Annotated in this window: 39 protein-coding genes, 1 tRNA gene and 1 other annotated feature; of the genes, 26 read left to right on the plus strand and 14 right to left on the minus strand. The window is 33.7% G+C overall.

The window, feature by feature from the left end:
• From BUA73_RS14140 to BUA73_RS11350, 10 genes are all read left to right on the plus strand, one after another.
• A partial coding sequence (locus BUA73_RS14140) for a hypothetical protein (protein ID WP_178139262.1) occupies positions 1–601 on the plus strand: 601 nt, incomplete at its 5' end.
• 111 nt (positions 602–712) lie between these two features.
• Positions 713–957: a binding site (T-box leader), on the plus strand.
• A gap of 51 nt (positions 958–1008) precedes the next feature.
• Positions 1009–2955: a methionine--tRNA ligase gene (gene metG, locus BUA73_RS11310; RefSeq protein ID WP_072904235.1), complete on the plus strand. Its 1947-nt coding sequence runs from the start codon at positions 1009–1011 to the stop codon at positions 2953–2955.
• A 69-nt stretch (positions 2956–3024) separates the two neighbouring features.
• Positions 3025–3567 (plus strand): ribonuclease M5, encoded by a 543-nt coding sequence (gene rnmV / locus BUA73_RS11315; protein WP_072904236.1) that lies wholly within the window; start codon positions 3025–3027, stop codon positions 3565–3567.
• A gap of 52 nt (positions 3568–3619) precedes the next feature.
• Positions 3620–4465, plus strand: coding sequence for a 16S rRNA (adenine(1518)-N(6)/adenine(1519)-N(6))-dimethyltransferase RsmA (rsmA, locus tag BUA73_RS11320; protein ID WP_072904237.1), 846 nt, complete (start codon positions 3620–3622; stop codon positions 4463–4465).
• A gap of 80 nt (positions 4466–4545) precedes the next feature.
• The gene (locus BUA73_RS11325) at positions 4546–5910 is read left to right on the plus strand and encodes a hypothetical protein (RefSeq protein WP_072904238.1); all 1365 of its coding nucleotides are present in this window, start codon (positions 4546–4548) and stop codon (positions 5908–5910) included.
• 88 nt (positions 5911–5998) lie between these two features.
• A complete protein-coding gene (locus tag BUA73_RS11330; RefSeq protein ID WP_072904239.1) occupies positions 5999–6577 on the plus strand; it encodes a hypothetical protein in 579 nt (192 codons plus the stop codon).
• A 226-nt stretch (positions 6578–6803) separates the two neighbouring features.
• Positions 6804–9347, plus strand: a complete 2544-nt coding sequence (locus BUA73_RS11335; RefSeq protein WP_072904240.1) for an N-acetylmuramoyl-L-alanine amidase — start codon at positions 6804–6806, stop codon at positions 9345–9347.
• A gap of 87 nt (positions 9348–9434) precedes the next feature.
• Positions 9435–10214: a prolipoprotein diacylglyceryl transferase gene (locus tag BUA73_RS11340; protein WP_072904241.1), complete on the plus strand. Its 780-nt coding sequence runs from the start codon at positions 9435–9437 to the stop codon at positions 10212–10214.
• A gap of 18 nt (positions 10215–10232) precedes the next feature.
• Complete coding sequence (locus BUA73_RS11345; RefSeq protein ID WP_072904242.1) at positions 10233–11072, plus strand: YhfM domain-containing protein; 840 nt, start codon at positions 10233–10235, stop codon at positions 11070–11072.
• A gap of 42 nt (positions 11073–11114) precedes the next feature.
• Positions 11115–11975 (plus strand): Mrp/NBP35 family ATP-binding protein, encoded by an 861-nt coding sequence (locus BUA73_RS11350; protein WP_072904243.1) that lies wholly within the window; start codon positions 11115–11117, stop codon positions 11973–11975.
• A 46-nt stretch (positions 11976–12021) separates the two neighbouring features.
• Here the strand turns inward: BUA73_RS11350 and BUA73_RS11355 are convergent, their stop codons facing one another.
• Positions 12022–13608: a P-type ATPase actuator domain-containing protein gene (locus BUA73_RS11355; RefSeq protein WP_072904244.1), complete on the minus strand. Its 1587-nt coding sequence runs from the start codon at positions 13606–13608 to the stop codon at positions 12022–12024.
• A 224-nt stretch (positions 13609–13832) separates the two neighbouring features.
• On the opposite strand from BUA73_RS11355, the gene nrdD reads away from it, so the two are divergent.
• Positions 13833–15950, plus strand: a complete 2118-nt coding sequence (gene nrdD, locus BUA73_RS11360) for an anaerobic ribonucleoside-triphosphate reductase (RefSeq protein ID WP_072904245.1) — start codon at positions 13833–13835, stop codon at positions 15948–15950.
• Between the two features lie 108 nt (positions 15951–16058).
• On the opposite strand, the gene BUA73_RS11365 is transcribed toward nrdD, so the two are convergent.
• Complete coding sequence (locus BUA73_RS11365) at positions 16059–16790, minus strand: beta/alpha barrel domain-containing protein (RefSeq protein WP_072904246.1); 732 nt, start codon at positions 16788–16790, stop codon at positions 16059–16061.
• A 144-nt stretch (positions 16791–16934) separates the two neighbouring features.
• Positions 16935–17576 carry an MBL fold metallo-hydrolase gene (locus tag BUA73_RS11370; protein ID WP_072904247.1) on the minus strand — a complete coding sequence of 214 codons (642 nt, stop codon included), beginning with the start codon at positions 17574–17576 and terminating at the stop codon, positions 16935–16937.
• A gap of 203 nt (positions 17577–17779) precedes the next feature.
• On the opposite strand from BUA73_RS11370, the gene BUA73_RS11375 reads away from it, so the two are divergent.
• Positions 17780–18847, plus strand: coding sequence for a mannose-1-phosphate guanylyltransferase (locus BUA73_RS11375; protein WP_072904248.1), 1068 nt, complete (start codon positions 17780–17782; stop codon positions 18845–18847).
• Between the two features lie 81 nt (positions 18848–18928).
• Here BUA73_RS11375 and BUA73_RS11380 read toward each other — a convergent pair whose 3' ends face one another.
• Both BUA73_RS11380 and BUA73_RS14655 read right to left on the minus strand, forming a co-directional pair.
• Positions 18929–19258 carry a HesB-like protein gene (locus BUA73_RS11380; RefSeq protein WP_072904249.1) on the minus strand — a complete coding sequence of 110 codons (330 nt, stop codon included), beginning with the start codon at positions 19256–19258 and terminating at the stop codon, positions 18929–18931.
• Positions 19259–19688: 430 nt separating this feature from the next.
• Positions 19689–19799 (minus strand): iron-sulfur cluster assembly accessory protein, encoded by a 111-nt coding sequence (locus tag BUA73_RS14655; RefSeq protein WP_479723829.1) that lies wholly within the window; start codon positions 19797–19799, stop codon positions 19689–19691.
• 181 nt (positions 19800–19980) lie between these two features.
• On the opposite strand from BUA73_RS14655, the gene BUA73_RS11390 reads away from it, so the two are divergent.
• On the plus strand, positions 19981–20808 hold the full coding sequence (locus tag BUA73_RS11390) for a type I phosphomannose isomerase catalytic subunit (RefSeq protein WP_072904250.1): 828 nt from the start codon (positions 19981–19983) through the stop codon (positions 20806–20808).
• 59 nt (positions 20809–20867) lie between these two features.
• Here BUA73_RS11390 and BUA73_RS11395 read toward each other — a convergent pair whose 3' ends face one another.
• Entirely contained in the window at positions 20868–22817 is a 1950-nt protein-coding gene (locus BUA73_RS11395; RefSeq protein ID WP_072904251.1) for an ABC-F family ATP-binding cassette domain-containing protein, read from the minus strand.
• A 148-nt stretch (positions 22818–22965) separates the two neighbouring features.
• Between BUA73_RS11395 and BUA73_RS11400 the strand changes: the two genes are divergently transcribed.
• The gene (locus BUA73_RS11400) at positions 22966–23163 is read left to right on the plus strand and encodes a hypothetical protein (RefSeq protein ID WP_072904252.1); all 198 of its coding nucleotides are present in this window, start codon (positions 22966–22968) and stop codon (positions 23161–23163) included.
• Here the strand turns inward: BUA73_RS11400 and rimI are convergent.
• From rimI to tsaE, 3 genes are read right to left on the minus strand one after another with little or no spacing between them, the layout of a single operon-like run.
• Complete coding sequence (gene rimI / locus BUA73_RS11405) at positions 23139–23594, minus strand: ribosomal protein S18-alanine N-acetyltransferase (RefSeq protein WP_072904253.1); 456 nt, start codon at positions 23592–23594, stop codon at positions 23139–23141. The two genes, BUA73_RS11400 and rimI, sit on opposite strands and share 25 nt — an antisense overlap.
• Positions 23594–24313: a tRNA (adenosine(37)-N6)-threonylcarbamoyltransferase complex dimerization subunit type 1 TsaB gene (gene tsaB / locus BUA73_RS11410; RefSeq protein ID WP_072904254.1), complete on the minus strand. Its 720-nt coding sequence runs from the start codon at positions 24311–24313 to the stop codon at positions 23594–23596. Before tsaB ends, rimI begins: the two co-directional genes overlap by 1 nt.
• Before the next feature lie 5 nt (positions 24314–24318).
• A complete protein-coding gene (gene tsaE / locus BUA73_RS11415) occupies positions 24319–24801 on the minus strand; it encodes a tRNA (adenosine(37)-N6)-threonylcarbamoyltransferase complex ATPase subunit type 1 TsaE (protein ID WP_072904255.1) in 483 nt (160 codons plus the stop codon).
• Positions 24802–25004: 203 nt separating this feature from the next.
• Between tsaE and BUA73_RS11420 the strand changes: the two genes are divergently transcribed.
• From BUA73_RS11420 to pepT, 10 genes are all read left to right on the plus strand, one after another.
• The gene (locus BUA73_RS11420) at positions 25005–25628 is read left to right on the plus strand and encodes a CBS domain-containing protein (RefSeq protein WP_072904256.1); all 624 of its coding nucleotides are present in this window, start codon (positions 25005–25007) and stop codon (positions 25626–25628) included.
• Positions 25629–25779: 151 nt separating this feature from the next.
• A tRNA-Trp gene (locus BUA73_RS11425) sits at positions 25780–25855 on the plus strand.
• Between the two features lie 98 nt (positions 25856–25953).
• Positions 25954–27204: an NAD(P)/FAD-dependent oxidoreductase gene (locus BUA73_RS11430; protein ID WP_072904257.1), complete on the plus strand. Its 1251-nt coding sequence runs from the start codon at positions 25954–25956 to the stop codon at positions 27202–27204.
• 6 nt (positions 27205–27210) lie between these two features.
• Complete coding sequence (queG, locus tag BUA73_RS11435) at positions 27211–28215, plus strand: tRNA epoxyqueuosine(34) reductase QueG (protein WP_341465316.1); 1005 nt, start codon at positions 27211–27213, stop codon at positions 28213–28215.
• Positions 28216–28266: 51 nt separating this feature from the next.
• Positions 28267–28974, plus strand: a complete 708-nt coding sequence (locus BUA73_RS11440) for a lysophospholipid acyltransferase family protein (RefSeq protein WP_072904259.1) — start codon at positions 28267–28269, stop codon at positions 28972–28974.
• Between the two features lie 182 nt (positions 28975–29156).
• Positions 29157–30350 (plus strand): glycine C-acetyltransferase, encoded by a 1194-nt coding sequence (locus BUA73_RS11445; protein ID WP_072904260.1) that lies wholly within the window; start codon positions 29157–29159, stop codon positions 30348–30350.
• A gap of 37 nt (positions 30351–30387) precedes the next feature.
• Positions 30388–31341 (plus strand): L-threonine 3-dehydrogenase, encoded by a 954-nt coding sequence (locus tag BUA73_RS11450; RefSeq protein ID WP_072904261.1) that lies wholly within the window; start codon positions 30388–30390, stop codon positions 31339–31341.
• A gap of 72 nt (positions 31342–31413) precedes the next feature.
• Positions 31414–32055, plus strand: a complete 642-nt coding sequence (gene nth, locus BUA73_RS11455; protein ID WP_072904262.1) for an endonuclease III — start codon at positions 31414–31416, stop codon at positions 32053–32055.
• A 20-nt stretch (positions 32056–32075) separates the two neighbouring features.
• Entirely contained in the window at positions 32076–33257 is a 1182-nt protein-coding gene (locus BUA73_RS11460) for an NAD(P)-dependent malic enzyme (protein WP_072904263.1), read from the plus strand.
• A gap of 70 nt (positions 33258–33327) precedes the next feature.
• Positions 33328–34554: a peptidase T gene (gene pepT, locus BUA73_RS11465; protein ID WP_072904264.1), complete on the plus strand. Its 1227-nt coding sequence runs from the start codon at positions 33328–33330 to the stop codon at positions 34552–34554.
• Positions 34555–34703: 149 nt separating this feature from the next.
• On the opposite strand, the gene BUA73_RS11470 is transcribed toward pepT, so the two are convergent.
• The 5 genes from BUA73_RS11470 to BUA73_RS11490 form a co-directional block, all read right to left on the minus strand.
• Positions 34704–36062 carry a S1C family serine protease gene (locus tag BUA73_RS11470; RefSeq protein ID WP_072904265.1) on the minus strand — a complete coding sequence of 453 codons (1359 nt, stop codon included), beginning with the start codon at positions 36060–36062 and terminating at the stop codon, positions 34704–34706.
• A 173-nt stretch (positions 36063–36235) separates the two neighbouring features.
• Positions 36236–36895 (minus strand): type II toxin-antitoxin system VapC family toxin, encoded by a 660-nt coding sequence (locus BUA73_RS11475; RefSeq protein WP_084672251.1) that lies wholly within the window; start codon positions 36893–36895, stop codon positions 36236–36238.
• A 66-nt stretch (positions 36896–36961) separates the two neighbouring features.
• A complete protein-coding gene (locus BUA73_RS11480; RefSeq protein WP_072904266.1) occupies positions 36962–37609 on the minus strand; it encodes a RusA family crossover junction endodeoxyribonuclease in 648 nt (215 codons plus the stop codon).
• Positions 37610–37772: 163 nt separating this feature from the next.
• The gene (locus tag BUA73_RS11485; RefSeq protein WP_072904267.1) at positions 37773–39503 is read right to left on the minus strand and encodes a hypothetical protein; all 1731 of its coding nucleotides are present in this window, start codon (positions 39501–39503) and stop codon (positions 37773–37775) included.
• 2 nt (positions 39504–39505) lie between these two features.
• Entirely contained in the window at positions 39506–40615 is a 1110-nt protein-coding gene (locus BUA73_RS11490) for a pyridoxal-phosphate-dependent aminotransferase family protein (protein WP_072904268.1), read from the minus strand.
• A gap of 311 nt (positions 40616–40926) precedes the next feature.
• On the opposite strand from BUA73_RS11490, the gene BUA73_RS11495 reads away from it, so the two are divergent.
• Both BUA73_RS11495 and BUA73_RS14635 read left to right on the plus strand, forming a co-directional pair.
• Positions 40927–41643, plus strand: coding sequence for a class I SAM-dependent methyltransferase (locus BUA73_RS11495; RefSeq protein WP_084672252.1), 717 nt, complete (start codon positions 40927–40929; stop codon positions 41641–41643).
• Positions 41644–42086: 443 nt separating this feature from the next.
• Positions 42087–42164: helix-turn-helix domain-containing protein (locus BUA73_RS14635; RefSeq protein WP_423230390.1), on the plus strand; the 78-nt coding region annotated here is incomplete at its 3' end.

The following is a 42164-nucleotide window of genomic DNA, read 5'->3' on the forward strand; positions in this document are numbered from 1 at the left end:
AAAGGCTACTGAAAATGCTACAGTTGCAGTTCAAGCTCAGAGCGAAATAAAAAATGTAGAGCTTGAAGATGGAAAACTTGTAGTTAAAACAGACAAGCAGTATGCAGATAAAGCTTATGCTTTACTTGTAAAAGGAACAGAAAAACAGGAATTAACATTGAACTATGGAAATGGACAGTATGTTTCCAATGCAAAAACTGGAGAAGGATGGAAGGTAAGTTTTGTTATACTTACCGATGCTGCAGGAAATGCAAAGGCAATATACAATAGTGGCGAAAACGGTCTATATGGAGTAAATATGGATGAAATGGCAACTATAAAATTCCAACCTGTAATTACCGATAAAGCAGTAGAAACTACTTTAGCTTTTGAAAGTGCTTCTACTACAGAAGTTGCAAAAGTATTAGTAGGTGCTTACGATGCTAACGGTAAACTTATAGCTTCATCTGTAAAGAACGTAGAAGTTAAGCCAGGTGAAACAATTAAAGTTGAAAATATAATTACAATTCCTACAGAAGCTACAACAATTAAGGTATTCTTATGGGAATCAAAGCCTAACTTTGGACCATTAAAGAGAGCCTTCGTTAAGAATCTAAAGTAAATTTATATAAAAAGCAGGAACACATATTTAGTGTCTTGCTTTTTTTAATTTGTAAAAAACTATTGACATGTATTTAATAATGTGATACGATAAAATACAATTTCATATAATCACAAGACGATGATAAGAAGAGTAGTGAATACAAAAGCATATAGAGAGCCAGGGTAGGTGAAAGCTGGTTGCGGAAGTATTTATGAACATGGCCTTTGAGTCTGTTTCTTGAGCAAAACTTGTTAGAGAAACATGGTTTCAACCATTAAATTGAAAGCAGTCCCATGTATATGGTGCTGTTATTGAGGCATATACGGCGACGTATATGCAAAGTTAGAGTGGTAACGTGTATATTCACCTCTATGGAATTATCCATAGGGGTTTTTTTATTGGAAAAATTAAAGGAGGAAATAATAATGTGTAAAGGAAAACCGTTTTATATTACAACCCCAATTTATTATCCATCAGCAAAGCTCCATATAGGAAATACCTATACTACCATTGCGGCTGATGCAATTGCAAGGTATAAGAGACTTACTGGGTACGATGTAATGTTCTTAACTGGAACTGACGAGCACGGTCAAAAAATACAGAGGCTTGCAGAAAATAAAGGTGTTACGCCAAAGGATTATGTGGATGAAATTGTAGATAGCATAAAAGAGCTATGGAAACTCATGAATGTCAGCTATGATAAGTTTATAAGAACCACGGATTCATACCATGTGGAATCGGTAAAAAAAATATTCCAGAAATTTTACGAGCAAGGCGATATTTATAAAAGCTCTTATGAAGGATTATATTGTACGCCATGTGAATCCTTCTGGACAGAGAGCCAACTTGTAGATGGAAAATGTCCTGATTGTGGAAGACCTGTGGAAAATGCAAAAGAAGAAGCGTATTTTTTCAAAATGTCGAGATATGCACCTAGACTAATTGAATATATAGAAAGTCATCCTGATTTTATCCAGCCGGAATCTAGAAAAAATGAGATGCTGAACAATTTCTTAAAACCAGGATTGCAAGATCTTTGTGTTTCAAGAACTACTTTTGACTGGGGGATTCCTGTGGAATTCGATAAGGGTCATGTAGTTTATGTGTGGATAGATGCTCTATCAAATTATATATCAGCATTAGGTTATGAAAATGACAAAGAACAAATCATGGATAAGTATTGGCCTGCAGATGTTCATCTTATAGGAAAAGACATATTGAGATTCCATACAATATATTGGCCAATTATGCTTATGGCTCTTGATTTGCCACTGCCAAAACATGTATTTGGCCATGGATGGCTTATGTTAGAAGATGGGAAAATGTCTAAATCTAAAGGAAATGTAGTTCAACCGGAATTGCTTGTGCAACATTTTGGAGTGGATGCAGTGAGATATTATCTTCTTCATGAAATACCTTTTGGAGCAGACGGTATATTTAACAATGAAATATTTATAAAGAAAACAAACTCCGATCTTGCAAATGACCTTGGAAATCTTGTTTCAAGAACTGTAACCATGATCGACAAATATTTTGAAGGTGAGATACCAGGTCCAGGTGAGAAGCAAGCAATTGATGATGAACTGGTGAATTTAGCATTGGCGACTCCAGCAAAGGTTGACAAACAGATAGATTGCTTTAAGATACCATATGCATTGGATGAAATATGGGAATTAATAAGAAGGACTAACAAATATATAGATGAAACACAGCCATGGGTTCTTGGAAAAGATGAAAATTCTAAGAGCAGACTTGCTACAGTGTTGTATAATCTATCAGAATCCTTGAGATTTACATCTATTTTATTAAGTGCATTCTTGCCAGAAACCAGCTTAAAAATCAATGAGCAGCTTGGTATAAAAAATATTTCCTATGAAAGCTTACAAAGCTTTGATGGAACAGTGGCAGGAACCAAAGTTAATAAAAATGGAGTAATATTCCCAAGAATAGATGTGGAAGCAAAACTAGAAGAGTTAGGAAAAATATTAAATAAGCAAAAGGAATCAGCAGCCCAATGCAAAGAAAAGTTTCTTCCCCTAAAACCTGAAATCGATTTAGAGGATTTTCAGAAAATCGACCTTAGAATAGCAAAGGTTTTAGAATGCGAGACAGTTAAAAAAAGTGATAAGCTTTTAAAACTTAAAGTAGATATTGGCGGGGAAATAAAGCAGGTGGTTTCAGGAATTGCAAAATTTTATAAACCAGAAGAGTTAGTAGGTAAAAAGGTTATCATGGTAGTAAATCTAAAGCCTGTGAAGCTAAGAGGAGAAATCTCTGAGGGTATGATACTTTCAGCAGCGGCAGAAGATGATAGTATTTTAAGTGTGACAACAGCTTTAAAAGATGTACCTTGTGGATTAATTGTTAGATAAGATGAATTTGTTTATTATAGTGCTCTATCAGAAGAATGATAGAGCACTAAATGGAAGAGGGAAATTAAATTGATAAAAGAAGTAATTGTAGTTGAAGGACGAGATGACATAACGGCAGTGAAAAGGGCTGTAGATGCTGAAATCATTGCAGTGGGTGGATTTGGAATAAATAAAGCTATTATAGATAAAATAAAATCTGCACAGGAGCGGTGTGGCGTTATTGTGCTTACAGACCCTGATTTTGCAGGAGAAAAAATAAGGCGTATAATAGCAAAGCGAGTTCCGGGAATAAAACACGCATATATTGGCAGGGATGAAGGAACAAAAAATGGAGACATAGGAGTAGAAAATGCTGTCCCCCAGGCCATTCTTAGGGCATTAAATGGCGCAAAGTGCGAAACTATTGACAAAAACGAATTTTATGATATAGACGATATGATATATTTTAAACTTACAGGATGTAGCGACTCCAAGAGGAGAAGAGAGTTGCTTGGAAAAAAACTTGGTATAGGGTATGGAAATTGTAATCAAATAATAACAAGATTAAATAACTATGGAGTGGACAGAATAGAATTTATTGAGGCTATAGAGTACATAGAAAAGAATATATAGCACAATATTTTTAGAAATCTAAAATAATGAAATTCTAATGGAGGAAATATGCATGGAAAAACTAACTACAAGAGAAGTTGTGGCTAGAAATGAATTTAAATTTTCAAAAGCCTTAGGACAAAACTTCCTTACGGATGAAAAGGTCTTAAAGGATATTGTGGATGCTGGAGAAATTAGTGAAAATGATCTTGTTATTGAAATAGGGCCAGGTGTGGGTACTCTCACAAGAGAACTTCTAAAAAAGGCTAAAAAAGTTATAGCTATTGAACTTGATGAAAGGCTAATAAATATCCTTAAGGAAGAACTTTCAGATTTCCCTAATTTTCAACTTATACATATGGATGCTCTAAAGGTGGACTTTAATTCTTTGATTGGTGAAGAAACTAGTGTTAAAATTGTGGCCAACTTGCCATACTACGTAACAACCCCAATAATAACAAGGTTGTTAAATGAAAGATACAATTTTAAATCCCTTACAATAATGATACAAAAAGAAGTTGCAGAGAGAATAGCTGCAGATGCCAATAGTAAAGAGTATGGGGCTTTGTCTTTACTTGTTCAATACCATTGCAATGCAAAGATTGTAAGACACGTTTCACCTAATTGTTTTCTACCAAGGCCTAAAGTAGATTCTATTGTTATTAAACTTGATAAATTAGATAAACCTAGGGTAAAAGTTGAAAAGGAAGATTTGTTTTTTAAGGTAATTAGAGCAGCCTTCAATATGAGAAGGAAAACCTTATGGAATGCACTTAAACCTATGGGATTACCAAAAGAACGCATGGAAAAGGCTTTTGAATTAAGCAACATAGATCCATCTAGGAGAGGAGAAACTCTTAGTATAGAAGAATTTGCTAGCTTATCAGACAATATACTTAAGCAGAGTGTTGATTTTTAAAAAAATTTTATATTAATAAGGCATTTTTTTATAGTCTCTTCATATATTATAGGGAATAAGTAGTATATGGAGGGACTAATTTGGCTTCTAGAAAAAGTTATTCAAGATATTTTATAATTTTACAAGAGGATGAAAAGGGGTATGTATTAGATAAGGGTAAAAGCTCTTCGGGGTACGTTAAGTTAGAAAGAAAAAATGATAAGTGCAAAGTTTCTTGTTACGCTCAAAATATTAATCCTAGCATGGGACCTTATTACGTGGTTCTTATATGCAAAAATGAAAGTCCAGGTAGAATGGTTGTACTAAAAAAAGTTGACGTAGATGCTCAGGGGAAAGTAGATACTACGTGTGAATATGATGCTGGAAATATTGCAGGGTCCAAAATGTCTATGCAAAATATAATAGGGGCGACTTTAGGCAAAATTGCAGACGGCAACGTAATTCCGCTATTAACAGGATTTCTTACTTCTGAGGCACCAAAAAACTGGAAAGAATATGAAATAATTAATGAAAAAAAGACTATTGAAAACGAAGTAAAGACGCAAGAGGAAATAAAGAAGCAGGATGAAATAAAGCAACAAGAGGAAATAAAGAAGCAGGATGAAATAAAGAAGCAGGATGAAATAAAGCAACAAGAAGAGATAAAGCAGCAAGAGGAGATAAAACCAAAAGAAGAAATAATTAAGGAAGAAGTGGCTAAACCAGAAGAAGAAATTAAGCCAGATGAAACAGAAAAACCAAAAGAAACAGAACAACCAAAAGAAGTAGAACAACCAAAAGAAACAGAACAACCAGAGGAAATGGTACAACCACAAGACGAAATTAAACCGGCAGAAGAAGACGGTAGTATTTCAGGGGAAGTATTTGATAAATACGAAAAAAATGTAGAAAATGTTGTAAAAAATAAAGAAGGCAAGGATTATAGGGGGAATGAAGACCCTAAACGAGAATTCTACACTCTTCAGGAACATATATTGAGAGAACACAATCTTAGTGATAAAGAGACCTTAGAAGACATGGATATCCCAACAGGAAGAGTTGGAGCTTATTTTAAAAGTCTTGTATATGAATTCGAAGAGATAAGGGAAATGGGGGAAGAGGTGCCTAATTGTAGATGGTATAAAATACCTGTAAATTCCCTAGAAGACCTCTACGACTCCTCACAATTTAACAGATATACCATAATATATTACCCTATGATTTGTTATCATTCATTTATAAAACCATATAAGCATTTTTGCATAGGATATCAGTGCGATAAACAGGGCAAACTGCAATATGTTGTATATGCTATACCTGGCATGAGGGATAGAGATAACCAGCCTTATGGAGGTAAAACGGGATTTGTAACCTGGATTCCTACTAACAAAAATCAGGGCTATGGATATTGGATCATGTTCTATGATGTAAAAAAGTGTACAACTGTTGTTCCTATAAAAAGATAAAAACTTAAAGCTCTAGTACTCCTTATATAAGTCATATAGGAGTATTAGAGCAAATGGGCATATATTTGTGTGGAGGTAGGTATATATTATGGAAAAAAATAATGAAAGCAGCATGAGCACTGTTTTAATATTATGGTGTCTTGTAGTTATAATGTGCTTTAGCGGTCAATTTTTTTACGGAAAAATAAAGCCTGCATCTTCGGTGAAAAATGCAAAGGAAGTCGTACAGTATGATTTTTGGAATGATAAAGGCCAAAATAAACATTGCGATTTTCCGGTTCATTGGGAAGTTGATGAGGATAAAAATAAAGAAACAAATAACGTGAGATTCTATGGGACTTTTAAGAGCCAAGCAGAAAATTTATATGGTTACATTAAAATATTTAACAATAAGGATGATTTTCATGGGCTGATTAATAAAGAATGCATGGCTTTATCTCAAAATCACAATGTGTACCATATTAATAATGATAAAATAGAAAATAATAATGTAAAAGTTACATACTGTACTGTGGATGTATATAACATGAAAACATATCACGAAAGTTATTTTATAAATAATAAATGTGGAAATGTGGAAATTTCATTTTCAAAAGCTTATGGTGGATTTGACAAAGAAGATAGAAATAATATAAATACAGTTCTGGAAAGCATAGTGGATAAATAATCCACTATGTTTTTTGTCTAAAAACATAAATTTTTAAAGGAAATAATAAGTTTTTGTAGAATACAATTTAGTAGGATAAATAAAGTTATTAGTTTTTATCATGGTTTTACTATCCTAAATAAAAAAATTATAATAATAAAAGGAGGATTATATTTAAATTACCTTTATATCTTAGGAAGTATGACTCAACGTATAATGAAAATTTTAAAGGTAAGGAGTAGAAAAAATGGCGAAGGGTAAAGTTAGTAAAATTAAAAGCAAAAGAGTATTTCCTGCTATTTGTAGTTTGATTATTTTAGTTTCTTTTATTATCACTTCCAATATTGTCTTAGCGGAAGAAATTATTAGCCCCACTGTGGCTAACACTCCTATTATGGGGGAGCAAGTCATGAGTCGTGGACAAGCTTTCACTTTCTTAAGAGAACGAAATAAAGCAAAGACAGATATTTATATTGAAGAGTTTGTTCAAATTACATGGGAAGAGGCTAAAATAGAGGGAATAAGACCGGATGTAGCTTTTTGTCAAATGATGTTAGAAACGGGATTCCTTAAATTTGGTGGCGATGTAAAGGAAGAGCAAAATAATTTTGCAGGAATCGGCGCTACAGGTTCGGGAGCTCCAGGACATTCATTTCCAAGTATAAGAATTGGAGTAAGGGCAGTAATTCAGCATTTAAAGGCATATGCATCTAAAGAACCATTAAATCAAGAGTGCGTAGATCCAAGGTACCATCTTGTTAAGAAGGGATGTGCACCTTATGTGGAAGACCTATCGGGAAAATGGGCTGTTGGTTCAGATTATGGTGGTAAGATTATTTCTCTTATTAATACAGGAAAAGAATTAATTGATCATCAAGCAGTGAGCTCTTTAAAAGATTTTTACGTTAAAGATGCTAAAACTCAGAAAACCATAGGATTTGAACAGTTATTCAACAATAGAGAGTACTATATAACTGCTAAGGCAGAATCTACTAATAAACCATTATATAAATTTTGGACCAAGAATAACAAAACTGGTGAAATAAAGATATTAACAGATTATACTGAAAACGACAAATTTTTATGGAGTGCACCAGCTAACACTGATTATTATTCTATTGGAGTATGTGTAAAAGATAAGTACGCAGTTCCTGAAATTGAAGTTCAAGATCAGTGGGAGAGAAATGTAAAGGTAGTTGCTGGTAAAGCTAAGGTATCAAATGTTGCTATATACAGTGGTAATAAGAGAGTAGACAACAATGAAATATTCAATGGAATGCAGTATACTTTAAGAGCTACAGCAAAAGCAGACACAGAGGCACTATATCAGTTCCGCATTAAGGATTTAAATACGAACAAGTGGACTGTACTAAGAGATTTCTCAGAGAGTAGCACTTACCAATGGAAAGTAACTTCTGATTCTGACAATTACGTATTAGGAGTCCGTGTGAAGGATAAACATGGTAATGAAGGAGTATATGGAGAAAAGTATTCCGGTGTTATTATAAAGACCTTAAGTGGCAGCATAGATAATTTTAATGTATACAATGGATCCAATGTGGTAAATGAAGTTAATGTGGGAGATACGTATACAATTAAAGCTACTGCTACAGGAATAAATAATCCGGTTTATAGATTTTGGATTAAAGACGTAAACAATAAAAACATATCTGTACTTAAAGATTATAGCACTGCTAGTGAATTTAAATGGGTAGTTAACGGTGTGGGTGAGAGATATATCCTAGGCGTTGATGTTCGTGGAGATAACATGGATTCGTCTCAAAAGTTCACTAAGCAGGTAGAGGTTAAAGCAATTAATACTGGTGCCAAATTGGAGAGTTTTAACTCATACCTTGGCGATATGGAAATAAGCACAGGTATTCATGTTCCAGGTGCTAAGTATACTTTAAAGGCAAAGGCTACGTCGAAAAATAGGCCAATGTACCAGTTTTGGGTTAAAGATGTTTTAGCAAATAAATGGACTATGATAAAGGATTATGGATATGAGAATACTTGTCAATGGACAGCTCCTAAAGTGGGAGAAGATTACCAAATCGGTGTCCATGTAAAGGACGAAAGAAGCATAAGAGATTTTGATGATCATAAATATGTTTCTGTAAAAATATATCAACCTGAAGTAGAACCATGTAAGGTTGACATTGTTTTGGATGCTGGCCATGGTAATACAAATTTAAAAACCAATGGTATAGACTCTGGTGCTGTAGGTGTGGGGGGCGTGCTTGAAAGTAACTTAACTCAGATCTACGTGAAGAAATTAGGAGCATATTTAGAGTCTCTTGGATATAAGGTGCTTTATACAAGGGATTTTCTAAAGGGTTATAATCAGGTAACTGACGATTTACAGCAGAGAGTAGACGTAGCCAACTATAATAATGCCTCTTTGTTTTTCAGTATGCATTTTAATAGCTATGCGGATCCATCTGTAAGTGGCATAGAATCATATTATAGTTCTTTTAGACCTAATTTAGACAACACTGATATTGTAAGTACAGAAAATCTTACTTATGATAAGACACCTACTCAGGCGGCTATAGATAGCAAACAGCTAGGAGCTGATATATTGAATTCCCTTTCTACATTAGGTTTTAATAATAGAGGTGTAAAGGATAGGGGCTTGTATGTAACAAAAAATACAAATATGCCTTCAATATTATTAGAAGGTGGTTTTCTTACTAATTCTGATGAAATAAAAAAATTAACTGATCCGAGTTTCCAAGATAAAATGGTGAAGATTATAGGCGATTCAGTAAGGGCATTTTTAGATAAATAATTGATTTAAATGTAAGGACGTATTATAATAAAATAAAGTTGACATGGGAGAGGCTGTGGCTTCTCCCATTTAATTGGGAGGGAAAATATGAGACTGTATTTATTCGAAATTTTTGGATTTAAGATTCCATCATATGGGGTCATGATTTGTATCGGCTTAATTTCTGCGTTCCTTATCACCATGAAAATTGGAAAAAAACATGGCATGGATGAGGATGACTTATATGGTCTTTTTATTCAAACTGTAATATTTGGAGTTTTAGGTGGAAAACTATTGTGGATTATAACTGAATTTAAAAGTGTTATAGAGGAGCCTATGAGCATAATAACAGAATTCGGTTATGGATTTGTTATTTATGGTGCCATAATAGGCGGAACACTGGGGATTTTATTATATGCTAAAAAATTAAAGTGGAGTTTTTTTGATATAACGGATCTTGCAGCACCGGCAGTAGCAGTTGCTCAAGGTTTCGGAAGGATTGGCTGTTTTCTTGCAGGATGTTGCCATGGTAAGGCCACCCACAGCTCTTTTGGTGTACTATTCCCATCAAATTCTTTAGCACCATCTACCATGAGATTATATCCTACTCAAATAGCATCTTCCATATTCGATTTTATTTTGGGAGTTTTTTTAATTTGGTATACAAGTAAGAATCCCAAAAAAGGTAAAACTACGGGACTATATTTTATTATTTATAGCATAGGTCGTTTCATTGTTGAGTTTTTTAGAGGTGATGAAAGGGGAAATGTAGGGTTTCTAAGCACATCGCAATTTATAGCCATATTCATACTTATTGGTGGCTTAGTTGTATTCTTTTACGATAAAATAAAAAATAAAAAAAATGCTGAAAGTAAAAATGAAGATTAAAGTAGGAGTTATGTATATATGAAAAAACATATATTTATAATAGCCATAATGTGCTTGCTTTCAATAGCCATTACAGGATGTACCACTATTAAAAAACTAGAATTGAAGTTAGGTATTAGAAATGAAAGTTTTGAGTACATGAAAAATGAAAGAGAAGTGAAAAAGCTGGTAATACAGAGTGAACGGGATAAGGGATATAGATTCGAGGTTACCAACAAAGAAGTAATAAATGACATTGCTGAAATTCTTTCCAAAGCTAAAAAAACTAATGTTAAATCAGAGTTCCAGAATGATTACATAATAGAAGTATATGAAAAAGGTGGCACTGTTAAACAATATAAATATGTAGCTGGCCTTGACAAAAGGTATGGAGGTAACTTCTATAGCGAAGAACAGGGCGAAATATTTATTGTCTCCTCTAGATTGGATAAGGACATAATAGATAATTTTGGAAACATAAGAAAACCAATAAAATTTAATGAGATATATTATGATGGTATCTTGAAAGCCATGGACGCTTACGTAAAAAATAATAAATACAACAAAGATAAAGTCATGGGAATAGACCTTCGTGATGATATGGAGATACAGAAATATATGTTGTCTCTTGATATAAATGATTTTCAAGAGAAAATGAAGGAAAGATATCCATTTGTGAAATTTGGAGAAAAAACTTCAGATGATGATTATACTTTAAGTGTAAAGACGGAAGGATATACAAATAAAGTATATAAGATGGTCTTAAATTTTATTGATAATAAAACTTCAAAGGAACAGAAATACTATGCATGGGGTACACTAGATACCTTTAACGATTGGGTTATTAAGGTGTTTTCATCTAAGCCTAACGATTTCTAGTGACTAAAATACTAATATAAAATATATGAAAGGGTGTATTAAATGAGCAGTTGTAGTGAATGTAAAAACAAAGATAAATGTTCAAAGAGCACTGGAACAGCATCATGTAATTTACTAAAAATAAAATACGGAGAAGTAAAAAATGTGGTGGGTGTAATTAGTGGAAAAGGTGGCGTAGGGAAATCTACTGTTACTGGTATACTAGCCTCTAAACTTAGAAATGAAGGGTATAGTGTAGGTGTGTTAGATGCTGATATTACTGGTCCATCTATGCCAAGATTTTTTGGGATAAATGAAAAAAGATCGGAAGTGGTCCCAACAGGAGAAAAGGATTCTTTTAAATTCATCCCTGTAAGCACTGAAAAAGGCATTGTGGTGAACTCTCTAAATCTTATGACTGAAAGAGAAGAGGATCCTGTTATTTGGAGAGGCCCTGTTATAAATGGTGTTCTCAACCAAATGTTTTCAGATACGGAATGGGGTGAGCTTGACTATCTTTTAATAGATATGCCTCCTGGGACTGGAGATGTGGCGCTGACGGTGATGCAAAGCATGCCAATAGATGCTATGATAATTGTTTCAACTCCTCAAGACATGGTGTCCATGATAGTTAAGAAGGTAGTTAATATGGCAAAAAAACTTAACATTTCATTGCTGGGTGTAGTAGAGAACATGAGCTATGTAACTTGTAATTGTGGAGAGAGAATTAGGATATTTTCTGAAAAACCTGCCATTGAAGCTGCTAAAGAGCTGGGGTTGCCATTGCTTAGCGAGATGCCTATTGATAGAGAAATAACAAAGCATATGGAAAATAAGGACATAGAGAAATATCTATGTCAACCTGATTTGTACGATGATTTATTGAACAGTTTTAAAAGTGAATACAAGAAAATTTTAAAATAAAAAAAAGCTGGTCCATGGGAGACCAGCTTTTTGACTTTAGTAATATTTATTTTGTAAGCCTTAGACAATTCAAAACTATTGGTAGGCAACATAAAGTTTCTATCAGTATCATTGATAGAATAGAGAAATCAAAAGAGAGATACAGTAAAAGTGACATAAGCTTTACTATAAAACAGAATATAAAGTTTTGTAGTATAATTTTTTTTGTCTTTTTACTGAAGTTTATGAGTTTCTTTATTGTTGACATTTCACTATAATTTATTACAATATCTGCAGCTTTAAGAGCTAGCTCATCATTATTTATATAAGAAGTAACTCCTATATCACTCATACATAAAAGATGCACATTATTTATATAGTTCCCAAAGAAAATGACATTTGAATATTTGCTTTTGGATGACATAATGTTTTTTAGTATTTTACGGCGAATAAATGGCATTGGTAAGCAAGAGATTATATCTATGTTAAGGTTGTCTATGGTCAAACTTAAAGATGTATAATTGTCATTGTCATAGGCCTCTGATTCTAAGGGGAAGTACTTTAAAATCACAATTCGGCTTACATTGCTGCCCTTTAATTCCTTTATTAGCTCCAATTTATCAGATAAAATGTAGTTTTTAAAGTCCTCTATAGTGTTAATTTGTGTTTCCATTTTTATGAATGAATCATCAATAACTAAGGTATCAATTTTATTTAAACCCTCTAGAACAACGTGATTTCTGAGGCTTATACCCTTTTTTCTAAGGGATTTTATTATTCCAAGATAAGAGATATATACATTTGTAATTAATGCAATGGGCGCAAATAAAAGCATATATTTATAGGCTTTTTTTGTATAAAACAAAAGTTGTGCATCTTTATTAAAAATAGGTGGTAAAAAAATGTATAAAATAGCTAGGAAAATTAGTACGGTTATGTACATGTTAAGAATTCTGTTTGTTACATTTACTTTTTTCGATTTAGCAGAAACACTATTTAATATGGTGTTTTTTGTTTTTATAACAGTGGAGTTAGCGAAGTCTCTAGTAACTTTTACTGTTATGGTGCTTTCTAAATTAGTAGATCCGTTTAATACTTCATCGTGGATTTTAACAGTTCTAGGTTTTGAATTTCCGGTCAGCTTGTATTCGCTTACAGTGGATTGGCCTGATATTACAATGCCATCTAGAGGAATCAGCTCTCCTTCAGAAATGGTGATAGTATCTCCCACAACTATGTCATTTGGTGATTGGGTAATAAGCTCTCCATTTATCTTTATATTGGCACTTTTTGGCATAAAGTTAAACAGGTTGATAAGGTTTTTATTGTATTGCTTTTTATATATATCCTGGGTGATATAGTGGATTTTGAATAAAATACATATTCCAATACACAGTGAGTACTCTTTAAAGACGCAAGCTCCAATAATGCATATTAACATAAATATGTTTTCATTGAGGGAATCACCCACTGTTAAATCCTTGAAAGCTTCGTAAATAATATCATAGGATATAAAGATAAGGCTTATTATGTGAATAATATTCCTTGAAGTCACGGTAAGGTGATTAAAAATTGAGATTATAAATAAAATGATTCCTATGGTCAAAGGCAATATATGCTTTAATAGAATCATGCAAAGTCTAGATTTTTTCATACTTTTTCCTCCTATATAGCCATATAAATATATTCTATCATAATATAGCGTATTTATTAACATAAGTTTTTTTAAATTTTAACTAAAATCAAAAGAAAATAAGCATAGATAATTATAAACCATTTTAACTAGATTTACAGTAGAATTTTAGAATTGAAATAATGCTTATAAAATAGTATAATTACAAACATTGAACTATATATTGTGCGAAAGGGGAAAAAAATATGCTATATGTTGTAAAACGTGATGGTAGGAAGGTTGCGTTCCACTGGGACAAAATTCGAAATGCCATCAAGGGTGCTGCGGAGGAAATAGGAATTACTTTGACTAAGTCCCAGGAGGAAGCTTTAGTTGAAAAGATAATCGAGAATCTTGCTCACCATGGAAATGAAGTTGTTAGCGTTGAAGAAATACAAAACGAGGTGGAAAAAGTTCTAAAGGACAGTGGCTTTACAGAGATCAGTAGAGCATACTCTGTTTACAGAATTGAGAGGACGAGAATTAGAGAAATAAAGTCGGATCTTATGAAAGCCATAGAAAAAATAGGTGTAGAGACAGATCGCGACAACGCCAATGTAGGGAACAATTTTAGTTCAAAGCTTTTGAGGATAGCATCTGAGTCTAATAAATGGCACAATCTTTCTGTTATGCCAAAGAAATTAGCTAAATTACACGAAAACGGAGATTTATATTACCATGACCTGGATTCTTACAACCTAACTGTTAATTGTCTTCACATACCTACAAAAGAAGTATTGTTAAGAGGTTTTAACACAGGCTATGGAACAGTGAATATGCCAAAGAGAATTGAGTCAGCTGCTGAATTATCTTGTATACTATTGCAATCTACACAAAATGATATGTTTGGGGGGCAGTCACATCCGGATTTTGACAATGATATGGCAGAGTTTATACAACCTACTAGAGATGAAATAATGCAGGATTTAAAAGAGATGGGCATAGAAGGGAAAAAAGCCGAAGAGATAACGGAAAGAAAGCTTGTTAAAACAGTAAATCAAGCTATGCAGGGAATTGTATACAACCTTAATACAATGCACTCGCGAGCAGGCTCACAGGTTCCCTTTAGTTCTCTAAATATAGGTATTCCCCTTAGCAAAGATGCAGCATTGGTATGTGAATGCTTCTTGAAAGAGTATGAAAAGGGCTTAGGAAAGGGTGAGCAGCCAGTATTTCCGAATATCATTTTTAGAGTTAAGGAAGGAGTAAATAAAAAGCCAGAGGACCCATATTATTATCTCTACCAGCTAGCTTGTAGAGTTGCAAGTGTTAGAATGAATCCAACCTTCATGAACTTAGATTCAGATTTCAATAAAAAATATTATGACATGGGAATTATACCAGCTACAATGGGCTGTAGAACTTATATATGCAGTAATTGCAATGGAGAACCTGGTACTAAGGGCAGGGGGAATATAGCACCGACTACCATAAATTTGCCTAGGATAGGACTTTTGAGTAAAGGGAATGTGGACAAGTTCTTTGAATTACTATCCATAAGGCTAGAAAATGCTAAGGAATCACTTTTACACAGGTATGATGTTTTAAAGAAACTGAGGGTAAAGGACCTTCCATTTGTCGCTGGGCAAGGACTCATGAAGGGATCGGAAAATTTAGGACCAGAGGATTCTATTGAACCAATTCTAAAGCAAGGTACCTTTGCTATAGGTTTTATCGGATTAGCGGAAACACTTACAGCGTTAATTGGGGAGCACCACGGCCAATCAGATAATGCCAGAAAGCTTGGCATAAGAATTGTACAACATATAAGAGACTATACTGACAAACTTATAGATGAAACAAGTCTCAATTGGAGCGCTTATGCAACTCCAGCAGAGGGACTCAGTGGAAGATTTATACTCCAAGATAAAAAAGTGTTTGGAGAAATAAAAGGCGTTACGGACAAGGAATACTATACTAATAGTTTTCATATACCAGTTGGCTTCCCAATATCTATGAAATCTAAGATAGATATTGAAGCTCCATATCACAAATTATGCAATGGTGGTCATATAACTTATATAGAGGTAGATGATAATCCATCGCCAGAGGTGGTTAAGAGCATAATCGATTATGCATACAACCATACCAATATAAGCTATATAGGAGTTAACTTCCACATAAGGTATTGTAAAGATTGTGGAACATCATTGTCCTCGGAGCATTGTAAATGTCCAAAATGTGGAGGCAATAATATCCAAGGTATTTCAAGAGTAACAGGGTATTTAAGTCTTGATGAAAGATTTGGTCCAGGTAAGTACTATGAACGAAAGGATAGATTGACACAGGGTAGCAACAAAAATAACTATAGTAGCTGTTGTTAAGTTGAGTAAAAATAATAATCAATAAAAATAATCAATAAAAATAGCAATAAAAAAAGAATTGAACTCACCATGAAATAGAGTTCAATTCTTTTTTTTGCATTAGAGGATCTAAAGAAAACTATCATTCTCTTTGTTTTTATTGCTTTCTTCCTGAGAAAGTGGTTCTCTAAAGTCCATATAGTTATCACGGTACTTTAGCATTATCTCGTTTAGTATTTCAGATGTAGTTGGAGGCGTATAGGTTATAGCATTGGCACCTGCCTCTATGGTTTCCTTAATAGTAGCATCGTTTGGACCACCCGTTGCCATAATAGGAAAGTCAGGGAACTTCTCGCGAATTTTCTTTACTATATAAGGTGTTCTTTTAGCACCAGAAACGTTTAATATGGTGGCTCCAGCATCTATTCGAGCTTTAATATCTTCGTATTCAGATACAACAGTTACAATAATGGGAATATCAATGGTCTCCCTAACCTGTCGAATTACATCATTTGGTGTAGGATTGTTTACAACAACACCTAGGGCACCTTTAAACTCTGCATCTAGAGCTAAATTTATAACTCTTTTTCCCGTGGTTATTCCGCCTCCTACTCCGCAAAATACAGGAACATCTGAGGCCATGATCAATGAAGCTGTAATTATGGGTTGCGGAGTGAAAGGGTACACAGCAATGACAGCATCGGCATTGGTGTTTCTGATAATTGCTACATCCGTTGTAAAAACAAAGGATTTAAGCCTTTTACCAAAAATAAGTATACCACTGGCATCCCGAATAGAATTAGGCATTTCGATTATGTGATTTCTTAAGTTGCCTTTAAAGATTGGTACGTTTTTACGCATTGATTTCACTCCTTTGAACAAGTTGATAATGTATATATAAGTATAACATTTTTTTTCCTTCATGACTATTAGCTGCAACACTATCATTTTTTTTCTGATGGCATTGCAGCTAATGGACACGTTTCTAAAAGGTAAGTAAGAAATTTAATATTCCAGTATAAATACCTTATTTTCTTTATTTTTAATGTTCTGTAGAGAATCCAATTCAAGGGAGTTACAATTTACTTTTTCAAAATGGTTAAAGCTGAGCAAAAAATCATCCATATTGTCTAAATCAAAGTTCAATGCCGGGGTTTTGTAGTGCATAGGTATAATTATATTTGGGTTAATGAGCCTACATACTTCAGCAGCTTCTTTGCTATCAATAGTATAATTTCCTCCCACAGGGATAAATAGTACATTTATTTCTCCATAAGATTTTATTTCGTCTTTTGTAGGAATATAACCAAGATCCCCCAGATGACAAAAGTTAATGTTATCTAGTGAAAATGTGAATATTGTATTTAGTCCACGTTTGGTTCCATGCATGTTATCATGGTATGAAGGATGCCCAGTGAAGAGCGTTTTACTGCATAGGGTTTCTCCAACTTTATCCAATACTACGTAGTCTCCTTTTACATACTCTAAGCAGTTATGATCGAAGTGGTGATGGCTTATAGTTACTACGTTAGTCCATATGTCATTTGTTTTATAACCTATAGTATTTGGAAATGGATCTGTAAGTATTTTAAATCCATCGTTTGAAGTTATTAAAAAACTGGAGTGTCCAAACCATTTTATATTCAAAAAATCACTTCCTTATAACTTATAATTATAATATACCACTTTCATTATACAATTATTATGGGAAGAATTTATTTAAATTATTATAAAATTAGTTAACAATTAGTTAATATATTTTTTCTCATATTTTTTATATGCACTTCAATCACTACTTATGCTATTACACATAGTATAATGATATAAACAATTATCAGAGGTGTTATTCTGTGCTTTATGCATTAATACTAGCGGGTGGAAAAGGAACCAGACTTTATCCTCTATCTAGAAATGAAAATCCAAAGCAATTTCTAAATGTAATAAATGATAAAACTTTTTTAGAAAATACCATTGAAAGAATTAGTCCCATTGTTCCTAGGGAAAATATATTCATTGTAACTAATGAACTATATTATGATAAAATATGTGGTATTTTACCTTATATAAATAAATCTAATATTTTTATAGAACCATACAATAAAGAGACCGCCACTTGTATAGGCTTTTCTGCTATAAAACTTCTAAAGAGAGATAATGATGCCACAATGATTGTGCTGCCATCAGATCATCATATTGAAAATGTGAAGGAGTTCCAAGATTGTGTAAATCAAGCTGTATCCATTGCTACAAAGCGACGAGGGATTGTTACTATGGGTGTGAATCCAGACAGGCCAGAGACCGGGTATGGATATATTCAAATGGGTGATAGAGTGGATAGCAATATCCCAACCTATAGGGTAGAAAGGTTTTTAGAAAAACCTAATGTGGAAGTGGCAAAGGATCTACTTTGCAAGGGGGATTATTTGTGGAATAGTGGTATGTTTGTTTGGAGAGCTGATGTATTTTTAAGGGAAATGGAAAAATATCTTCCCAAAATGTATAAAAGACTTATGATGATATATGAAAGCATCGATTCAGACAAAGAAAGTGAAGTTACAAAAGAGCAATATGAACTTATAGAGGGAATATCTGTGGATTTTGGTATTATGCAAAAGACGAGAAAAGCATATGTGGTGAAGTGTTCATTTCCCTGGGATGATATTGGAAGCTATGCTGCTTTGGGCAGGTTTATGAAGCAGTTTAGGGGCAACAATATAAAAGGGAAGGTGTATATGGAAGATAGCGAAGACTGCTCTGTATTTGCCGATAAAAGGTTGGTAATAGGGTTTGGTGTGAGTAAGCTGGTCATTGTTGATACTGGTGACGTAATACTTGTTATGAATAAAGACAAGGATCAGGAAATTAAGCATCTTGTAACGAAATTAAAGGAAGAAAGCGATTTTGAGGAATTTCTATAATATTAATATAGCGAAATATGCAGATATTAAAAGTGCTGGGGCTAGTAAAAACGCTTCAGCACTTTTAAGTACATATTTAGATTAGTGGCAATGAGAACAATTTCCGCAACAACCACCCTCAGGTGCTATTTCTGGCTCTATGGAAAGACCACCGTAGCCGTTTTCTTCTCCTGATTTTATTGTAAGTTCTCCAAACTCTTCATTGATATCCTTATCCACAAGGAAAGTTGTGTCGTTGACAACTACTGCATTGTCGTTTTCTTTTTGCTCATCTAGAACAAGACCAAAAGCTGGACCACTGCATCCCATGCCAGAGATGACTATTCTAACAACCTTTGTCTCGATATTATTGTCTATTAAAACCTGCTGGAATTCCTTGTACGCTCCGTCGCTGATATTTACAAATGCCATTATTTTAATCCTCCAATGATTATATAATTGTATTTTTAAAAGTTACATAAATACTTATGCTAATATACTAATATAAAGTGTAAAAATGCGCAATATATGTATTTGAAATTCAAATAGAACACAAATTAAATATTTGAAATTTAAATATAAAAAACTGCCCTAAGCATATAATCTATGCTAGGGCAGTTTTAAAAACTTTTATGTTTATGTTGGATTAGTGACAGCTAGAGCAGCTAGAGCATCCGCCACCTACAGAAGTTGCAGGCTCAATTGAAAGCCCTCCATATCCGTTTTCTTCACCAGATTTAATTGTAAGAACACCAAATTCATTAGTGATATCTTTTTCTACTAAGAATTTTGTTTCGTTGATTTCTGTAACATTGTCATTTTCTTTTTGTTCATCCAGAACAAGGCCGAAGCTAGGGCCACTTCATCCCATGCCAGATATAACTATTCTTACTGTATTTGTTTCAATATTATTATCAGTTAAAACTTTCTCGAATTCTTTATAAGCTGAATCGCTCATTTTTACAAAACTCATTTCAAATACCTCCTTTGTATTGAAATAATAAATAGATAAACAATAAGCTATTTAAAATATCTATAATTGTTTATAGTAATATATTAATATAAACATGGACAATAATCAAGCTAAAATTATGTAAACTTTTAGGGAATATAATCATAGTGTAGTACTAAGACTAATTTTGGAGTGATTATTTATGAGTAAAAGTATATACAAATTAGCTCCTATATTTAAGGGAAAGCCATGGGGATATGAAAAATGGATATTATGTTGTCACAAGGAAGGTGAATCCATTGTCCAGAATGATGATGTGCAGAACAAGAGTTTGTGGAGTCACCTAGATTACAAGCCATTTCCCCTTATGATAAAAATAATAAGAGCTGAAGAAAATCTATCCATACAAGTTCACCCAGATGACTTGTATGCTAAAGAAGTTGAAAATGATACGGGCAAAAATGAATTTTGGTATATAATAGATGCCAAACAAGATGCTGCAGTTTACTGTGGGTTAAAGGAAAAAATGGATAAAGAACAGCTTAAGGACATTCTAAAACAGGGGACTATAGAAAACTATCTTAACAAGATAGAGGTTAAAGCTGGAGATTATATATATATACCAAGTGGAGTAATTCACGCCATTGGAAGAAATGTCACCTTATTAGAAGTACAGAAGAATAGCAATATAACCTATAGAATATACGATTACAACAGGGGACGACAGTTGGATTTGCAAAAGGCTCTGGATGTAGTAGATATGCGTAAAAATATCCATGTGGAAAAGAAAGAGGACTTTAAGTTTTTCACCAGTGAAAATTTTATTATAAAAAAAGAGAGGTTAGATGTCATCGCATCTTACTTCAATAGAGACAATTTCGAAGTTGTTTATATAAAGCAGGGTGTAGGAGTGATTTATAGTCATGAGGAGCAAATAGAAGTGTGTAGTGGAGATACTATATATATAGAAAAAGGAACATTCTACAATATTCAAGGAGATATGGACTATTTTCATATAATATGTAAGTAAAAAAAAGCTGTGCATAATCATTTTAATTAATTATGCCACAGCTTTTTATGATGTTGAAATTAATTTTTTAATTCTTTATTTCTATTTATTTCTTCTACTAATTCATTTAAATATTCCCAGCGATTCATTTTTTCTTCTAAGAGTTTTTCCGCATTACTTTTTTTCTCTAGTAGCTCTTGAAGTTTTGCATAATTTGTAGAATTCTTATTTATCTCATCCTCAAGGGAACAAATGCTATCTTCTATATCTGAAATAACATGCTCTATTTCATCGAATTCACGTTGATCCTTATAAGATAATTTTTTTAGAGGTTTTTCTGCGAGAACTTTTTTAGAACATTGAATATCCTTAGAGTTAGGACTAGATTTAGAGGAAGAAGGCTGTGGCATTGTACCTTCTTTTTCTTTGCAAATCAATAATTTGTAGTCTAAATAGTCCGAGTAGTTGCCAGTATGATATAATATTTCACCATGGCCCTCAAAGGATAAAATTTTATTTGTTATTTTATCTAAAAAGTATCTATCGTGTGACACAACCATCACTGGTCCTGTGAAGTTTTCTATATAGTCCTCCAGAACTTCTAAGGTTGAAATATCTAAGTCGTTAGTTGGTTCATCCAGTAAAAGTACATTTGGTGATTCCATAAGGACTTTTAAAAGATATAATCTTCTTTTTTCACCACCAGACAGTTTATATATAGGAGTCCACTGTTCCGATTCATTGAACAGAAATCTCTCTAGCATTTGAGAGGCTGATATTTTATCTCCCTCTGATGTTGAAATGAATTCTGCAGTTTCCTTTATGTATTCAATTACCCTTAAGTTTTCATCCATATTGAAATTACTTTGGCAGAAGTAACCTAATTTTACGGTGTCTCCTATATCTACACATCCAGAGTCTTCTTTAAGCTTACCTGCAATTATATTTAAAAGAGTAGATTTTCCCATGCCATTAGCACCAATAATTCCTATCCTATCATCCTTGCACATCACATAAGAAAAATTACTTATGATATGTTTGCCGTTAAAGGTTTTTGAAAGATCGGTGATATTCATTATTTTGTTGCCTAGTCTGCTATGGGCTGTAGAAATTTCCATGGTACTAGAAATATTTGAAACTTCAACGGAGTTCAGCTCATTAAATCTGTCAATTCTAGCCTTTTGTTTTGTAGTTCTGGCTTTGGCTCCACGCTTAATCCATGCTAACTCTCGTCTTAGCAGATTTTGTCTTTTATCCTCATTGGATTTTTCCATAGCTTCTCTTTCTATTCTTTTTTCAAGGAAAACACTAAAGTTTCCATGGTAGGAATAGAGGTTTCCACCACTGAGTTCAATGGTTTTATTGGATACCCTATCTAAAAAGTATCTATCATGAGTTATCATCAACAAGGCGCCATTTCTATTTTGAAGGTAATTTTCTAGCCAAGCAATGGTGTCGTTGTCCATATGGTTTGTAGGTTCATCTAATATAAGTAGAGTGCATGGCTTAATAAGGGCAGCAGCTAAGGCAATCCTCTTTTTTTGACCACCTGACATTTGGCCTATTTTTTTTGAAAAATCCTTTATACCTAGTCTAGTTAAGACAGTCTTTGCAGAGCTCTCCATATCCCAAGCATTTAGGGCATCAATTTCGGCAGAGATTTCCATTAGCCTATTAGAAAGGTTAGGATCCTCAGGATTTCTTTCTATGTCAAGTAAAGTACTTTCATATTCTTTTAAAGCTTTAAGTTCCTTAGAGGAACCTTGGAATATCTCATCCATGGCAGTATTTTCTTCATTGAACACGGGAACTTGGGGTAAATACTCTATAGTAAGCTCTCTACTTTTTATAATAGTCCCACCATCAGCTTCCTCTTCTCCAGTTAGGATTTTGAGAAGGGTGGATTTACCACAGCCATTTACACCAATTATACCAATTTTGTCTCCATGGTTTATTCCAAAAGAGATATTATTAAAAAGAACTTTTTCTGTAAAACTCTTACATAAGTTCTCCACGGAAATTAAATTCATCTTTATCATCCTCGTATAGTAAATTTAACATATGATTTATTTTAACATAGCATCCTTAGGGTAACAATGTCAATATAACCCTTAATCAATAACATTTACTTAATGTATAACATATAATATTGTAAATTAATAAATGGGAGTATGCGAAATGAAGTTGGCTTTGAATTTTAAAAACGGAAAGAAAAGAATATTTACCACTGAGGAGAGCGACCAAATAGTTAAAGGTTTGAATTATATGAAGGTAATACAGTTCTTCATGGGAAATAAAGAAATAAAGGGTACCCTGAATGTATTAGGCAAACAGATACCCGTAAGTGATATTCACTCCATTGAGTTTATATTGTAATTCCACATAATAACAGCATTTTCTATGGGATTAGAGTAGAAATTTTTTCTCAACCCACAACTTACAAAACCGGATTTTTCATAAAGTGAAATGGCGGCTGTGTTGGACTCTCGAACCTCAAGAGTCATAGCATCAGCCCCTTCACCTTTACATATACTTACAAGAGAATTTAATATCTTTGTGCCTACACCACATCTTCTAGCTTCCTTAGCTACAGCTATATTTGTTACATTTCCTTCGCCATATATAATCCACATACCGCCAAAGCCCAAAACAGTTCCGCTTTGGTCTTTGCATACCACGTATTTAGCCTTATTGTTGTGAAGTTCAGATTTCAAACTCTCCATACTCCACGGATTTTTCAAACTTTGCAAATTTATATTATAGACATCATTGATATCTTTATCCGTCATATATTCAATATTGTGCATTAATCCTCAATTCCTTTATGGTATTTTTCTTCGTACTCACGCTCAGCTTGAGGCTTTCTAAGATATATTGGGTGGAGAGTAAGGGGGTTATCACATTTTCCATCCTTTAAAAGCATAAAACCAAGTTCTCCTATGGAAGAAGCTCTTACCATATTTAGATGAGTAGGTGCGAAGTTAACTGACTTTGCGTCAAAGCTTTCCATTATAAGAGATTTATATTTATAAACCCCATCTCCAAGAAAAGTCGTATGTTGGTGAAATTCATTGAGCATGGTCATCAAGTCTTTAATATTTATAATCATGGGGTCTACTAAAGTAATCATCTTATCATCATGGAATCTATATACACCCGTATAAACATTTTCTCGCAGAGCATCCATAATAGGACATATAATTCCAGGGGTATATGCAAGGCTAAATGCTATGGCATCTAAAGTTGATATACCTATAATAGGCTTATTACCCCCCGCGGATAAGCCTTTAAAAGTAGCCATGCCTATTCTAAGTCCAGTAAATGAACCGGGGCCTTTAGATATTGCAAAACCATCAATATCATCGATGGAGGTATCGGTATTTTTTAAAAGTTCATCTATCATAGGCATAATAAGTATGGAGTGCTGCTTTTTATAGTTGAAGCTGATTTCGCCAAGAAGTTTGTCATCTTCTAGTAAAGCACAAGTGGCACACTCTGTGGCGGAATCGAAACTTAAAATTTTCATTGCGCTTAAATCTCCTTTATATAATTGTATTTTTCGTTCATATATTGAATTTCGATGAGTCTATTATTTATTTGAGATTCATCTTCATATAGAGTTTTTTCAAAATCCTTTGTTATTTTTATGTATAATGCATCCTGCTTTGGGATGAGCTCTTCAATGTAATTTGCCCACTCTATTATGGATACGCCATTACCGAATATATACTCGTCGAAACCTATGGCTTCAATTTCACTGGCATCGCTGACACGGTATACGTCAAAGTGGTACAGTCTTAATCTGCCTTGGTATTCATTAACTATAGTAAAAGTTGGGCTTGTAATGTGATCATCTATATTAAGACCTTTTGCAATACCTTTTGTGAGATGGGTTTTGCCAGTACCTAGATCTCCAATAAGGCATATTATATCTCCGCTTTGGCACAGTGTACCGATTTTTTCGCCAAGGGCCATGGTCTCTTCTGTAGAACTTACTTCATATGTAAATTTCATAATATACACCTCGCTTCTATAATATTTTATCTTATGTGAGGCGAAAAGTTAAGTACAATATAACAATAGTGAACTTAAAACTAAAAAAATATGGATATATATTTCTAAAATTAAAAAATAGTTAAATAGTTCTATATGAATATCGATATAAATAAGGTATAATATAAATATAATATTATTGGGTAGTAGAAGGAGGATTGCAAATGTTTGTTAATAATTTAATGTTAAGTAGAGAAAAGTTAATAACTGTTACACCAAAGGACACAGTAAAAAAGGCGCTAGATTTGATACAGAAACATAACTTTTTATCCATTCCCGTAGCTGAGGGAGGAAAATTTTATGGTGCTATATCAAAGGAGAGAATATATACATTTTATTTTGAAAAGGATCTAGATAAACAGAGCCTTCTAAGTGAATTTTCTGTAGAGGATGTAATGAGGGAAGATGTTCCTAAAATTGATCCAATGAATCAAGTGGAGGAAGCTGCCAATTTCTTAGCTACTGAAAATACTCCTTTTGTAGCAGTGATAAGCACTATTAACAATGAATTCCAAGGTATAATCACACATAACGCTGTATTTAAACAGTTCACTGAAATGTTTGGATTATACAGAGGAAAGAGAATATCTGTAATTGCTCACGATGTACCAAACCAAATTGCAAAACTATCTAAGATTGTAGCAGACAGTGAAGCAGATGTAATAAGCTTTGTGGTGGTTGATCCTAAGAGCGTAACAGATGTAAAAGAAATAGTGGCTAGAGTTAGAACTGATAATTTTGAACAGATAATTGAGAAATTAAAGAATGAAGGATTTAGAGTAAATTAAAAATATATTCTTTATATAAAAATCCATAGTATTACAAGATAAAAATACCCTAAGATGAGATTTAACCTTAGGGTATTTTTGGGGAAAAAATAAATGCAATAAAAAATACTTGCCAAGGGAAAAATCATATGCTATAATAATTCATGTACTTAGGGGTATAGCTCAATCGGTAGAGTAGCGGTCTCCAAAACCGTTGGTTCCGGGTTCAAGTCCTCGTGCCCCTGCCAGGTAATATTTAAAAAATTGATACAGCATTTAAATGACTAAGCCTATATTATAGCTTGGTCATTTTTTATGTTATAATTGTATCCAGAGGTGAAACAGAATGAACAATTACGATTTGGTGATAATAGGAGCAGGTGCTTCAGGCCTATCAGCAGCCATACAGGCTAAAAAAAAGGGCATAGATAATATTCTTATTTTAGAAAAAGAAGAGTCCCTGGGTGGAGTTTTGAATCACTGTATACATAGTGGATTTGGAAAGTACATTTTAAAAGAAGAGATGACGGGGCCGGAATACGCTAATATACTGGTTACGGAAGTTGAGAATTTAAACATAGAATATAAATTAAGCACAGTGGTTCTTAGGATTTCTGAGGAAAAACAGGTTACATATGTGAATAGTAAAGAAGGCGTGGTTACAATTAACTCAAAGGCCATTATAGTTGCCACTGGTGCTATAGAAAAAACTAGAGGTGTAGAGAACATATCTGGTAACAGTTTTGCGGGTGTATTTACAGCTGGAATGGTTCAAAAACTTGTAAATGTAGAGGGTATTTTGCCAGGAAAATCTGTAGTCATCCTGGGTTCTGGTGATATGGCACTAGTAGTTGCCAAAACGCTTATTCTAGAAGGCGCTAAGGTGGAAGCCTTCATCGAGAAATTGCCTTACTGTAGAGGACTTGAAGAAAACTATATTGATTGTATAAAGTATTTTGATATACCTTTGAAACTTCAGCACACTATCACTAATATTTCTGGAAAGGAGAGGGTGAATGGAGTAACTATAGCTCAAGTTAACGATGAAGGGAAAATCATTAAAAATACAGAGCAATTTATGAAATGTGATACTGTAATTGTAGCTGTAGGAATTGTGCAAGATTATGAGTTATTGAAGGATTTAAACGCAGAATTTGACCCCAATCTTGGAAGTGTAGTGGTGGATGAATGTATGCAGACTAGTTTAGAGGGCATATTTATATGCGGAAATGCGGTGAATATAAATGACTTTGTGGACGACGTAACTGTGGAAGGTGCCATGGTAGGATGTAAAGCAGCTGCATACATCAATGGTGACTTTCACAAAGGGGAACACAAAAAAGTCATCGTGGATGCTGGCATAGAATTTGTAATTCCACAGAAAATAAACACAAAAAATCTTCTAAATGGTGTGCAATTTAAGTTCCGCACTACTAAGATATACAGAAATGTTATAATTAAAATATGTAGCGGTGAGACGGAATTAGCTTTTTATCGAGAGAACATTCTCCCAAGCCGTATGGAGATTTTATATCTTCCAAAGGAAATTCTCGAAGAAACTGGAGATGAAATCAATATTTCCATTAATGAATTGTAGGAGACTATGATGGTATATAAGGATTTAATAAAGGAATTTTGTAAGAGCCATGGACTTGATATTGTAAGATTTTTGCCTTGCCAAAGCTGCAATGACGTTGAAAATTATTTTCAGTATAGAAAAGAGAATGGGCTTATTAATGAGTTTGAGGAGAAGGATATAATAGTTCGCTCCAATGCAAATTATAGTATGGAAAATGCGAAAACCATCATATCAATAGCCTTCCCATATAGATATAAAATAGATAAAAGCAGTAATAAGTTTTGTGTTTCTAAATATACTTTAGGTGAGGACTATCACAAAGTAGTAAAGAAATATCTGACTTGTATATCAGATTTTATAAAAGTAAAGCTAGGTGGAGATGCAAAGGTTTTTGTGGACAGCAATAGTCTCCCAGAGAGATATATTGCTATGAAATGTGGTGTGGGATTCATAGGAAAAAATAATTGCATTATAACTGAGAAGTATGGATCTTATGTTTTTTTGGGCGAGATTCTTACAGATTTAGACATAGAGGGAGATAAGCCAATTGAAAACCTCTGTGGAGCTTGTAGAAACTGTATAGAAGCGTGTCCTACAAAAGCCATAAATGGCTCAGAAAACAACAAAGACAACAATTCTAACATATGCATATCCTATACTTCACAAAAAAAAGATTTAGAGTCTTTTTGGTTTCCATATTTAAAGAACAGCTTATGGGGATGCGATATATGTCAAGATGTATGCCCTTTTAATGAAAAAGCACATTACAGCAATATAGTGGAGTTTTCTCCTAAACCCTATATGTTAGATTTGAATATAGAAAATATAATTTCCATGAACAATGAAGAATTTAATAGGAATTATAGGAATCTTGCCTGTGGATGGAGGGGAAAAAATCTTATAATACGAAACGCCATCATATGCGAAAAAAATGTATACGGTGTAGTAAAAAATAGGAACAATATAGCTTCACCTTATGTAAAATCATATTATGATAGACTTTTGAAGGGAAAAAAATTTATAATATAATGTAGTTGTACACAAATACACAACATATCATGAGATATTTGGAGGGATAGTATGATTTCTACCAGAACTGCCAGACTAATATCAATTTTACCAGAGAAATTGGTAAGACGCATAGCAGATAAAGTTTTGGATGGTTATATGAAAAGAAATGCTAATATAATAATTGAGGGATTAGATAATGTAAAAAATGCTAAAAAACCTGTGATTTATGTTTGCAATCACTTGAGCAATGCGGATGCCCTTGTTTTAAAAAGAGTACTGCAAAAATATGATAGCCCTACATTTGTTGCTGGTGTTAAGTTATCACAGAATGTAATTACCAATTTAGCACTAGGCACATGTAAGACTACAAATATAAAGCCTAACTCTCCAGACAAGGATGGGCTTAAGCGTATAATTGAATTGGTTAAAGGCGGCGAAAGTATAGTAATATTCCCAGAGGGCACAAGAAGCCGAGAAAAGAAACTAATTGAAGCAAAAAAAGGTGTGCTTTTAATAGCCAAAATGGCAAAAGCGCAGATCATCCCCATTGGCATGGTGGGTACAGAAATTTTGTATCCAATAAATGAATCAGGTGATATGAGCGCTGAGGAGTTTCATAAGGCCGATGTACATGTTAAAATTGGAAAACCATTTGAGTTGCCTAAAAAGGCAGAAGATGAGGATAGAAAAAGTTATGAAGAAAGAGCTATACGCCATATAATGTATAATATAGCTGAACTGCTTCCAGAAAAATATAGAGGTATTTATTCTAAATAGATAAAATTCACCTACAAATGAATTATTTTATTCATTTATAGGTGAATTTTATTGTATAATATGAATTAATTCATACAACTATTTTGGAATAATGGGCAATAAAGTAGTAAGTTAACATTGAAAATATTCCTGCACAGTAGTATATTTAATATGTGGGTTAAAAACTTTTGGAGGTGCATTTCATGTCAAGTAAGATTTTAGAAAAATTTTTAAAGGACAATTTGGATGATTTAAAGCAAAAAGGACTATACAATGAAATAAATGTTTTACAGAGTGCCAATGGTCCTGTTATAAAAATTGATGGTAAGGAACTTGTAAACCTTTCATCAAACAATTATCTAGGATTAGCTACTAACCCTGAGATGATTGAGGCAAATGTTTCAGCAACAAAGAAATATGGTGTAGGTGCCGGCGCTGTTAGAACTATAAACGGAACTCTAGATATTCATATTGAATTAGAGAAAAAACTAGCAGAGTTTAAACATACTGAAGCGGCTATAGCTTTCCAATCAGGTTTTAACTGCAATATGGCTGCTATTCAGGCAGTTATGGACAAAAATGATGCTATATTATCAGATGAATTAAATCATGCATCAATCATTGATGGATGTAAATTATCAAAGGCTAAGATTATAAGATTTAACCATTCCGATATGGAAGATCTAAGAGCAAAAGCTAAGGAAGCAAAAGAAAGTGGATTATACAACAAGCTTATGGTTATCAGTGATGGTGTATTTTCTATGGATGGAGATATCGCAAACGTGCCAGGTATAGTTAAAGTTGCTGAGGAATTTGATTTAATTACTTACATCGATGACGCTCACGGTTCAGGTGTATTAGGCGATGGAGCAGGTACAGTTAAACATTTTGGATTATCTGACAAAATTGATTTCCAAATAGGTACATTATCAAAGGCTATTGGTGTTGTTGGCGGCTATGTTGCAGGTAAAAAGGATTTAATTGATTGGTTAAAAGTAAGAGGCAGACCATTCTTGTTCTCAACTTCACTTACTCCAGGTGCTACAGCTTCATGTATAAAGGCTATAGAAATATTAACTAAGAGCACAGAGCTTAACAAGAAATTATGGGAAAATGGAAACTACCTAAAGAAGGGTCTAAAGGATTTAGGCTTTAATATCGGAAACAGCCAGACTCCAATAACTCCATGTATTATAGGTGATGAGGCTAAAACTCAACTTTTCAGTAAGAGATTATATGAAGAGGGTGTATATGCAAAATCTATAGTATTCCCAACAGTGCCAAAGGGAACAGGAAGAGTAAGAAATATGCCAACAGCAGCTCATACTAAAGAGATGTTAGACAATGCACTTCAGGTATATGCAAAAGTAGGAAGAGAATTGGAAATAATAAAATAAAAATAAATATTAATGATATAATCGGGAGGCGAACTTAATGAAGAAAATACTTGTCACTGGTTCATTAGGACAGATAGGTTCTGAACTTGTTGAAAAGCTTAGAAAAGATTATGGTGCAAACAATGTTATAGCATCTGATATAAGAAAACCAGAAGGAAACCCAGTTGTAGAAGCAGGCCCTTTTGAAACTATAGATGTACTTGATGCTCAGAAAATGGCTGACGTTGTAAAAAACAATGGTGTTGATACTATAATTCATTTAGCTGCATTATTATCAGCAGTGGCAGAAGCAAAACCACAGTTAGCATGGAACATAAACATGGGTGGTCTTGTAAATGCTTTGGAAGTTGCAAGAGAAACAAAGTGTCAGTTCTTTACTCCAAGTTCTATAGGAGCCTTTGGACCATCAACTCCTAAGAAAAATACTCCACAGGATACTCTTCAGAGACCAGAAACTATGTATGGTGTAACAAAGGTATCAGGAGAATTATTATGTGATTACTACTTCAAGAGATTTGGAGTAGATACTAGGGGAGTAAGATTCCCAGGCTTAATCTCTTACGTAGCACCTCCAGGAGGCGGAACTACAGATTATGCTGTAGATATATATTATGAAGCAATAAAAAACAAAAAATATGTTAGTTACATTGATAAGGGAACTTACATGGATATGATGTATATGCCAGATGCTTTAAATGGTATTGTTACATTAATGGAAGCTGATCCATCTAAATTAGTTCACAGAAATGCATTCAATATAGCAGCTATGAGCTTTGAGCCAGAAGAGATAGCAGCAGAAATAAGAAAGCATATTCCAGAATTCCAGGTTTCTTACGATGTAGATCCAGTTAGGCAGGCTATTGCAAATAGTTGGCCAGACTGCATTGATTGCACACCAGCTAAAGAAGAATGGGGATTCAAAGCAGAATACGACTTAGCTAAGATGACTACAGATATGTTAGAAAAATTGGCTGCAAAAAACCTTAAATAATAAGCTTACTAATGCTGCAAACTATCTTGCAGCATTAGTCATAATGTAAAAATATCTGTGCGAGGAGAAAATATGGAAAAAGAAAAAATTGACCATGTGATAAAAATACTTGAAGAGACCTATAGTGACGCCAAATGTGCTTTGGATTTTAAATCTCCTTATGAGCTCATGGTGTCAACTATATTGTCCGCCCAATGTACAGATGAAAGAGTAAACAAAGTCTGTGGGGAGCTTTATAAGAAATACAATACTCCCTATAAGATGGTAGAGCTTACAGTGCCACAGCTCACGGAAAAAATTAAATCTTGCGGGCTTTCCAACAACAAAAGTAAAAATATTTTAGGGGCTAGCAGAATGCTCATTGAAAATTTCCATGGTGAGGTACCTTCCAGTATGGAGGAACTTACTTCCCTTCCTGGTGTGGGTATAAAAACTGCCAATGTGGTTTTATCTAATGCTTTTAACGTTCCAGCCATTGCCGTGGACACCCATGTTTTTAGGGTATCTAAGCGTATAGGGTTATCTAGTGGTAAAAACGTAGAAATTGTGGAAGAAGATTTGATGAAAATTATCCCTAAAGATAAGTGGAGCCATATGCACCATTGCCTTATTTGGCATGGAAGAAAAATCTGCAAAGCTAGGAAGCCGCTTTGTGACGAATGTCCTATAAAAGGATTTTGCATATATTTTGAGGAAGAGAATAATAATAAATAATTTAAAGGATGGTGTACATTATGACAAAGTCATACGCTGAAAGAGCATTAGAAATGCACAAAGAAAATAAGGGTAAGTTAAGAGTAGTAAGCCAAATCGAGGTTAATTCCAAAGATGATCTAGCTGTGGCATACACTCCAGGTGTTGCTGAGCCTTGTCTAGAAATTGCAAAAGACAATGATAAAATTTTTGATTACACTATAAAATCTCACACAGTAGCTATAGTTACTAATGGAACAGCAGTTTTAGGTCTAGGAAATATAGGTGCAGGGGCAGGACTTCCAGTTATGGAGGGTAAAGCGCTTTTATTTAAAGAATTTGGTAATGTGGATGCATTCCCAATCTGCATAGATTCAGAGGATCCAGAAGAAATCATAAAGACTGTAAAGTTAATCGCTCCAGTATTCGGTGGTATAAATCTTGAGGATATAAAGGCACCAGAGTGTTTTTATATTGAAGAGACATTAAAAAAAGAGATGGATATTCCAGTATTCCACGATGATCAGCATGGTACAGCTATAGTAACTTTAGCAGGTCTTTACAATGGTTTAAAGATAGTTGGAAAGAAAATTGAGGATATAGAAGTTGTTATAAATGGTTCAGGAGCAGCAGGTACAGCTATATGCAAGCTTCTTTTAAATGCAGGAGTAAAAAATGTGGTAATGTGTGATACTAAGGGTGCTATCGTAGATGGAGATCCAAGATTAAATGAAGCAAAGAAGGAAATTGCAAAGATTACAAACAAGAACAAAGAAGTAGGAACATTGAAAGACGTTATAGCTGGAAAAGACGTATTTGTAGGTGTTTCAGCTCCAAAGTCAGTAACTGAAGAAATGGTAAAATCCATGAATAAGGATGCTATGATATTTGCTATGGCAAACCCAACTCCAGAGATTATGCCAGATGAAGCAAAGGCAGCAGGTACTAGAATAATAGCTACAGGAAGATCAGATTTTCCTAACCAGTTAAACAACGTTCTTGTATTCCCAGGTATATTCAAGGGTGCTTTAAATGTAAGAGCAAGTAAGATTACAGAAGAAATGAAATTAGCTGCAGCTAAGGCCATTGCTGATTTAGTTCCAGCAGAAAAATTAAGTGAAGATTTCATCATACCAGACGCTCTTGACAAAACAGTTGCAGATGCAGTAGCAAAAGAAGTTGAGAGAATAGCCATTGCTTCAGGAATTGCAAAAATAAAATAAGAAATATATAATAAATTTAATAAGATATATTTATTACAAATATAATTAAATTAGAATGGAGGGATTTTGTATGTCAAAGGTTGTAGAAAGATTTTTAAAATACGTTTCTTTTGATACGCAATCAGCAGAGGATACAGGCAAGTACCCATCTACAGATAAGCAACTTGTGTTAGCCAAGTATTTAGTTGATGAGTTAAAAGAGTTAGGTTTGCAAAATGTAGAGCTAGATAAGTATGGCTACGTTACAGGAGAAATACCAGCAAACATAGATAAAAAAGTGCCAGTGGTGGCTTTTATATCACATATGGATACAAGCCCAGAAGTATCTGGTGCCAATGTTAAGCCTCAGATTGTAAAGAATTATGACGGAAAAGACATAATTTTAAACAAGGAACAAAACATAGTACTATCCACTGAGATATACAGCGATATAAAGCAGTTTGTTGGCGAGGATATAATCACTACAGATGGTACTACTCTTCTTGGTGCCGATGACAAAGCTGGTATAGCTGAAATCGTTACAGGAATAGAATATCTTTTAAGTCATCCAGAAATAAAACATGGTGTTGTAAAAGTTGCATTTACACCTGATGAAGAAGTTGGAGCAGGAACTGATTATTTCGATGTAAAGAAATTTGGCGCTGATTTTGCCTTTACTTTTGATGGTTCTGAACCTGGCGAATTCGTATACGAGACTTTCAACGCTGCAGGTGCTACAGTTACTATAAAAGGAAACAATGTACACACCGGTTCCGCAAAGGGAAAAATGGTAAATGCCATATTCATAGCACAGGAATTTATCAGCTTACTTCCAGAGAACGAGAGACCAGAGAATACTGAAGGATATGAAGGATTCTATCATGTAGATGCTATCAGTGGAGATGTGTCAGAAATAAAAATTCAGTATCTTATAAGAGACTTTGACAGAAAGAGTTTTGAACAAAGAAAACAGTTTATAAAATCCCTAGAAAATAAGGTAAATGAAAAATACGGAGAGGGTACAGTTACTGTAGAGGTAAAAGATCAATACAGTAATATGAGAGAAGTAATAGAAAAGTATCCTCACATCATTGAAATAGGTAAGGAAGCTATAAAAGCTGTAGGACTAGAATTAAAAGTACAGCCTATAAGAGGTGGTACAGATGGTGCTAGACTTTCCTTCGAAGGGCTTCCAACACCAAATATATTTGCCGGCGGTATGAACTTCCACAGTAAATATGAGTACGTAGCAATATCTGCTCTTGAAAAAGCTACAGAAGTAGTGGTAAAGATTGCAGAGCTAGTTGCAGAAAAATAAAATAAAATATAAGCATATAAGAAAAAAGCTATACAGCGGGGTCAAGAGCTGTATAGCTTTTTCTGTATATCTTATGAAGGGGAACTTATAAGATATAGAATCTATATTAAAAATTTATTAAGGGGTAGCAATTTAATTGTAGTCTTATTTTACTGTAGTGTAACTTTTGCAAGTTTTTCCTTACCATCTCTAATTAGAGTAAGAGACAAGGTATCTCCGGCTTTAAATTTGGCTTTTTCGGCATTAAGTTCTTTACCAGTTTTTATAGCTTTGCCATTTACTTTAACGATGACATCAGCTATTTGTATGCCAGCTTTTTCAGCTGCTGAATACTGTTCTACAGAAGCTACATATACTCCAATTGGTAAATTGTATTTTGCTTTTGCAGCCTCATCAATATCTCTTGTGCTTATGCCAATCATAACCTTTGGGGTCATTAATTCTTTAAACTTTGATTTAATTTGGTTGATTGGAATTGCAAATCCAAGACCTTCAACGCCATTTCCTACAGTTTTTTGAGTGTTAATGCCTATGACTTGGCCTCTTGAATTTACTAGTGGACCACCACTGTTACCAGGGTTAATAGCAGCATCTGTTTGTATAAATTTTAAATCTTTATTTTCAGCATCAATAGCTCTATCTACAGCACTGACAATACCAGCACTGACAGAACCAGAAAGCTCTAATCCTAAAGGATTTCCTATAGCCACGGCGGTTTCACCAACGATGATGGAATCAGAATCACCTAATTCTGCAACACCTGGCATTTTTACCGAGGTATCTGTAACTTTAATTACAGCCAAATCATAGCTAGGATCTGAGTTTATAAGTTTTGCTTCAACTTCCTTTCCATCTTTAAAAGTTACCTTTATACTTTGGGCATTGGCGATAACGTGATTGTTTGTAAGTATATATCCATTTTCATCTAGAATTACTCCAGAGCCCACGCCTGATTGTCCCTCCATTATGAATCCCCAGTAGTTTTGAGGTAAAGTTTTTGTAGTAATACCTACAACAGCAGGGCCAACCTTTTGATTTATCTCAGGAATAGTTAAAGTATCATTGTTTTTTGCCACTAAGCTTTCAGCCAATACTGGAGTTTTACTACCACCAAGTCCATTGGACGAGTTTAAAACTTCATTGTTATAATGCTTAGCTGTGAAGTAAGCAGCTCCACCACCAGCTATAGTTCCAGATAGTAAGCAAGCTACTAAAAGCAATGCTACAGTTTTAAACTTTCCTGAACCAGGTTTTTTTGGCTTTTTAACTTTTTCATTAACAGTATGCCCATTTGCCATATTGTATTGGTAATTAGTATTTTGTGAATCATAGGAGCCACTATTGTATGAACTAGAATCACCAAACTGAGCCGTGTTGTTCATATCATTGTAACTTCCCTCACTATAGTTAGTATTATTTTCTTGAAAATAATCATTGTTCATGTTTTCATTGTTTAAATTCTCATTGTTGTTAAAGTTGTTCGTTTCAAAGTTATTATTTTCGTTCATTTTAGTTTCCTCCTATACTACTTTTAAGTATTCCCTGTTTTCTATATTTATATAATAAGATATGAATGTGACAGTAATGTGTCAAAGGCTAGCCATCATATAAATTTTTAAATTAAATTTTTAAATAAAAAAATACTTATTCACAATGTGGATACATTGAAAATAAGTACAAGTTATATTTTTAGTATATTAATATTTGCCTCAATGGCAGTATCAAAGTCTTTATCTAAGGTAAGAAAATAAGTGATGTCATGACTTATAGCGCTGGAAAGATGAAAAGCGTCATTGATAGATAACATATATTTTGTTATAAATAGCTTAGACAATATGACATCTGTATGAGTAATGCTAACAAATTTTAAGTTTAAAACTTTCTCAAAATATGAAAAAATATCTACAGAAGTTGTAAAATAAATTTTTAAAAGATCCTTTTTCCATGGATTTTTGGCGATGTTGTGAAAATATTTATTAAAGGGTATTTCCTTATAATATTCTAATCGTCGTTCTTTTATAAGTTTCCTATCCCGTTTATTAAAACATGACAAGATTATTTCAATATCGTTGATGGAATTTAGAGGCTGGATTCTATCAATTTTGTATTTCATATCATTGATGAATAACTTCTTTGTTATCTGGTTTATGGTTTCCGCTATAGTCATATCGTTGACATATAGGGAGCAATTATTTCTTCTCAACAATGACAGCGTATTGCAACTTTCCATGTTTTTTGGATCTGTATCATAAAGAAGGGTAAGAATAAAGCAAGTATCCAGCATTACAGAGCTTCCTAAAAGTATTCGGTTTGGATCAAAGGGATAATCAATTATATTCACAAAATAGCCTCTTAATAGTATTGTTTATATAGTTTATTATGAGAATATATATATTATGACTTCTCATTATTTAAAGTGCTTTTGAAAGCATTTTTTGCAAAGATAGCTGTGCCCCTTATTTATAGAAATAAGTTGGCTTTTGTCATAAGATTTGCCACACATGGTGCAAGAGTACTTGTCAATGCTTGACCCAGTTTTCTTTGGAGTACTTGATTTTTTAAAATTTTTTACACCTATGCCACCGCCAGCGTTGGAAGGAGGGGCATATAAGATTGATTCATCGGGAATATTTTTTTTCACTATGTTGTAATTCATGCCGTATATGCTCTCCGCAAAGAGCTCTAATTCAAATCTAGGATTTTCTTTATCATAGAATTCTTCAATAATTAATCTTCTTACTTGTGCATCGTTTACGATAAGACCACTCTTCTCTATACCATCAAAGATGCTTTTGGTTATATTATTTGTGTCCGGATGTCTTTTGCTACTTTTATAATAAACCTTTAAGACTGCAATAAGTGCTTCATCCATGACCACATTTGGGTTTTGAATTCTTGCCTTCAAGGCAATTTCCTGCTCGTATAATGCATACCTATCGTGATATTTCCCAGAGTTAACAGGGAGAATTGCTCTTCCATTCACGTTGAATAATTTAAAATTGGATTTAGATATGGGGGAACCCTCCACCATAACCTTAGCGTATTTGTTGTCCATGTTTCTCTCCTTGTCTGTGATAGTTATATTGTATACATTTATTATATCATACTAAATTATTAGTGTAGGCATAGGAATAATTAGCTTACAAATCTACAGGGTGGGGGTAGATTATATAATATAACAGAGGACAGGTTATTATAAGATTAATATTTAAAAGTAGTTATTTCATTTCCCTTAGCAATTCTAATATTGCCATGGCTGCTTCTTTAGGCCCTTGGTGCTCTTGACCCTCGATACCTAGTCGTGTTCTTATCTCACCAACTTTTATATTTTGTTTAAACAGGCAGCCAAAGTAGTTTGTGAGAAGCAAATCCGTTTGTTCCCTTCTCTGAACAGGACCAAAGGGATTTGCAAAATAAGATTCTACGATGCCTTTTTCTGTAGTAGTTCCTTTGGCAAATCGTCTGCCAGCCCTAAAAACTTCCAAAGCTTCTGAAGCATTACCAAAGAAGCTTATGGACTCCCCACCTTCCTCGTAGTTGTTGGCATAGAAAATATAATCTACAGGATGATTTTCTACCACATCTTTATAATCTGTGATGGGAATAATTATACGGGCATTGATTTTGTCTGGGTTCATGAATACAGAGCGGTCCAGTTCTTTAAAGCTGTACCCAGTGTCTAGGTCATCTAATCTTACAAAGGCGCCGATTTCCGTACCACTGCTTTTAATTGTTCCATTGTCATCTAACAGCAATACACCCATGTCATCGTAAATAGTCTTTATGTCAGTGATGGAGGATTCCCCGTGGATTTTAAGCTGTTCAATAGTTTCAGATTTACCAGCACCACTATCTCCCATAATGATGATATTGTTGGTTTTACCATCTAGCATGGTCATTTTAACCATAGCACCGTGAATTGGCAATTGGTTTTGATTTAATTTCTTTACGTTGTGCAAAGTTAAGATCATTTTTTTCATGTATCCAAAGTAATCGAATTTGTCATCGGAACTTAGAAAACCTACAATAATATCGTTGTCACTGTCCTCATAAAAAATTTCATTTTCCTTGTGGTCTTCGTAACCATATACGTAAATTAAGTCAGGCTTTCTGTTTCTATACTCTTCTTCTATAGCTAATTCAAAAAGGTTGCAAAGGGCAACACCTTGGGCCATAAAACGCTGATTGAAATACACAAAGGCAAGCAAATTACCAACCTTGGCAGGGTAGCATATCCATTGGTCGCTGTCAAATTTCTTATCCTCTAGAGGGTTTGTTTTTGTCTCCATAAAAATTCCGTCTCTCTTATTTCTTTTTGAATAGGCGATAAAAGGAGGATGAATTATGACGGATTCAATAAAAGGAATATGGTCCAGATTTCTATATTCATAAGGAAGATAAGAACGCATATGGGTCAAGGTGAGACCAGCATTGACACCAGCTTTAATCTGACGATAAACTTTGTTTTTTTTACCCATGACTTGTTCCTCGATAGAACGATATGTAGATAATACCAATTCCTCAAATCTTGACTGAGCATCTGCAAATTGCACATTTTGATAACCAGTTCTTTTCTCATTGTTAAAGACTATGGCGTATCTTTGTAATCTTCTCCAGTATAAATATAAATCTTCTACTAGCTTTAAAAATTCATCTTTGTTTTGTAAATATCCTTCAAGGTTAGGTCTGTGGGCTATGATTTCTTCAGTATTTACTATGAGTAAAAGTTTAAAGACAGTTTTAAGGTCTTTCAGTATCTCTATCTTGTCTTCATTTACTGAGGAAAGATAGGAATAAATCACACTGTTTTTTCTTGAAATGTGGTCAAGGTATCTTTTCAAAACTTTGGAGAAAGATTCGCTTTCTATAAGTTCGCATCTTGATTGGCAGTACTCCTCAGAGAAGTTCAGTATGGCGTTGTTGTGTTTTATTTTGAATTTATATGACATAGCTATACCTCCGAATATAATCTGTCTATTACTGTTTTAAAAACAATAATGAATTTGTCTAAATGTTCTTTTGTAATATCACCTATTACTCCAACTCTTAGGAGATGTTCAGCATTTTCTCCCATACCCCTGGCGATATTTATACCCATACTTTCAATTTCCCTGTGAATCATGGTGGAGCTCATGAATTCCTTCAGTTTTATTACCACCATTACATTGCCCTTATTTTCTTCTTGGGCAAAATCCGTGTGAAACCCTATATCCTTTAGCCTGGATTCAAGATAGGATCTAAACTCATAATGATGATTATAGTAGTTTTCCAAACCTACAGTGTTACATATATAATGGCAAGCTTTTTCCATGGCAAATATAAGGGATATGTTAGGTGTAAAAGGTGTTTCACTTACTTCCATGGACTTCAGGTATTTTCTAAAATCCAAATAAAACCTTGGCAAATCACTGCGGTCCATTAGTTTTAACGCTTTACTGCTAAGACAGGCAAAAGCGATACCTGGAGGAATTAAAAAGCCCTTTTGGCTTCCAGCTAGTACGCAATCCACATGGTACTTTTCCATGTCCATGGGATGAACAAGCAAGCCAGAGATGGAATCTACTATGAACAGGCAGTTGTCCATGTTTTTAATTAAATTTCCCACGTATGCTATATCATTCTTTACTCCGCTGCTAGTTTCGTGATGGGTAATGAAAACTCCTTTTAAATCTGGATGACTAGAAATGAAGTTTTTTACTTCATTTTTATCGTAGGTTTCACCTAATTTATATTGCAAAACGTGTACATGAAGATCGTATGCTTTACAAATATCCACAAATCTATTTCCAAAGTATCCAATGCTGATTACTAGAACCTCATCATTTTTTCTAAAAAAATTACATACAGAGGCTTCCATGGTAGCAGTACCAGAGGATGTAAGGATAATTACTTCGCCTTCTTGGTTTAAATTTACTATATTTTTTATTTGATTTCTTACCTTATCAAACACTTCTTTAAATTCATAGGATCTGTGATGACAGATTCTGTTGCTTAAAATATTAAGAAATTCTTGCCTACATTCCGTTGGTCCTGGTGCTAAGATAAATTGATTTTTGTCCATACTATTCCTCCCTATGAAAATAAAATTCTTATAGTTTTTTATTATACCCTTTTAAGAGAAAAATGCAAGAAGAATATAATAAAATTGCAAAATAATAAATTTAAACCTAATACTAAGGATGAAAACGCAATAAAGATAGAATAGAAATTGCAAAAACACAGTTTAAATAATTATTATTAGATAAAAATGAAGAAAGTATTCATATAATCAAGTCATGGAGCAAAAAAAATTATGATAAATTCTTGAGGTGGCTATTTAAAAATGGGAAATGTATAATATAGATAAACAAGGTGATAAGGAGAGGAATTTCAATGGATATTGTTATACGTGAAAATATTGATGAATACTTGAAGGGCCTTAAAGAATGGATTAGTGGCCTTGAAAATCATAACTTTGAAGAGATGGATGAGTTTTTTAAAGCTCGTATAGATGATTATGAAGAGCATATGGAACATTGGGAAGATGCATACACCTTTGTTAGTAATCAAATTCCCAAAGATACAAAAAAACTTTTAGATGTTGGATGCGGCACAGGGCTTGAACTAGATAATATATTTAAAATTTTACCTCATGTAAGTGTCACGGGCATTGACCTCTGTGAAACTATGCTTCAAAAGCTTCAGCAAAAACATGGAGACAAGCATCTGTCATTAATATGTGGAGATTATTTTCAAGTACCTTTTAAAGAAGAGGAATATGATGCAGTTATTTCATTTCAATCATTGCATCACTTTAAGGGTAGCAAGAAAGTAGAGTTATTTAAAAAAATATATAACTCATTAAAACATGGCGGTGAGTTTATCCAATGTGATTATATTGCTTGTTGTGAAGAGGAAGAGGAGCTGCTTTCAAAAAAAGCTGAGGAAATACGTAGAGAAAACAAGATTTTAGAGGATGTATTTATTCATTTTGACACACCACTTACTCTTAAGCACGAAATAGAACTTTTAAAAAAGGCTGGTTTTAAAGACGTAAAACCTTTATGTGCCATAAATGGTGCTACAACAATTGTGTGCAAGAAAATTTAATTTAAGTCAAAAAAGTCTGTCTAGTATATAGGACAGGCTTTTATACTTGGACAAGCACAAGAAGTTATTAAAAATATAATCTCAATTGTAACGAAAACTTTTGTTATAATATTAATAAGTTTATGGTATAATATAAAATAATAGCGATAATAATGAAAATAATGAAAATATAAAATATAGTTGAGGTAATTATATGAATAATAGAGTTAGGTATATGGAGCAAATACGTCCTTTTATAATTTTGCCCGTAAAACCTCGTGCCCTTGTGGTCGAGGATGTAAGGGCTTTAAGTTAGTGGAGTTCGATACTCCCCTAACTTAACATTACACTAACTTCTGATTTAGAACAAAATACAATATGAAAGTTAATTCTGACGTCATTTCAATAGCATTGTATAATCACTATACAAACTACATAAAATACATAAGAAATGAGGTGGTATTGTGGAGAAGTCTTTTAAATTTAGGTTAGTGCCAACTAAAGAACAAGAAATTATGTTAAGTAAGACTTTCGGCTCTTGC

Origin of the sequence: Hathewaya proteolytica DSM 3090 (genome assembly GCF_900142225.1) — a bacterium.
Taxonomy (GTDB): Bacteria; Bacillota; Clostridia; order Clostridiales; family Clostridiaceae; genus Hathewaya; species Hathewaya proteolytica.

Bases quoted from the DNA above. Each gene is read 5' to 3' on its own strand.
- metG (WP_072904235.1), top strand. From the start codon at position 1,009: ATGTGTAAAGGAAAACCGTTTTATATTACAACCCCAATTTATTATCCA.
- rsmA (WP_072904237.1), top strand. From the start codon at position 3,620: ATGGAAAAACTAACTACAAGAGAAGTTGTGGCTAGAAATGAATTTAAA.
- BUA73_RS11330 (WP_072904239.1), top strand. From the start codon at position 5,999: ATGGAAAAAAATAATGAAAGCAGCATGAGCACTGTTTTAATATTATGG.
- BUA73_RS11335 (WP_072904240.1), top strand. From the start codon at position 6,804: ATGGCGAAGGGTAAAGTTAGTAAAATTAAAAGCAAAAGAGTATTTCCT.
- BUA73_RS11340 (WP_072904241.1), top strand. From the start codon at position 9,435: ATGAGACTGTATTTATTCGAAATTTTTGGATTTAAGATTCCATCATAT.
- BUA73_RS11345 (WP_072904242.1), top strand. From the start codon at position 10,233: ATGAAAAAACATATATTTATAATAGCCATAATGTGCTTGCTTTCAATA.
- BUA73_RS11350 (WP_072904243.1), top strand. From the start codon at position 11,115: ATGAGCAGTTGTAGTGAATGTAAAAACAAAGATAAATGTTCAAAGAGC.
- BUA73_RS11355 (WP_072904244.1), bottom strand. From the start codon at position 13,608: ATGAAAAAATCTAGACTTTGCATGATTCTATTAAAGCATATATTGCCT.
- nrdD (WP_072904245.1), top strand. From the start codon at position 13,833: ATGCTATATGTTGTAAAACGTGATGGTAGGAAGGTTGCGTTCCACTGG.
- BUA73_RS11365 (WP_072904246.1), bottom strand. From the start codon at position 16,790: ATGCGTAAAAACGTACCAATCTTTAAAGGCAACTTAAGAAATCACATA.
- BUA73_RS11380 (WP_072904249.1), bottom strand. From the start codon at position 19,258: ATGGCATTTGTAAATATCAGCGACGGAGCGTACAAGGAATTCCAGCAG.
- BUA73_RS14655 (WP_479723829.1), bottom strand. From the start codon at position 19,799: ATGAGTTTTGTAAAAATGAGCGATTCAGCTTATAAAGAATTCGAGAAA.
- BUA73_RS11390 (WP_072904250.1), top strand. From the start codon at position 19,981: ATGAGTAAAAGTATATACAAATTAGCTCCTATATTTAAGGGAAAGCCA.
- BUA73_RS11395 (WP_072904251.1), bottom strand. From the start codon at position 22,817: ATGAATTTAATTTCCGTGGAGAACTTATGTAAGAGTTTTACAGAAAAA.
- BUA73_RS11400 (WP_072904252.1), top strand. From the start codon at position 22,966: ATGAAGTTGGCTTTGAATTTTAAAAACGGAAAGAAAAGAATATTTACC.
- rimI (WP_072904253.1), bottom strand. From the start codon at position 23,594: ATGCACAATATTGAATATATGACGGATAAAGATATCAATGATGTCTAT.
- tsaB (WP_072904254.1), bottom strand. From the start codon at position 24,313: ATGAAAATTTTAAGTTTCGATTCCGCCACAGAGTGTGCCACTTGTGCT.
- tsaE (WP_072904255.1), bottom strand. From the start codon at position 24,801: ATGAAATTTACATATGAAGTAAGTTCTACAGAAGAGACCATGGCCCTT.
- BUA73_RS11420 (WP_072904256.1), top strand. From the start codon at position 25,005: ATGTTTGTTAATAATTTAATGTTAAGTAGAGAAAAGTTAATAACTGTT.
- BUA73_RS11430 (WP_072904257.1), top strand. From the start codon at position 25,954: ATGAACAATTACGATTTGGTGATAATAGGAGCAGGTGCTTCAGGCCTA.
- queG (WP_341465316.1), top strand. From the start codon at position 27,211: ATGATGGTATATAAGGATTTAATAAAGGAATTTTGTAAGAGCCATGGA.
- BUA73_RS11440 (WP_072904259.1), top strand. From the start codon at position 28,267: ATGATTTCTACCAGAACTGCCAGACTAATATCAATTTTACCAGAGAAA.
- BUA73_RS11445 (WP_072904260.1), top strand. From the start codon at position 29,157: ATGTCAAGTAAGATTTTAGAAAAATTTTTAAAGGACAATTTGGATGAT.
- BUA73_RS11450 (WP_072904261.1), top strand. From the start codon at position 30,388: ATGAAGAAAATACTTGTCACTGGTTCATTAGGACAGATAGGTTCTGAA.
- nth (WP_072904262.1), top strand. From the start codon at position 31,414: ATGGAAAAAGAAAAAATTGACCATGTGATAAAAATACTTGAAGAGACC.
- BUA73_RS11460 (WP_072904263.1), top strand. From the start codon at position 32,076: ATGACAAAGTCATACGCTGAAAGAGCATTAGAAATGCACAAAGAAAAT.
- pepT (WP_072904264.1), top strand. From the start codon at position 33,328: ATGTCAAAGGTTGTAGAAAGATTTTTAAAATACGTTTCTTTTGATACG.
- BUA73_RS11470 (WP_072904265.1), bottom strand. From the start codon at position 36,062: ATGAACGAAAATAATAACTTTGAAACGAACAACTTTAACAACAATGAG.
- BUA73_RS11480 (WP_072904266.1), bottom strand. From the start codon at position 37,609: ATGGACAACAAATACGCTAAGGTTATGGTGGAGGGTTCCCCCATATCT.
- BUA73_RS11485 (WP_072904267.1), bottom strand. From the start codon at position 39,503: ATGTCATATAAATTCAAAATAAAACACAACAACGCCATACTGAACTTC.
- BUA73_RS11490 (WP_072904268.1), bottom strand. From the start codon at position 40,615: ATGGACAAAAATCAATTTATCTTAGCACCAGGACCAACGGAATGTAGG.
- BUA73_RS11495 (WP_084672252.1), top strand. From the start codon at position 40,927: ATGGATATTGTTATACGTGAAAATATTGATGAATACTTGAAGGGCCTT.